Source organism: Lamprobacter modestohalophilus (assembly GCF_016583905.1).
GTDB lineage: Bacteria > Pseudomonadota > Gammaproteobacteria > Chromatiales > Chromatiaceae > Lamprobacter > Lamprobacter modestohalophilus.
Genome location: NZ_NRRY01000046.1, coordinates 1 through 42,054 on the forward strand (window position 1 = coordinate 1; position 42,054 = coordinate 42,054).

General features: G+C 63.6%; 48 protein-coding genes. 22 read left to right on the forward strand and 26 right to left on the reverse strand.

Translation table 11 applies throughout. The annotated features are described in order from the left end of the window. Positions 1 to 133: 133 nt before the first annotated feature. Positions 134 to 490, forward strand: a complete 357-nt coding sequence (locus CKO42_RS20035) for a hypothetical protein (protein WP_200247925.1) — start codon at positions 134 to 136, stop codon at positions 488 to 490. Here the strand turns inward: CKO42_RS20035 and CKO42_RS20040 are convergent. The 5 genes from CKO42_RS20040 to CKO42_RS20060 all read right to left on the reverse strand — a co-directional run bounded on the left by CKO42_RS20040 (position 449) and on the right by CKO42_RS20060 (position 7,843). Further along, positions 449 to 4,156: a conjugal transfer protein TraG N-terminal domain-containing protein gene (locus tag CKO42_RS20040; protein ID WP_200247927.1), complete on the reverse strand. Its 3,708-nt coding sequence runs from the start codon at positions 4,154 to 4,156 to the stop codon at positions 449 to 451. The two genes, CKO42_RS20035 and CKO42_RS20040, sit on opposite strands and share 42 nt — an antisense overlap. A gap of 10 nt (positions 4,157 to 4,166) precedes the next feature. Then, positions 4,167 to 5,591: a conjugal transfer protein TraH gene (locus CKO42_RS20045; RefSeq protein ID WP_200247929.1), complete on the reverse strand. Its 1,425-nt coding sequence runs from the start codon at positions 5,589 to 5,591 to the stop codon at positions 4,167 to 4,169. Next, positions 5,591 to 6,622 carry a conjugal transfer protein TraF gene (locus tag CKO42_RS20050; RefSeq protein ID WP_200247931.1) on the reverse strand — a complete coding sequence of 344 codons (1,032 nt, stop codon included), beginning with the start codon at positions 6,620 to 6,622 and terminating at the stop codon, positions 5,591 to 5,593. Before CKO42_RS20050 ends, CKO42_RS20045 begins: the two co-directional genes overlap by 1 nt. 542 nt (positions 6,623 to 7,164) lie before the next feature. Then, positions 7,165 to 7,479 (reverse strand): helix-turn-helix domain-containing protein, encoded by a 315-nt coding sequence (locus CKO42_RS20055; RefSeq protein WP_200247933.1) that lies wholly within the window; start codon positions 7,477 to 7,479, stop codon positions 7,165 to 7,167. Further along, complete coding sequence (locus tag CKO42_RS20060; protein ID WP_200247935.1) at positions 7,451 to 7,843, reverse strand: type II toxin-antitoxin system RelE/ParE family toxin; 393 nt, start codon at positions 7,841 to 7,843, stop codon at positions 7,451 to 7,453. The genes CKO42_RS20055 and CKO42_RS20060 overlap by 29 nt, the downstream gene beginning before the upstream one ends. Before the next feature lie 285 nt (positions 7,844 to 8,128). Here CKO42_RS20060 and CKO42_RS20065 point away from each other — a divergent pair, with 285 nt between their 5' ends. Beyond that, on the forward strand, positions 8,129 to 8,638 hold the full coding sequence (locus tag CKO42_RS20065; protein ID WP_200247937.1) for a replication initiation protein: 510 nt from the start codon (positions 8,129 to 8,131) through the stop codon (positions 8,636 to 8,638). 265 nt (positions 8,639 to 8,903) lie between these two features. Here the strand turns inward: CKO42_RS20065 and CKO42_RS20070 are convergent, their stop codons facing one another. Next, positions 8,904 to 9,119, reverse strand: coding sequence for an antitoxin MazE family protein (locus CKO42_RS20070; protein WP_200247939.1), 216 nt, complete (start codon positions 9,117 to 9,119; stop codon positions 8,904 to 8,906). A 401-nt stretch (positions 9,120 to 9,520) separates the two neighbouring features. Here CKO42_RS20070 and CKO42_RS20075 point away from each other — a divergent pair, with 401 nt between their 5' ends. The 13 genes from CKO42_RS20075 to CKO42_RS20135 all read left to right on the forward strand — a co-directional run bounded on the left by CKO42_RS20075 (position 9,521) and on the right by CKO42_RS20135 (position 20,301). Then, on the forward strand, positions 9,521 to 9,676 hold the full coding sequence (locus tag CKO42_RS20075; protein WP_200247945.1) for a hypothetical protein: 156 nt from the start codon (positions 9,521 to 9,523) through the stop codon (positions 9,674 to 9,676). A 62-nt stretch (positions 9,677 to 9,738) separates the two neighbouring features. Beyond that, positions 9,739 to 10,179: a single-stranded DNA-binding protein gene (locus tag CKO42_RS20080; RefSeq protein WP_200247948.1), complete on the forward strand. Its 441-nt coding sequence runs from the start codon at positions 9,739 to 9,741 to the stop codon at positions 10,177 to 10,179. A 210-nt stretch (positions 10,180 to 10,389) separates the two neighbouring features. Then, positions 10,390 to 11,394, forward strand: a complete 1,005-nt coding sequence (locus CKO42_RS20085; RefSeq protein WP_200247951.1) for a recombinase RecT — start codon at positions 10,390 to 10,392, stop codon at positions 11,392 to 11,394. 77 nt (positions 11,395 to 11,471) lie between these two features. Continuing rightward, complete coding sequence (locus CKO42_RS20090; protein ID WP_200247954.1) at positions 11,472 to 12,485, forward strand: YqaJ viral recombinase family nuclease; 1,014 nt, start codon at positions 11,472 to 11,474, stop codon at positions 12,483 to 12,485. A 244-nt stretch (positions 12,486 to 12,729) separates the two neighbouring features. Continuing rightward, the gene (locus CKO42_RS20095; RefSeq protein WP_200247956.1) at positions 12,730 to 13,689 is read left to right on the forward strand and encodes an AAA family ATPase; all 960 of its coding nucleotides are present in this window, start codon (positions 12,730 to 12,732) and stop codon (positions 13,687 to 13,689) included. Further along, positions 13,686 to 14,078, forward strand: a complete 393-nt coding sequence (locus CKO42_RS20100) for a hypothetical protein (protein WP_200247958.1) — start codon at positions 13,686 to 13,688, stop codon at positions 14,076 to 14,078. The genes CKO42_RS20095 and CKO42_RS20100 overlap by 4 nt, the downstream gene beginning before the upstream one ends. A gap of 70 nt (positions 14,079 to 14,148) precedes the next feature. Continuing rightward, entirely contained in the window at positions 14,149 to 15,228 is a 1,080-nt protein-coding gene (locus tag CKO42_RS20105) for a DUF3150 domain-containing protein (protein ID WP_200247960.1), read from the forward strand. 103 nt (positions 15,229 to 15,331) lie between these two features. Beyond that, complete coding sequence (locus CKO42_RS20110) at positions 15,332 to 17,218, forward strand: VWA domain-containing protein (RefSeq protein WP_242479563.1); 1,887 nt, start codon at positions 15,332 to 15,334, stop codon at positions 17,216 to 17,218. Between the two features lie 392 nt (positions 17,219 to 17,610). Then, positions 17,611 to 17,844, forward strand: coding sequence for a hypothetical protein (locus tag CKO42_RS20115; protein ID WP_200247962.1), 234 nt, complete (start codon positions 17,611 to 17,613; stop codon positions 17,842 to 17,844). A 126-nt stretch (positions 17,845 to 17,970) separates the two neighbouring features. Next, positions 17,971 to 18,282: a hypothetical protein gene (locus tag CKO42_RS20120; protein ID WP_200247964.1), complete on the forward strand. Its 312-nt coding sequence runs from the start codon at positions 17,971 to 17,973 to the stop codon at positions 18,280 to 18,282. Between the two features lie 91 nt (positions 18,283 to 18,373). After that, positions 18,374 to 19,450, forward strand: coding sequence for a DUF7146 domain-containing protein (locus CKO42_RS20125; protein WP_200247966.1), 1,077 nt, complete (start codon positions 18,374 to 18,376; stop codon positions 19,448 to 19,450). Between the two features lie 109 nt (positions 19,451 to 19,559). Beyond that, the gene (locus CKO42_RS20130; RefSeq protein WP_200247968.1) at positions 19,560 to 20,069 is read left to right on the forward strand and encodes a JAB domain-containing protein; all 510 of its coding nucleotides are present in this window, start codon (positions 19,560 to 19,562) and stop codon (positions 20,067 to 20,069) included. A gap of 1 nt (position 20,070) precedes the next feature. Next, positions 20,071 to 20,301 (forward strand): hypothetical protein, encoded by a 231-nt coding sequence (locus CKO42_RS20135; RefSeq protein ID WP_200247972.1) that lies wholly within the window; start codon positions 20,071 to 20,073, stop codon positions 20,299 to 20,301. A gap of 118 nt (positions 20,302 to 20,419) precedes the next feature. Here the strand turns inward: CKO42_RS20135 and CKO42_RS20140 are convergent, their stop codons facing one another. The 6 genes from CKO42_RS20140 to CKO42_RS20165 form a co-directional block, all read right to left on the reverse strand. Continuing rightward, the gene (locus tag CKO42_RS20140; RefSeq protein ID WP_242479564.1) at positions 20,420 to 21,097 is read right to left on the reverse strand and encodes an ATP-binding protein; all 678 of its coding nucleotides are present in this window, start codon (positions 21,095 to 21,097) and stop codon (positions 20,420 to 20,422) included. A 4-nt stretch (positions 21,098 to 21,101) separates the two neighbouring features. Further along, a complete protein-coding gene (locus tag CKO42_RS20145; RefSeq protein WP_242479565.1) occupies positions 21,102 to 22,193 on the reverse strand; it encodes a DnaT-like ssDNA-binding domain-containing protein in 1,092 nt (363 codons plus the stop codon). Then, positions 22,183 to 22,410, reverse strand: coding sequence for a helix-turn-helix domain-containing protein (locus tag CKO42_RS20150; protein ID WP_200247976.1), 228 nt, complete (start codon positions 22,408 to 22,410; stop codon positions 22,183 to 22,185). The genes CKO42_RS20145 and CKO42_RS20150 overlap by 11 nt, the downstream gene beginning before the upstream one ends. Before the next feature lie 530 nt (positions 22,411 to 22,940). After that, the gene (locus CKO42_RS20155) at positions 22,941 to 23,582 is read right to left on the reverse strand and encodes a lytic transglycosylase domain-containing protein (RefSeq protein WP_200247978.1); all 642 of its coding nucleotides are present in this window, start codon (positions 23,580 to 23,582) and stop codon (positions 22,941 to 22,943) included. Beyond that, a complete protein-coding gene (locus CKO42_RS20160) occupies positions 23,582 to 24,256 on the reverse strand; it encodes a Crp/Fnr family transcriptional regulator (RefSeq protein WP_200247980.1) in 675 nt (224 codons plus the stop codon). Before CKO42_RS20160 ends, CKO42_RS20155 begins: the two co-directional genes overlap by 1 nt. After that, positions 24,253 to 24,753, reverse strand: coding sequence for a helix-turn-helix domain-containing protein (locus tag CKO42_RS20165; RefSeq protein WP_200247983.1), 501 nt, complete (start codon positions 24,751 to 24,753; stop codon positions 24,253 to 24,255). Before CKO42_RS20165 ends, CKO42_RS20160 begins: the two co-directional genes overlap by 4 nt. A gap of 229 nt (positions 24,754 to 24,982) precedes the next feature. On the opposite strand from CKO42_RS20165, the gene CKO42_RS20170 reads away from it, so the two are divergent. Then, positions 24,983 to 25,714 carry a hypothetical protein gene (locus CKO42_RS20170; protein WP_200247985.1) on the forward strand — a complete coding sequence of 244 codons (732 nt, stop codon included), beginning with the start codon at positions 24,983 to 24,985 and terminating at the stop codon, positions 25,712 to 25,714. A 142-nt stretch (positions 25,715 to 25,856) separates the two neighbouring features. Here the strand turns inward: CKO42_RS20170 and CKO42_RS20175 are convergent, their stop codons facing one another. The 4 genes from CKO42_RS20175 to CKO42_RS20190 all read right to left on the reverse strand — a co-directional run bounded on the left by CKO42_RS20175 (position 25,857) and on the right by CKO42_RS20190 (position 28,394). Then, positions 25,857 to 26,123, reverse strand: a complete 267-nt coding sequence (locus CKO42_RS20175) for a hypothetical protein (protein WP_200247987.1) — start codon at positions 26,121 to 26,123, stop codon at positions 25,857 to 25,859. Positions 26,124 to 26,135: 12 nt separating this feature from the next. Further along, complete coding sequence (locus tag CKO42_RS20180) at positions 26,136 to 27,524, reverse strand: AAA family ATPase (protein ID WP_200247989.1); 1,389 nt, start codon at positions 27,522 to 27,524, stop codon at positions 26,136 to 26,138. Positions 27,525 to 27,534: 10 nt separating this feature from the next. Then, positions 27,535 to 27,846 (reverse strand): hypothetical protein, encoded by a 312-nt coding sequence (locus tag CKO42_RS20185; RefSeq protein ID WP_200247991.1) that lies wholly within the window; start codon positions 27,844 to 27,846, stop codon positions 27,535 to 27,537. Between the two features lie 305 nt (positions 27,847 to 28,151). Then, positions 28,152 to 28,394 carry a helix-turn-helix transcriptional regulator gene (locus CKO42_RS20190; RefSeq protein ID WP_200247993.1) on the reverse strand — a complete coding sequence of 81 codons (243 nt, stop codon included), beginning with the start codon at positions 28,392 to 28,394 and terminating at the stop codon, positions 28,152 to 28,154. Between the two features lie 1,188 nt (positions 28,395 to 29,582). Here CKO42_RS20190 and CKO42_RS20195 point away from each other — a divergent pair. Together CKO42_RS20195 and CKO42_RS20200 are read left to right on the forward strand one after the other, a co-directional pair. Continuing rightward, positions 29,583 to 30,425, forward strand: coding sequence for a hypothetical protein (locus tag CKO42_RS20195; RefSeq protein WP_200247995.1), 843 nt, complete (start codon positions 29,583 to 29,585; stop codon positions 30,423 to 30,425). Between the two features lie 599 nt (positions 30,426 to 31,024). Beyond that, the gene (locus CKO42_RS20200) at positions 31,025 to 32,302 is read left to right on the forward strand and encodes a replication initiation protein (protein WP_200247998.1); all 1,278 of its coding nucleotides are present in this window, start codon (positions 31,025 to 31,027) and stop codon (positions 32,300 to 32,302) included. 5 nt (positions 32,303 to 32,307) lie between these two features. Here CKO42_RS20200 and CKO42_RS28005 read toward each other — a convergent pair whose 3' ends face one another. From CKO42_RS28005 to CKO42_RS20225, 5 genes are read right to left on the reverse strand one after another with little or no spacing between them, the layout of a single operon-like run. After that, positions 32,308 to 32,715, reverse strand: a complete 408-nt coding sequence (locus CKO42_RS28005; RefSeq protein ID WP_322828663.1) for a uroporphyrinogen-III synthase — start codon at positions 32,713 to 32,715, stop codon at positions 32,308 to 32,310. Further along, positions 32,711 to 33,061, reverse strand: a complete 351-nt coding sequence (locus CKO42_RS28010) for a uroporphyrinogen-III synthase (RefSeq protein ID WP_200248003.1) — start codon at positions 33,059 to 33,061, stop codon at positions 32,711 to 32,713. Before CKO42_RS28010 ends, CKO42_RS28005 begins: the two co-directional genes overlap by 5 nt. Beyond that, positions 33,058 to 33,600 carry a chlororespiratory reduction 6 domain-containing protein gene (locus tag CKO42_RS20215; RefSeq protein WP_200248006.1) on the reverse strand — a complete coding sequence of 181 codons (543 nt, stop codon included), beginning with the start codon at positions 33,598 to 33,600 and terminating at the stop codon, positions 33,058 to 33,060. Before CKO42_RS20215 ends, CKO42_RS28010 begins: the two co-directional genes overlap by 4 nt. A gap of 2 nt (positions 33,601 to 33,602) precedes the next feature. Continuing rightward, positions 33,603 to 34,172: a 3'-5' exonuclease gene (locus tag CKO42_RS20220; RefSeq protein WP_200248009.1), complete on the reverse strand. Its 570-nt coding sequence runs from the start codon at positions 34,170 to 34,172 to the stop codon at positions 33,603 to 33,605. 45 nt (positions 34,173 to 34,217) lie between these two features. Next, positions 34,218 to 35,042 carry a DNA-binding protein gene (locus tag CKO42_RS20225; RefSeq protein WP_200248012.1) on the reverse strand — a complete coding sequence of 275 codons (825 nt, stop codon included), beginning with the start codon at positions 35,040 to 35,042 and terminating at the stop codon, positions 34,218 to 34,220. A gap of 114 nt (positions 35,043 to 35,156) precedes the next feature. Here CKO42_RS20225 and CKO42_RS20230 point away from each other — a divergent pair, with 114 nt between their 5' ends. Continuing rightward, positions 35,157 to 35,996: an ion transporter gene (locus CKO42_RS20230; protein WP_200248014.1), complete on the forward strand. Its 840-nt coding sequence runs from the start codon at positions 35,157 to 35,159 to the stop codon at positions 35,994 to 35,996. A 3-nt stretch (positions 35,997 to 35,999) separates the two neighbouring features. Here CKO42_RS20230 and CKO42_RS20235 read toward each other — a convergent pair whose 3' ends face one another. The 3 genes from CKO42_RS20235 to CKO42_RS20245 all read right to left on the reverse strand — a co-directional run bounded on the left by CKO42_RS20235 (position 36,000) and on the right by CKO42_RS20245 (position 38,594). After that, positions 36,000 to 36,626 (reverse strand): trimeric intracellular cation channel family protein, encoded by a 627-nt coding sequence (locus CKO42_RS20235; RefSeq protein ID WP_200248017.1) that lies wholly within the window; start codon positions 36,624 to 36,626, stop codon positions 36,000 to 36,002. A gap of 241 nt (positions 36,627 to 36,867) precedes the next feature. After that, the gene (gene rnk, locus CKO42_RS20240) at positions 36,868 to 37,281 is read right to left on the reverse strand and encodes a nucleoside diphosphate kinase regulator (protein ID WP_200248041.1); all 414 of its coding nucleotides are present in this window, start codon (positions 37,279 to 37,281) and stop codon (positions 36,868 to 36,870) included. Between the two features lie 530 nt (positions 37,282 to 37,811). Next, on the reverse strand, positions 37,812 to 38,594 hold the full coding sequence (locus CKO42_RS20245; protein ID WP_200248020.1) for a ProQ/FINO family protein: 783 nt from the start codon (positions 38,592 to 38,594) through the stop codon (positions 37,812 to 37,814). A gap of 184 nt (positions 38,595 to 38,778) precedes the next feature. On the opposite strand from CKO42_RS20245, the gene CKO42_RS20250 reads away from it, so the two are divergent. Continuing rightward, complete coding sequence (locus CKO42_RS20250) at positions 38,779 to 39,216, forward strand: hypothetical protein (RefSeq protein WP_200248023.1); 438 nt, start codon at positions 38,779 to 38,781, stop codon at positions 39,214 to 39,216. Positions 39,217 to 39,277: 61 nt separating this feature from the next. Next, complete coding sequence (locus CKO42_RS20255) at positions 39,278 to 40,048, forward strand: hypothetical protein (protein ID WP_200248026.1); 771 nt, start codon at positions 39,278 to 39,280, stop codon at positions 40,046 to 40,048. A 66-nt stretch (positions 40,049 to 40,114) separates the two neighbouring features. Here CKO42_RS20255 and CKO42_RS20260 read toward each other — a convergent pair whose 3' ends face one another. Continuing rightward, complete coding sequence (locus CKO42_RS20260; protein ID WP_200248028.1) at positions 40,115 to 40,492, reverse strand: hypothetical protein; 378 nt, start codon at positions 40,490 to 40,492, stop codon at positions 40,115 to 40,117. Positions 40,493 to 40,593: 101 nt separating this feature from the next. Then, positions 40,594 to 41,157, reverse strand: coding sequence for a hypothetical protein (locus tag CKO42_RS20265; RefSeq protein ID WP_200248030.1), 564 nt, complete (start codon positions 41,155 to 41,157; stop codon positions 40,594 to 40,596). Positions 41,158 to 41,412: 255 nt separating this feature from the next. Between CKO42_RS20265 and CKO42_RS20270 the strand changes: the two genes are divergently transcribed. Next, positions 41,413 to 42,054 (forward strand): alpha/beta hydrolase (locus CKO42_RS20270; protein WP_200248031.1); only part of this gene is annotated, 642 nt, incomplete at its 3' end.

The following is a 42,054-nucleotide window of genomic DNA, read 5'->3' on the forward strand; positions in this document are numbered from 1 at the left end:
CGTGATGGCCCGGTCTTTGTGAGTCTCTGTCATTGGTCTGCTCCGCTACCTTGGTTGACGATGGGTTCTCATCATCGCTTATTGTGCCCGCTCGGGGTGTGTTGGAGGAGCGGGGCGGACCATTCCATTACTGATGGTGCATCTGACGGCTTGGGCGGTGTTCATCCTGGTGCTCGTGATCAGCGCATGGATGGACCGCATCCGCTCGGCCAACGAAACGCCCGAGCAGTGCCTGTGTGCCGAACACTCGGTCACTTCCTCTGAGCCGCTCGAGCGCCCTGACCCGGACACAGACTTCCCGTTATCGCTTGGCCCCTTTAATACCCAGAACGGACTCGATCTCGATGAGTCGCCCGAGTCGATCTGCCAAACCCTTGCATTCCAGGACAGCGCCATCGACGCTGACGACGATAGCCTCTGGGCTGGATCGCACCTCGATGCATGGACGTCATTCCCGACGTCGGATCCCTTCGAGTCCATCCATCACTGAGGACCAGGCCACCGTCGCCCGGTTTCCCGCCAGACCTTCGTAGTAGCTGTGGTTGCTGGCATCCGCCGGCAGCCCCGCCCAGATGCGCGAGAGATTGTGCGCAAAGGTGTCGTTCGGCAGCCGACCCGCCTCCCAAGCAGTCAATCCCGCATCACGCGCGAGGGTCATTGCCATCCGATCCTGCAGTTCCGGGGTGAAACGTTCCTGTCCACTGAGGCCAAGACGCGCCATCAGGTCGTCGAGCGTGTCATCGATGATCTGATAGCGCCCGACGGGCGAACCGCCGCGCTCAGCGACCAGGCGCTGTTGCAGTGCCTGGACCTCGTTTAGAGACAGGTCACTGAGGTTCAGTGCTGACTGATCGGCATCGCGATAGAGCGCATTGTAGTTTCCCAGTGACTCGGGTCCGGCGACCAGATCGAGCACCTGCCCGGCAACGCCACCGGTGACGGCATGATGGATCAGTCCCTGGCTAGTCGAGGCGGATTCCAGGGTTTTTTTTTCCGACGCATCGACGACAGACTGCGCCCGGTTGTAGGCGATGATGCCGGCCAGCTTGCTGTTGTCGAGGCTGTGCGCAGCGCCAGTGAGTTGACCGGCAATCGCCTGGCCGAGTTCTGGTCCATGCTCATCGATCAGCCGGTCCAGTTGCGCCTCATGCGAGGGTGTTGTGATCTCCAGACCGCTGAAGGCGGTATGGCCTATCCAGGCCCAATCGACCCGGCTGCGGTAGAACGCCTCCTGAGACTCCGTCAGCGCCTGCGGTGGCAGCGTCTGCAGCTGATAATCGGCCAGGGTGCCAATCGCATCGCCGTAGCGCTCGCGGGCCTGAGCCACGGCCCCCTGCCAGCTCTCCCCGCTCTGCAGACCACTGAGCAGGCCGTTGAAGGCTTCGATCGCGCGATCGCCCTTGATCATGCCGCGTCGCAACAGGTTCTCGATGCCGCCGGCGATGGCATCGGTACTCGCCTCGGCCGGCGAGCGGTAGCTGTTGGCGTCTGTGATGATCTGCCGCTCCCAATGTGCTGCACGCGCTGCCGCGACCCGTTGCGCCTGTCCTTGTTCGACGTCCGCGAAACGGGCCTGCGCTCCAATATGGAAGGCCTCAACGGACGCCGCGCCGGTGGCTGGATGGATAGCCGCTCCCGCCCCATCGCCCAGACCAGCCGCCGCACGCGGATCAAACAGGCCCGCGCCCATCACCTGATCGCGCGTCGATCCAAAGGCCGCTGCACCCCCAAACTCACCAACTCCTCCAGCAGGCTCGGGATCAGCTCCGGTACCACCCGGACCGTGGAAGGCTTCGCCCAGGATACCAAACGCGGTTTCGCGGGCCTGCAAGCGCTCACCGCCGCTGAGTGCCCGTTCCGGCTGCGCGTAGCCGGCCAGCAGATGCATCGCCGCCGCGGCACGCGCCTGCTCGGGGTTGGTGAACACACCCATCGCGTTGTACCAGCTCGCAACGCGTTCGTGATCGCCGGTCAGACCAAGACGATCGATCGCCCCATAGGCCTGCTGGGCCAACGCAGGCTGACTGGCCAGGCGTTGGCCCACCTCGGCCGCGCGATAGCTGCCGGAGGCCGCGGCCGACTGCGACAGCCGTTCGGCACGCTGATGAGCGCGACTGTCCTGGACCACATCGGAGGCGCTCTCTTGCAGCTGGGCACTGTCCTGGCGGCTGAGTCCTTCGGTGAACACACTGCGGTTGCCCTGCTGAGCATCCTGCCTGACGGACTCGGCGAGGCTGGACTGAAAGCCTGTATCCGACGTCACCCGTTGGGTGAGTTCATCGGAGAGTTGCTGTGCCACCTGCTCCGTCACCTGATATTGGTTCTGCAGGCGGCCTTTGAGCTCAGCACCGATCTGGCGTGACGACTGCCCCTGACCTTTGAGTCCGAGTCCCGTCGCCAACAGCCCTGTCATCTGATCGGCAGACAGCCCCGTCTCCGAAGACTTCCGCGCTAGACTACTGCCCTCGCTGTAGAGCGTGCGATCCGTGGCGCTGGTACTGGCCGAATACTCAAAGCCCAACGCCCGTTGCTCGAACGATTCACCGCTCTGCGAGGCCGAGCGCGTCGCCGTCTGCCCCAGGCTCTGCATGAACTGCTGCGACGACTGCATCAGCGCCTGCTCGGAGCGCGCCACCTCACGGCTCGCCTGCGTGCCCATGTCGAAACGCGGCAGCACGTTCTCCGCACCCATCGCCGTGGTCCCGGCATAGGGCGTACTTTGAAACCCAGCACTGATCGCCAGGGCCGGCGCTGTGGTCATGGCCGGCGGTGCCAGGTTGCCTTCGGCGATATGGTCGCTACCCTGCAGCCGGCCAGCCAGATGGGTCGCCGTGATCGCACTGCCATAGATCAGCATCAACGCAATCGCCGGCGTCGCGGCCGCCAGCATGCCACCAGTGGCCAGATAATCTTGCAGGATCTGATCGAGCTGCATCAGCCCATAGAAGGAGAACGGGTCCAGATTCGCCGTGTTGGCCAAGGCATCCAGATCCCGCCCCGCCGCCATCAGCAGATACAGGTTGGTGATCGCCAGCACCGGCAGCCAGAGCTGGGTCCAGAGCGCGAACAACAGCCACTTGCCAGCCAGACTGATACCAAAAGGACCAAGCGCAATGGCAAAGCCCATGAGCGGAGCCACGGCATAGATGAAGCCCTCGAAGAAGGTCAGCATCGGACGCACGATGTTCAGGAACAGCGCCTGCTCGGCGGCCCACTGTGCATTGCGCTGAGCAATCGCCTGCTGCACCGTGGTCGCCGCCGACCACTGCAACCGGTTCTCATGCGTCAGTATGATGCCCTTCTCCAGCCAACCGAGTGCGGCTGACATCAGCATCAACTGCTGGGCGTCTCTGCCAGCGCCGGCCAGGGCATCGAGCGCGTTGTTCAGCTTGGCGTCGACATCGGTGACGCTCGCCACCCCGAAGCGCGCCTGCAAGGTCTCTTTCAGCGCCGGGACGAACTGATTGGGCAACAAGGTCTCGATCCGCCGCCAAGCCTGATCGCAGGGCAGCGTCACCGCCCGACCCGCCTCGATGAACACGGTGGTGAAGGCCACATTGCTACTGGCCAGCGCCGTATTCAGATCCGGCGCCTTCATCACCTGATCCAGGGTCCGGCGCTGGGTATCGACATCAGCCAGCACACAGTCGGCCACATAGCTGACCAGGGAGCGTTCCACGTCCGAGCCCGGCACCGGCTCATTGGCCGCGCCCAGCGTCGCCCGCGACAGCGTCGCCTTGCGCACGCTGGTCAGGGTCTGCAGCGCATCGGCAAAGCCATGCTCGGTCATCGCCGGGGTGGCGAAGGCCTGCTCCATCAGCCGCGTGACGCCATAGCCGACGTTGGACAACGCTGAGCCGACGGCGGCGGGTCCGACCGGGACATTGTCCACAACGCGCACCGCACCGCTGTAGCCATCCTCGATGGTCACCGAGACCGAGGCCCCGAAGGCCAACAGATAGACCAAGAGCGCGATGAAGAAGCGCCCGATCTGCAGCGTCTGCTGGACCAGACCCTGGAACAGGCCAATGATCACACCGACCGCGAGCCCGACGGCGATCAGTTGCCGGAAGTCGCCGGTGCCGGTCAGCGCGGCAACGGCATTGAGGATCTGGGTCAGGAAGGCGGCATCGCCGATGGAGTAGATCTCGAACATCGCGTGCCTCCTAGTTTTCCGGGGTCAGCCGACCGCCTCGGGCCTGCTCAACGCTGAGGTAGGGGGTCGCCTTGGCCGAGCGCAGCAGGTCGGTGTAGTAGGCCAGCTGCTCGTGGGCGGAGCCGTATTGGGCACTGACGACCTCGACCTCAGTGCGCAGTTCCGAGCGCGCCTCCGCGATCTGTTCGCGGAGCAACCGCGCATAGGCGTTGTCGGTCATCGTCGTCGAGACGCTGACCGCGCGGGCCATGTCATGCAGCATCAACTGAACGAGTTCCAAGGCAATCACCGGCGCCGCCTGCTCGGCGAACAGCACCGCGGTGCCTTCATCCGTCCTGGCCAGATTGGCCACAGCGCCGCCCAAGCCATTCGGCGCCTGCTGCATGAAGGCGCGCTCATCGGCGGAGAAGTCATCGGTGCCGAGGCGGAACTTGGCGATCAGGCCGGGACTGCCGGCATCGCCGATCAGCAGCGCCCGCACCCGGCTGATCATGCCTTCCAGGCTGAGTGTCTGGATGGTCGGCGCCAGACAGCCGTCGGCATCGCGGCTTGGCGCGCAGCGGTAGACGCGGACCTCCGAGGTGTCCGTCGTTCCGTGGAGCAGATCACGCAGCGTCAACACCGAAGGCAACGGCGTGATGCGGTTGTTACTGCCCTGCCCGTCTGGGCTCGGCTCCAACGGACCGACGATGACACTGCCGGTGACCGACATCAGGGCCTCGAGCAAGGCGTCATCACCACTGCCGAACCAGCTGGTGACGCCTTCGGTCTTCAGCGCCCGCCAGACCAGGTTGCCTTGCAAGACGGTGCGGGCGTACTCAGGATCAGCCCGCTGGACCTGGGCGATGGGGTCCTCACCGGTGACGCTGGACCAGCTCTCGAAGACATCACCCAGTCCTCGGACCAGCGAGGCCTCGGAATGCTTGATCTTGTGCTGGGTGTCGAAGGCATCGACCACATCGTTGACCACGCCTTGGCCCAACTGGCAGGAATTGGCGAACAGGCTGTTCAGGGCCTGGATCTTCTTCTGCAGTGAGTCCATCACCTGGCCGCAGTTCTGGCACATCGAGTCCAGGGCCAGCTTGAAGGCGTAGGTCGCCGCATTCGAGGCAATGGAGCGAAACAGCTGCGTCAGCTGATCGCGGGAGATGAACGAGAAGCTGCCGGCGAACAGATCGATGCCACCGCAGCCGGCCTCGAAGCTCGGCGGCACGACATTGACCAGGTTGGTATTCATCAGTCGGTTGCGCGCCACCACCGAGCCACCGGAGAGCACGCCGCGGCGCTGGCCCAGATGAGCGGTCGGATCGGTGACGTTGACCAGGCTGTTGAACATCGTCTCCAGTTCGTCGGCGAGGTCAGCCTTGGCCGGGATCGGGACGCTCAGGATCAAGCCGACGAGCGCCGAGGAAAAGAGAAGCGGGGCTGAACGCATCAGGGAGTTCCAGGAGTCGGAGTCGGAGTCAGAGGTGGAAGCGATGGCAGGACGGCGCGCGAGCGCAAGCGCTCGAGCAGCTGATCAGGGTCGTCGGTCCGTTCAGCATCCTGGAGCGGCGTACCGTCGAGACGCAGGTCGGTCACGCGGGCGCGGGTGCGTTCACGCCAGTGCTCGGGAATCCAGCCGGCCTCGGTGGCGGCATTGACCAGGCGTTCCTGCAGCTCAGCGAGCGAGAGCACGCCTTGGGCGATCGGGACCACGCCAGCGGGGGGCCGGACCAGGAACAGCGCTGGTGTTGACACGACACCAAGGGCCTTGGCCTGACCGACGTCGGTGGCGAAGCTTGGGAAGAAGCCGCCTGGCAGTGGACGTCCATCCAGTGCAATCGCCCGCACCGCCAGCCCATAGCGCGTGGTCAACAGGTCGAGCAGCGGCGCCTGGGCTTCGCAGTAGGGACAATCGGCGCGGTAGAAGAACCATAGTCCGGCCTGCTCGGCGATCAGCTTGAGCGCAGCGTCTCGAGCGGCACCGGCCTCGCGGTTGGCCAGGTTGGCGGCAAAGGTGGCGAGTGGTCGCCGCGTGGTCTCATCGAGCAGCGGATCGGCCCAGACCGCGCGTTGGGTCGCTTCGGCGAAGCGCTCGGCTTTGTCGAGCACCAGGCGCTGCAGATAGAGATACAGGGCGACGTTGGTCGGCGAAGGGTCGTCGATGGCCTGGTCGCGATACCGCTCAAGGTTCTCGCGCAGCCAGGCGGCGGAGAGGGGTGCCGGGGCGCTGGGGACTGGCTCCTCAGGTGGCGAGGGCTGGGCCAGTGGTGGCGGTGGCTCAGGGGTCAGTGCCGGCTCTGGTTGCGGTTCCGGTTCCGGTTCCGACTCAGGGATCTCAGGCTCAGGCGGCTCCTCGGCATACCAGAACCAGCCCTCGGCACTGCGCTCGTAGAAACGAGCAGAATAACCAGGGGCTGCCTTTGCGGCTGAAACCGTCAGCGCGAGCAGCGAACAAACCAGAAGGGCGCGTTGAGCATGCATGCGCCCATGGTCGAGAATTCGCCGCGCCGGCGCGACAGCGAAAACTCATCGTTTCGCATCGCTTTTGCGCCGGGCCGACTGCGGTTGTGCCGTTCAGGGTCCGTTGCAGCGATTTGTCATCGGTTCGTGCGCCTCTTCCCGCACTGCAGCGTCTTCTGAACCACAGTCGGGAGGAGTGACCTCGGGCGAACGCCAAATCGAGCCTGAATGAAGTCGAGGTCCGCTTTGCCCAACGGCTGATACTGACGGTGCGCCCGCAGCGCAATAGGATGGTGGTGGTGTCGCACGCCTCGATCGGTTGGCACGCTCGACGCGCGATCTGCTGACGATCGCGGAGCGACTGAAGGAAAGCGACGCGGATCTGCGCGGTGGCGAAGATCCTCAAGATCCACCGCATCACCCTCTACCGGGCACTCGCACAGGCCGCAGAAGACGACCAAGTACCGCCATCGCCGATCCTAGATGGCCCCTGTTGACTGTTGGGTCTACCCCAATTTGAGTTTGGCAAGTTTTTGAGGCCGAGGATTTCCTGAAGATTGAGCCTAGCAGACAGCATCCAGCCCGTTTTTCTGGACGATATGGAGCAGTTTAAGCGCGGCTCCTGTCGGTTTCTTTTTTCCGATTTCCCATTTCTGAACCGTTGACGGGCTGATGTTCAGCATCGACGCAAAAACGGCTTGGCTGACGTTTGCGCCCTCTCTGATGTGGCGGATGTCTTCGGGCTCGAGAGGTTCGACAGGGGGAAGACAAATCCGGTCGAACTCGCGGAGCGTGACTTTATCCATGACGCCCGCTTTATGCAGTCCGCTTGCTGTTTCATAGACAGCTTCAAGAATGGGTGATTTCGTCTTTCTCATGACATACCTCCATCAATTCTCCGTCCTCTTTCGCTTTCTGAATTGCTACTGTTGTCAATGACAACAGATGTGAGGCCAGTTTTTTCAACGCTTCCTCTTCGTCCTTGTCGATATTGCTACGCAGGTTCTTGGGGAAGCCAAATACAAAGAACCAGCGATCTTTGTTATTCGTGGCTATCATTGTCCGATAACCGCCACTTTTCCCTTGGCCCTGTCGCGCAATCCTCTTTTTCAGGAGACCGCCGCCTAAATCGGCTTCATACAATCCCGCTTCCATTTCGCGGACAGCCGCGCAGAGTGCCGCTGTTGTGAGTCCCTGCTTCCGCGCCCATCGGTCGAACCATCGTGTTTTGTAAGCTGTCATGTCCTTTTCCTCGTACTACCTATAGCACTAAGTGCTATGCTAAAACAACCCCTTTTTTTCCTCTTGGGGACAAGGTCGAAGCGTGGCAGAGTCGCAGAAGAACAAGGCGAGGAAGGCGGAGACGATGAGCGAGCAGGATCAGGACCCAAAGCAACTAGACCTTGAGGACGACTTTCTAGGGGCCGGGTGACCCTCCCGCGCCGGATACCGCCCCCGCGAATCCTGCTCCGAAGCTGCGCAAGCGTCGGCCCAAGGCGAAGGCTCCCCCCCAAGCAACCCACGCGCGTGCATCTGAAGCTGATCGAGGCGGCTGATGAGATTGAGCAGGATCAACCAAGCGAACAGGATGCCGCTTACTTGGCCCGCGAGCTTGTGCAATGCACCTTGCCGCATAAAGACCCCGGTAATGTTCCTTTGTGGAAGCGCAACAATGGCAACCTGACCCTTGCCATCCAGCCCGGCTATGAGATCCAGACATCAGAGACCTACGGCTATCCTGACGGGACGATTCCCCATCTGTTGCTGTTCTGGATCACGACCGAGGCGCTCAGGAAGCAAAACCAACGCCTTGAGTTGGGGAACAGTCTCGCGGGTTTCATGCGTGAGCTTGGACTTGATCCAAGCAGAGGCGGAGCACGGAGCGATAGCCACCGCTTACGCGAAGCGGTGAACATGAATGCTGTCAGCCCTGCTCGTCACCTGGGCAAGATCGTACTGCATCTGCTGTCGCATCCAGCCGGTATCGACAAAGACCGTCCGCGAGTGCTGCATCGCCATCACGGCCGTTCGCCGTAGAGCGCTCTGTCATGGTCTCGATTCGAGAAGTCATTGCAGGGAGATGCGTTCGGGAGACTCGACATCTCATCCAGGAAATGCCCGAGCGCCGTTTTGTCCCGCGTGGAACGTCTTTCGTGCTCGCGCAACGAGCGTGCGATCACCTCGATCAAACGGACCTGTTCTGACACAGGAAGACGTCGCACAGCCTCTTCGATCTCTGTGATATCTGCATCCACCATCGCCGTCACCTAACGCTTGCATTGTGATATTCAGTGCTCGTGTGTCACGAACAGCGGCGCAAATCGCTCCAGGCAGCGGCCTCGATGAAGTCCAGGGTCTGACGATCATCCGGCTCCGATTCGACCAGCGAAAGCTGTCGCCTGAACTCATCGGCACATCCTGGCCGCCGTGTATCAGGCACCCAGAGGACGACCGGACGTAGACCACGCGCCTCAAGCTCCGATGGGTTGGCTGGATTCTGTAAAGTTTGATCGCCCATTTGCATCTCGTAGCGTCCGATTGATCAGGATACATAGAGTCTAGTCGTCAAACGACCGGCTCGCGAGTGGCCAGAACCACTGCGCCGTCCATCGCGCCACGCCATGGCATCGCGAATCAAGTCGATTCCGCACGCCTTTCCCTGCTGCGCTCCACGCCCAGACCCCGAATACTCCTCACGGACGGCGCACTCAGTCCTGCCCGGCTGAGCAGCCCCCCTGTTTTCCCGATCGCGCGCCTCCAACCGCCCGCGATCCCTGAGACCGAAGACGCTATGAGTCTCACCCCGTTTGGGGCCTTCAAGCGCGTCCTGCCACGGATCTTGCTGATCCTTTGGCGATCCCCCCGCGATCCGTGGTCCCCGATCATCCATCCGGGGCCTCAGGCCCCCAGGAGCCTGCGATGTTACCCCTCTCCCTGCGTCTGCCACGCCGCTGGAAGGTGCTGTTCTGGCGCCTCAGCGACCGACTGCGCAAGCCGCGTATCGCCCCGCCCTTGCTTCCCGAGGACGAGCCGCTCGATCTGCCCGCTTACCTGCGTCGCAGTCGGCGGCGCTAATCCACTCCCCGCCGCGCCCGTCACTGACGGGTGCGGCCTCTCTGCCTTAGGAGATGATTCACATGCTGAACAAGACCCAACTGATCGGCCACCTCGGCCGCGATCCCGAACTGCGTCGCACCGCCGATGGTGCCCCGGTCGCCAATCTCTCGCTCGCCACCACCGAGCGCTGGACCGACAAACAGGGCCAGGCGCAGGAGCGCACCGAATGGCATCGCGTGGTGCTGTTCGCCCGCACCGCCGAGATCGCTGAGCGTTACCTCAGCTCCGGCTCACTGGTCTACGTCGAAGGCCGGCTACAAACGCGCCGCTGGAACGACGACAACGGCCAGGAGCGCCAACGCACCGAGGTGGTCGCCGAGCGACTGAAGCTGCTCGATCGACGACCCGCCGAGGCCGAACGTCCAGCGGCCGCGACAGGTCGGACAGGGTCCAAGGGACCGTCCGCTCGTCGTGCCCCCGAGCCGGCCGTCGCCGACGTCGACGATGACATGCCGTTCTGAGCCCCTGCTGCGTCGCCGCCAACGGCGCTCCACAGCCCGAGGTTTGCAGCGACGTGCAGCGCTGCTGCGCCGTTGCGCAAGACGCGCTGAGGATCCTGTTCGCGTGCTCACCTGGCAGCGCGCCCAGCGCTTCGAGCGACGGGCACGCCGCCTCGAGCGCGAGGGCTGAGCCGCGCCGACCCCTTCATCGCAATCTGAGCGGAGGTCCACATGGCCCGTTCCTTATCATCAACGCCCAAGGGCGATCAGCCGCGTATTCCGATGCCAACGGCCGATCCCACCCTGAACCTCACGCCGAGCACCTGGAAGGTGCTGACCGATTCAATCTTTCCGTCGGCCAAGACCGCCGAGGGGATTCTGCTCGCAGTGCATTACTGCGCCGCGCGCAACCTGGACATCATGAAACGCCCGGTGCATGTGGTGCCAATGTACTCCAAGGCCCAGGGCCGGGAGATCGAGACAGTCTGGCCAGGCATCGCCGAGCTGCAGACCACCGCCGCGCGCACCGGCCAGTGGGCCGGGATCGATCCACCGCGCTTTGGACCCATCGAGGAGCGTACCTTTCGTGGTCGTCTCAAACGCGATGGCACCTGGCAGGATCTGGAGAGCACCGTCGCCTTCCCTGAATGGTGCGAAGTCACCGTCTATCGCCTGGTCGGCGGCGAGCGCTGCGCTTTCACCGAGCCGGTGTTCTGGCTCGAGGCCTATGCCCGTTTTGGTGGCGCCTACTCGGAGCTGCCAGCCGACATGTGGCTCAAGCGCCCGCGCGGTCAGCTGATGAAATGCGCCAAGGCCGCGTCCTTGCGCGCCGCCTTTCCGGAAGAGGCCACCTACACGGCCGAGGAGATGGAAGGCCGGGTGATCGAAGCTGATGCGGGGGTGACGGGGCCGAACCCACCGGCCAGTCACCGCTCGAGCCCAAGCGCTGGACCCTCAGCCGCAGCACCGACCGCGCCTGTGGCAACGACACCGCCATCAGCGGACTCGAACGCGCAGGCTGATGCCGCCGCAACCGCAACCGCTTCAGCCTCCATGGCGCTCGATCCGGCGATGCAAGACCGCATCGATCGGGTCATCGCCCGTGCTGGCGAGAACGCCGCCTGGCCCCAGGCTGAGCAGTATCTGCGCGAGCGCTGCACGGGCGCCGCACTGGACTACGCACTCACCACCCTGAGCCAGGCGCAGACCGAGACCGCGTCCCGGCAAGCGGCCTGATCCAGGATCCCTGATCACGACGGCTGATGCACACCCAAGCGGGTTCGCATCGGCCGTCCCGACATCCGGAGCCACTGATGAAACTCATCGATGTCGCCCAGCGCAGCGACGCCTGGCAGGCGTGGCGCGCGCAGGGCATCACCGCCTCAGAAACGCCGGTCATCCTCGGCCACTCGCCCTACAAGACGCCTTGGCGGCTCTGGGCCGAGCGCACCGGGCTGGCCCGCCCACCCGATCTGTCCAACAACCCGCATGTGCAACGCGGCAACCGCCTGGAAGAGGCCGCCCGACAGTGGGTCGAGCAACGCGATGATACGCTGCTGATGCCCCTGTGCGCCGAAGCCGACGAGGAGCCGCTCCTGCGGGCCTCCTTCGACGGGCTTAACGACGCCGGCGAGCCAGTCGAGCTGAAAGTGCCGGCGGCCAAGACCTTTGCCGAGGTGCGCCGCCACGGCCGAGCCTCGCTCGCCTATCGGCTCTACGCACCGCAGGTCCAGCATCAGCTGTATGTGGCCGGTGCCGAGACCGGCTATCTGGTGTTCTACCAGGACGCCGATCATGTCGAGGTCTTCGAGCTGCAACGCGACCCGGCGCTGATCCGACGACTGGTCGCCGAGGGCCTGGCCTTTTGGGAAGCGATCCAGGCCAAACGAGAGCCGGAGAAAGATCCGGCGCGGGATCTGTTCATCCCGACCGGGGAGCAGGCTGAGGCCTGGCGAGCGCTGGCCGATCGCTATCGGCAGATGCATGCGCGCGTACAAGGCCTTGAAGCCGAGCTGAAGGCCGGGAAACGCGACCGGGATGCGCTGCAGACCGACTTGACCGCGTTGATGGGCGACGCGCTCATCGCCGAGTCGGATGGACTCCACATCACCCGGTTCTGCGCCAAAGGCAGCGTGGATTATCCTGAGCTGCTCAAGGCCTTGCTGCCGGACCTGGATGCACAGACCTGTGAGCGCTTTCGCCGCAAATCCTCGGAGCGGGTTCGCGTGAGCGTCCAAGAGGAGGCCGACCAGGCCAACATCGACTTCGATGCCGATGCCGTGGCTCGGGCGGCCGACGCCGCCGACGCCAAGGACTTCTGGTTCTGAGCCCGGCCTGATCCTGATCGAACACCCGACCGTCCTGCCTTCGGCAGGCGGTCGGCCTCGGTGTCCTTGTGATGAGGGTCCCGAGGCCGACCGCAACGGTTTTCTGTGCGCCTGTCGGAGCGCCTAACAAGACCCGACCTCAACGCCGGCCTCGTCTGTTCGAGGCCCCTTTGACCACCCCACGGGGAGACCGCTCCCCCGCCGGGGATGGGCTGTCTCCTCGTTCTATGCAGGAGACCGATCCATGCCCCGACTCCAACGCTATGCCGTCGCGCAGACCTTTGATGTCCAGGCCCCGAGCGGACTGAGCATCGAAGGCTACGACGATGAGCAGCATCCATTGGTGCCACTGCGCACGCCTTATGTCTTCCGCCAGGGCCTCAATGCGGTGCTGGCGTTCCTGCGCTCAGCGCATGGCGATGGCCTGTTGCTGACCGGACCGACCGGTGCCGGCAAGACCTCGCTGATCCGCCAGATCGCCGCCCGGCTCTGTTGGCCGGTGCAGGAGGTGACCTGTCACGGACGCCTGGAATTCAACGAGTTGCTCGGTGGCTTCCAATTGATCCGTGGTGAGACCGTCTTCATGCACGGTCCGCTGGCGATCGCCGCACGCGAGGGCCAGCTGCTGATCCTCAACGAGCTCGATCTGATGGACCCGGCCGAGCTGGCCGGGCTCAATGATGTGATCGAGGGTGCGCCCTTGGTGATCCCTGCCAATGGCGGCGAGGTCATCGCGCCGCATCCGAAGTTTCGCCTGATCGCGACCGCCAATTCGGCCGGTGCCGGCGATGCGACCGGCCTCTACCAGGGTGTGCTGCGGCAGAACCTGGCCTTCCTGGATCGCTTCCGCGTGCTGCGGGTCGCGTATCCCGACGCCATGGTGGAAACCAGGCTGCTCGAGCAGCTAGTCCCCGAGCTGCCGCGGGAGATCCGCGAGAAGCTGGTCGGCGTCGCCCAGGAGGTGCGGCGGCTGTTCCTGGGTTCCGAAGACGAAGGGTCCCAGGGCGGTGAGCTGACGGTGACGCTCTCGACCCGCGCCTTGGTGCGCTGGGCACGCCTGGCGGTGACCTTCAAGGGGGCCCCGAATCCACTCGCTTATGCCCTGGATCAGGCACTGACCGCACGCGCGGATGCCGAGGAGCGCACCGCGATTCATCGCATTGCCGCCGATGTGCTCGGACCGCTGTGGAGCGGGACACCATGAGTGCCGGGGTCGCGTCGACCTGGCGGCTGTTTCGCTATCACCACGCCGATGGCACCGCCAAGGACTGGGCCTATCGACGCCTGGCCGACGGTGATCTGGAGATCTGCTGGGGACGCACCGGTCAGGTGCGCCAACAGCGCCAGTATGCCGCCCGGGACGGAACCCTGGTGCTGCGCCGAGCCGCTGAGAAACAGGGCAAGGGCTATGTCGCCCTCGGCGAGGCCGAGCTGAAGGAGGGTGCCCTGGTCCTGATCCATCCCAGCGCCCCCGCCACCGGGCCTATCCCGGCAGCGGCGGCGCCTCGTTCGTCCAGAACCGCCTCACGCCTCGTCCCTGGTGCGCTCGATCTGTCGCAGATCGCCGCAGGCGAGGACGACTTCTGGTTCTGACGCCCTTTCGCCACGATGCGCTGTCGCTGGACCCTGAGCGGGTCTGGCGCGGCGCAGGAGGTCTTTTCTGATGACTGACACCACCCAAAGCCTGACGGCGCCTGAGGTGCTGCGGCTGACCGAACAGATGACGCTGTTTCGGATCGATTTCCGCATCTGGTCCGGGCGCAAGCAGTTGCGCGCCGAAGACCTGCACTTGGGCGACCAGCGTCCACCCGTGGATCTGGTCTCGCTGGGGAGCAAGAAGGTCTGTAATCCCGAAGCCCTGCGCGTGTTCCATCGCCACAAACAACAGCTCGAGCGTGAGCTGTTGGCGGTTGGCACGCGATTCCTGGGCGGCTATCTGATCCCGGATCGCCGGGCGGCGGAGCTGCAGCAGCGCGCGGCCGCGATCGCAGCCGAGGCTCAAGCCGAGGCCGAGCGCTTCCTCACCGACTACGACCGCCATATCGATGCCTGGTGTGCGGCCTATCCGGACTGGTCGAGCGCGATCCGCAACGCCGTTGATCCCGTGGAGCAGGTCCGGCGGCAGTTTCGCTTTCGTGTCCAGGCGCTGCGCATCGAGAGCTCGCCGGTGGTCGCGGCCGATACCCTGGCGGATGATTTGTGCGATGTCGGGGAGACCATCTTCACCGAGGTCGAGCAGATCGCCCGCGGACTGGAGCGCTCGTTCGTCGGCCAGGCCGCCCTCTCAAGGCGTGCGCTGGGGACCTTCCGGCGGGTGCATGAGAAGCTCGATGCCTTGAGCTTCGTCGATCGACGGATCGATCCGGTGGTTCACGCTATCGGTCAATGGCTGGCCCGGCTGCCGCTGACCGGCCCGATCGAGGGCCAACGCTTCCTCGAGGGCTGGGCGCTGATGCGTCTGGTCAGCGATGCCGAGACCATGGCGCGTCATGGCGCCGGGTTGTTGGCGTTGGAGGCACTGATGCCGGCCGAGACGGCTGTTCAAACGCCCACCCTGTCAGAGACGGGGGACGCGCTCCCGGCTGAAGCCGCCGATGTGGCCAGTGACTTCGACGTGCTGTTCGAAACGCCTCCTCAAGACACAGGGGAGGCAACGAGCGATCGGTCTTCGATGACACCGCCTGCCGAACCCACCGTCACACCACCGAGTGAGCCGGTCCACAGTCAGGACTTCTGGTTTTAACCGCTAGCCCCTGAGCCCCGGCTCCTCATCCTTTCATCCATCACCCCTCGGGGGCACTCGGCCCCCTTGGGGGCCGGTGTCTCCAGTCAACTTGGAGCACCCCATGACAATGTCGACTCGTTCTTTGAAACAGGCCATGCCCATCGTCGCGGCCGCCTTGGGCCGCAAGTTCGGCGTTGAGGTCCGCGTCGGTGGCCAGGAGGCCTTCACCGATGGTCGCACCATCCAGGTGCCGGCCCTACCCGACAACAGGGCACTGCTGCCGGTCGCCTGGGGCTATCTGGCCCATGAGGCCGGTCATCTGCGCTATACGGACTTCGAGGTCTATCAGCAGGCGGCGGCTGAGAGCGATGCGCTGCAGGCGAATCTGCAGAACATCCTCGAGGATGTGCGCATCGAGCAGGCGCTGGCGATCCCCTATCCGGGAACGCGTGACACGCTGCAGGCGGTCTGCGCGCAGTTGCTCGCCGACGGCGGACTCGGGGCCGCAGCGGCTAATGAGCATCCGGGACGCATCCTGAGCCGCTATCTGCTCCTCGCCCTGCGCCATCAGGTGCTGGGCTATGAGGGACTCGCCGCAGCGGCCAAGCAGGCCGAGCGCGTGCTTCGTGCGGTGTTTCCCGCGCGCACCGTCCATCGGCTGCAGGGTCTGCTGGTGGAGGCACGCCATCTGGCGAGTACCGCCGAGGCGGTTGAGCTGGCCCGGCGCATTCGCTGCCTGTTGGAGGCTGAGCGCCAAGCGGACCCGGCGGAGACGGCCATCACGCCCGACTCCAGAGCGGAAACGCCGACACCTCCAGAGACCGGCGCGGAGGCGGATGGCCAGCCATCCAAGGCGCCGGCATCAGAGCAAACGCAAGCCACCGACGGCCATGCGGCCAACACCGATGGGCACCCGTCAGGACCATCGGGCGGGAAAGGCACTCAGACGGACTCGGACAGCGATTTCGACAAGAGTGCGCCATCCAACGCGGCATCGCCGTCTGCACTCGCTGATCAGCCCGACGCTGTTGTCAGTGCGGATTCCGGACACGGCGACTCGGGAAGCGCGCCGACGGGTGCTGCGACCCCGGACAACGGCGATCCAGCCAAACACGCGGCTATCACACAAGCCTTGAGCGCAAGCGCCGGGGATCTCCCCGGTGACCTCTTCGCTCAGGTCAAGACCTTGCTCGAGGGTGCCAGCGCCGACTCCCAGCGCTGCATCCTGCCACGGCCAGAGCCTTATCAGGGCTCGGCCTCGGCAGGCCTGCGGTTGCTCGCGCGCGTGCAGCCCGAGTCGCGCCGCTTGATGGCGCGGCTGCAGGGACTGGTGCAGGCGTCGCGCTTCGATCGTCCGCTGCCGCAGCGTAGCGGTACCCGCCTGATGAGCAAGCGCCTCTATCGCGCTGCCCTCGGTGATCCGCGCTTGTTTGCACGCAAGCGCGAACGCATCGCCGTCAACACCGCGCTGCATCTGCTGATCGATCTGTCGAGCTCGATGCGCGCACCGGTGCCACTCGGTCACGGCTTGGAGCGGCTGCGCTCGGACATTGCGCTCGAGTCCGCCTTGGCACTGGCGTTGGCCTTGGATGCCATCCCTGGCGTGTCGCTGGCGGTCTCGGCGTTCCCGAGTCGCTTGGGACGCGAGTCCGGGATCTCGACGCTGATGCGCCACGGTGATCGGGCCAGGGCCAAGGCCGGCGCCTTCGTCCAAGAAGCCCGTGGCGGCACCCCCATGCATGGAGCGCTCTGGTTTGCCGCCGCCGATCTGTTGGCGCGTCCGGAGCCCCGCCGGGTGATCCTGGTCCTGACCGATGGCAAGCCGGCGGATCGGGAGGCCACGCGCGCGCTGTTGGCGCAATGCACGGACGCCGGCCTGGAGACCCTGGGCATCGGCATTGGGATCGATGTCTCCGGGCTCTTTGCCTCGGCCATCCAGGTGCAGGACATCGCCGAGCTGAAGACGCAACTGTTTGGAGCCGCTGAGCGCCTGCTGCTGGCGGCCTGAAACGCGCGTTCTGCCAGGCCTGGCTGAAACAGCCGCTGTTCAGGTGGCTTTCGCGCTGTCGGGCGGGCCGCTTTGGCGGCAAGCTCGACAGCCATGTTGACCTGCTGCCTTGTGGCGCCTCGCGCTGTGGCGCATCCCCGTCCCGGCCCTGGCCGGGGCCTTTCCCTTGTCTGCGTTTGCGCACTGGGGCAAGGGACAGGCTGGTTTCTTGGTGATCTGGCCTGTGGCCGATCACCGCTGTTGGCGACCGAAGACGCACTGTGTCGCCGCCCGTTTGGGCTCATTCAATCGCGTCCTATCCAACCACCCTTGCGTGGCCACATCATCCACCCCTTGGGGAGATCCTCTCCCCACCGGGGCCGGTGTCTCCCCGCTGTTTGAGGAGACAACCCATGCGCTTCAACCGTGACACCTGGCATGCCCTTGAGACCTTTCTCGACACCGCCAGCAATCGGCAGCTTGCCGAGGCCCAGGCAAGGGTGTTCGACCTGCTCGCTGAGCCCAACCCGCGCGCGCTGCGCGCCGATCTGAAGGCGGTCTACCGCCTGATCCTCGATGAGCGGCGCACCCGGGCGTTGATCGCCAAGCGTGAGGCTCAGCCGCGTCTGCAGCCCGCACTGGCCTAGGTCTTCACCCTGTCCGCCGCGTCAACCTTCGCCACCCCGTTCGCTGTCCCTCGGGACAGCGCATGGGGGTGTACCCTGTCATTGTGGACCCGTCACCCATGCACGATGTCCGCTGGAGCCTGTCCTATGTGCATCCTGTTCAACCAACGTCGCTGCCGCATTCAGTGGTCGCGCCATCGTCTCTCCGGACGTCCGGCGATCCTGCTCATCGAGGCGCAATCGCCCGGTGCGCTCGTCGCCGTCGCAACCCTGGATCGCCCTGATCTGGACTTGGCGCCCGAAGAGGTCGCGATCGCGGAGTTTGGGCCGGCCGCCGGCGCCCTGGCGGCGCTGGTCGAGGCAGACGTCATCAGCCCACCGCTGCGGGTCATCGACGACGAGGATCAGCCGATCCTGATCTGTCGTTTGCAGGTCGATGCCGTCAACGGCGCCGACTGAAACCTGTCCAAGACGCCTTTCCTTCCCCTTCCCGGCTGCCCGGTTCGTGCCAATGCGTACGATCCGGTCCAGCCCCTCTTGGAGATCACTCATGCGTCGACTGGAGGTAGCGCGCGTGCGCGCGGCCTGCCAGCAGGCGAGCTGGTGCAACGTACTCAATCACTTGGCGGGCGATCTGCTCGCCGCGGCCCTCGATCGACCGGGTCGGCATGTGGCCTGTCCGATCCATGGTGGCGTCCATGGCGACGGCTTTCGCTTGTTTGCGGATGTCGAGACCACCGGCGGTGGCATCTGTGCGACCTGCGGGGCGTTTCCGGATGGCTTTGCCCTGTTGCAATGGCTGTTTGGCTGGTCGTTTCCGCAGACACTGGAGCGTGTGGCCGAGGTGTTGCGTCTGGACCCGGATCAGGGCGCTTGCGCACTGGCCTGGGCCACTCCGGCCATCAGCGGCCAACACCGCGTGACGCCGCCGCGACGACAGGGCTCGAGCGCTACGCTCAAGCGGCTCTGGTCGCAGGCTTTGGCTGCGGATCATCCGGATGCCGGTGCACTGCAGCGGTATCTGGCCGGACGAGGCCTTGAAGGCGCCGACTTTGGTCCTGACGCCCTGCGGCTGCATCCGGCTCTGCCCTATTGGCATCGTGACGCGCAGAGGCGTCCCGTACTTCGTGGGCATTTCCCGGCGATGTTGGCGTTGGTTCGGGCACCCTCGGGTGCGCCGATCAGCCTGCATCGCACCTATCTGCAGACCCATGGCCAGGGCAAGGCGCCAGTGGCCGCGCCGCGCAAGCTCCTGCCGGCGATCGCCGGTCGGTCGCTGCGCGGCAGTGCGGTGCGCCTGATGCCCGCAGGCGAGTCCCTGGGGATCGCCGAAGGCCTGGAGACCGCGCTCGCGGCCTCGGCACTGAGCGCCATGCCAGTCTGGGCCTGCCTGTCGGCGACGTTGCTGGCCCGGTTCGTGCCGCCAAAGGGCGTCCGCCATCTGACCCTGTGGGTCGATAAGGATCGCTCTGGGGCCGGTGAGCGGGCTGCAGCGGCGCTGCGCGATCGGCTGACGCCCCAGTTGGCGGTGACGCTGCGCATACCGGCTGATCCGATCCCGGCCGACATGACCAGTCTGGACTGGGCCGATCTCTGGCAGTCGCGCGCAGCCGGCTGCGCGGCCTGACCTGCTTCCCAACGGATCGCCGATCGGCGATCTGATCACACACCCGACCGGGGCCGTGTCGCCCCGCGGGGTGGCGCGTGCGCCGGTCTTCTCTGGAGTCATCACGATCATGACCAAACCACGTTCACATCACACCCTGCCAAACGATCGCTTTGCTGCCCTGGCGCCTACGGATCTGAGTGAGCCCGAGCGCGAGAGCCTGATCGCCTTGGCCTTGCGGGTGCTCGAACCGAGCCGACCCTATGAGACCTTCTGCGATGCCGAGACCGTGCAGCGCTATTGCCGCCTGCGGTTCGCGCAGGAGTCGCGCGAGCTGTTCGCCTGCGCCTTTCTCGACAGTCGGCATCGGCTGCTCGAGCTCTCGGTACTGTTTCAAGGCACCATTGATGGCTGCTCGGTACACCCACGCATCGTCGCCGAGGCCGCGTTGGCCCATCGCAGTGCGGCAGTGATCCTGATCCATAATCATCCCAGCGGCGATCCGGAGCCGAGTCAGGCGGATGTACGCATCACCAAACGCCTGAGCACGCTGCTCGATCTGCTCGAGATCCGCATCCTCGATCACATCGTGGTCGGGCGCGAAGGCACGGTCTCGTTCGCCGCTCGGGGCTTGCTCTGAGATGGCGCAGATCCGCATCCACGCCGATTCGCTCGCACGCCTGCAGGGTTTTCTCGCCGGTGTTGACTGGCTCAATGACAGCGCCGTGACGTTGCTCGCGATCGATGCCGCCGCCTGTCGCGCCCTGATCGAGGACCGCGACGGCGATACGGATGGCAGCGCGCATCTGGGTCCGGATGGACTCACCTGGGTCGAGCACGACGCCTCGTCGCTGTCGCCACCCAGCCCCTGATCGTCGATCGCCCTTCCAGGCCACATCCGGTTTTCCGGGTGTGGCCTGTGTTGTCTGTGGCTCGGTGAGGCCTCGATGCGGGATGGGCACGAGCGCTCATGGCCTGTGCTGCTCATCGTCATTCGCTCACCTCAGTGCCGTTGATCACCCGCAGTCGACGGTGGCTCGGCCAGTTGAAGCTCACCACCGGTGAGGCGCCATCACAGAGCCGGTCGACGATGCGCTCGCCGAGGAACTGGGTCAGCTCACTCAGTCTCAGGTTGCCGAGCACGATGGTCGCCCGCTGCTGGCCATAGCGGGCGTTGAGGACCTGGAACAGGAGCGCCTGGCGTGTGGCATCGCGACCGATCGCCAGTCCCAGCTCGTCGAGCACGAGCAGTTCGGGATCGCTCAGCAAGGCCATGGCCTCACGTTCGGAGCGCAGGGCCTGCGGTCCATAGCTCTCACGCAAGGTGCTCAGGGCCTCGTAAGCGGTCATGAACAGCCCGGTGTGTCCGGCGCGGATGACCTGCGCCAGGATCGCACAGGCCAGATGCGTCTTGCCGGTGCCGGGGCCGCCGAGCAGGAGCAGATTATCACTCATCCCGCCCAAGGCGACGAACCGCTCGGCGTAGGTCTTGCAGACCTCGCGGGCGCGCTGTTGCTGCGGCACGCGGGTCTGGTAGTCAGCGAAGGTCTTGCCTTGGAACCGCGGTGGAATGCCACTGCGCCCGAGAGCGACCTCCAGGCGGCGCTGCGCGGCCTCCTGACGCTCGGCAAGCAGTTTGCGGACCTCGGCACGGCTGTGTTCGGCCAACGCCTCAGCCGACAGCAGCGGCTCGCATCCAGGGGATGTCCTCGAGCGGAGTCGCGTCGCTAGCGTAGTCTTTGTCAGCCAGGCCGGTATGTTGGATGCGCTCATCGGTGCGACTCCTGCTGTGGGTGGATTGATGCGGGTTGAGGTTGAGCCAGGTCAGACGGTTGATGAAGCTGGCATCCCAGCTCTTGCGCCGCTCACCGGCATCGGTCCAGTAGATGACGAACTCGTCGACCTGGGCATCGACCCAGTCCTTGGTCAGGCCTTGTTTCTCCGCCCAGACGTAGACGCGCGCGGAGGGCATCCAGTCCTCCGGGATCGGCTGCGCGGTCTGGCTCGCGCGCGTGCGCGGGGTTTGCTCCAACAACATCGAAGAATCCTTCTCTTGTATTGATTGGTTGTTGTTGATGTTGGTGGGCACGCTGTGCACTAGCGTTGGTGCACTGAGGGCCCCAGTTGGTGCACTGGGTTCATCGGATCGGGGAACGCTGTGCACCGGTGCACAGGGTGCCTCAGGCGTGGATAGAGCATTGCGGGCACCAGGCGTGGGCACGCTGTTCCCTAGGGCACTGGGTGCCTCAGGCAGGACCGGTGCAGACTGTTCACCAGCGGGTGCACTGAAAGCCCTAGCGCTGCTGCTCGGTGTGATCGAGACCGAGCGCGAGGGCTGGGGTTGGTCAGGCATCGTGTTGCCGATCAGCGTCTGTACCGGGAGGTCGCCAAGACTCGGCATCGTGACGGCTACCACGATGCTCGGCGCCGCTGTCGACGGCAGGCTCAGGTCCAACACCTCGTGTGCCGCGGCATTGATCGACTGCGCTGGCAACACCGCCACAGCATCGTCCCAGCGCAGGCGATAGCGGGTGCGGCGACCGGGTCCACCACGCTCGCGATCAATAAAGCGTCCATCGAGTTCGCCGAGCGCCTTGATCACACCGCGGCGGCTGAGCTCGGTCTGCTCGGCCAATTCGGACAGCGAGATCCGGCAAGTGCCCTGATCGGCATCGGCCTGGTCGCTGAGTGCAAACAAGGTGAGACGTTGCGCGGGCGTGAGACCGCGGCAGTCCCAGACCCAGGTACGGGGATCAGCGGGCATGGCGGGGGCTCCTCTGGTCGGGGTCAGCCAACAGGGTGCTGACGTCGGTCTTCAGGTACCGGGCAAGCTTGCTGAGCATGCCAAGCGAGGGGGTTTCGCCGGACTCGATGCGCGAGATCCAGCTTTGGCTGATCTCGGCATGGTGGGCGAGGATGAGTTGGGAATAACCGAGCGCGTGGCGCCGGCGGGCAACATTTCGGGCAAGAACGGTCGGCATCGCTGTCCTCAACTGAAGGCGTTGAAACCGCTCGTCCTGATGGACGAGCACCGGTATCCGTTCGCCGCATCCCTCTGATGCCTTCAAGGCTGAGGGAGGGTCGCGAACGATGGCGTCAGGTTAAGCAGCGGTGCGCGAAGGCGCGATAGCGAAAGGTTGGCGTTTTGGGCGTGATTTGCGACGCCCCCCCAATGACACGCGGAGCGCGGCGGTTGATGGTCTTCGCTGGAAGGTGTCATCCGGCCTGCACGGCAGATCGTTGCAGCTGTCTGTGCGTGTCTCAGGAGCCTCTGGCACCTCGGGAGTCGGTCGGTGACCGAGACAACCAAGCGCGGGAAGCGGCCCAGTGGAAGGACGAACCTCATCTAGCCAGCTTCTGGCGCCTGATCGGGCAGAGCCTCTGGCTGCAGGTCCGTTCGCACGTCGTGCGCCTTGCCCGGGTGCCACCCCCTGTGCGTCAGTGACGCGTTGGCACGCGCAGCTTTGTGGTGGCTGACGCAGGCCAAGGCGTTCGACGCTATCAACACAGGCTACCCCGACCCCAGGAATCCGAGCACCCGACGGACGTAAGTGCGCGTCTCTCGGTACGGGGGAATCTGATTGCCAAACTTCGCAACGGCGCCCTCCCCGGCGTTGTAAGCAGCCAGGACCAGCGACAAGTCGCCGTCGAAGTGCTTGATCAGAAACTTCAGGTAGGCGATCCCTCCGCGAAGATTCTCCGCCGGGCTCCAGCGATCGGTCACGCCAAAACGGCGCGCGGTGGCCGGCATCAGCTGCATCAGGCCGCGGGCACCCGCCGGTGACTCAGCCCGCGGCCGATAGCTCGACTCAGCGCGGATGACCGCATGCACCAGTTCGGCATCGACGCCCTGGCGCGTCGCCTCGGCCTCGACCAGCGCGGCATAACGTGCCCGCCGCGTGGCGATCGTCGTCGGCAACGCACGGCGCTCGCGGATGTGACGGATGCTGGGCGCGGAGGCCCGCCGTGAGGGCTCAGCCTCCGGCACAGCCGCGCTCCGTTGCTGCCAGGCTGGCAGCAGCTCTCTCTGCCTTAATGGCGCCTCGAAACCAAACGCCTCGAGCCCAGGCGCCATGTTGGCGTCCGACGTCAGCGGGGCGAGGGCCATCATGACGAGGAGCAAGCCACGCCCAGCTCGAGCGTGCGCCGACATCATCCTTGCTCCGCGCCCAACGGTTCGTCGAGCAACAGCAGCCGACGTCCCTCACGGCGCAGCCGGCCCGCGCGCATCAGGTCCCCCAGTAGTCGACTGACCGTTGCACGCGCACAGCCGATCCGCTCTGCAATGACCTTGCAGGGCGCCATCACCAAGGTCCCATCCGGGTGCGACATCGCAGACGGCCAGGTCGTTGCCTCCTGCAAGACCTGCAGGATGAGGGATTCGGTGTCAGCAAAGCGGACCTGATGCAACCGTGCGGACAGTGTCGTCATCTGCCGAGTCAAATACCGGGCCAACGCCTGGTGCAACGGGGCTTGCAGTTCCGCTAACACCCCATCAGCGAGTCGTGCATTCAGCTGAGCGATGTCGATCAACAACAGCCGCGTGAAGGCAGCGGCCCGATAGACGGTGTGGGCAGACGTCTCCTCGAGCAGAAAGCCCTGTGCATTGACCCAGTCGCCCGTGCGCAAGAGCGCGATGTCCGACACTTCGCCATCCTGCTCCCAGATCACCCGCAATTGCCCGCGCAGCACAATGCCGATGCAGGCCTGTGCCAGGCGCACATCGAACTGCTCACCGGTATTGACCTCATGCTCAACCCCATAGGCGAGCAGACGCTGCTGTAACACGCTGAGCCGTTCCGTCTGTCCGTTGCTGCTTGGCCTCATGGTTGGAGTCCTCCATGGGCCGGGGTCAATGCAAAGCACCAGGCCTGCTCACCGCTTTGACTGTCGAAGACGCGGCGCAGCAGGCCGCAGCGATGCAAGTCCTCGGTGAGTCCACGCACGGTGCCCTCCGGGAGCCCGGTCTGTTTGACCAGGACCTTGGTCTCGGCGGCCTGCGCGGAGCGATCAAGCAGGGCCAGTAACAACAGCTTCTCGTTCGGGGTGCAGCGCGAATGCCAGATCCAGCGTCGCCACTCGGCATTGTCGTCGGTGTTGAGCAACTGCTGCAGCGCCTGACCCTGCAATTGGAGTGCGTTGGCCAGTCGTTCGGCCAACCTGGGGTCGAGCGATTTTCGACCATTCTCCAACTGAGAGATGGTCGCTGGAGACACACCGACGCGTTGCCCGAGCTCGCGTTGCGTGAGGCCACGCGCTTGGCGTGCACGTTGAACCACATAACGTTGACGGGCCTCGCGGGTCATCGTGAGGGAATGCGACATGGGATAAGACTCCTTGTACGGGTATTCCCTTACACTTTATAGCCGCAAGGCACGATCCGCGACGTTAAAAGATCGTCATTTTTGACGTCTTTTTCGATGTCCCTCCCTCAATGCAGGTGTTAGCGATCGCGGCTCGCGAAAGCGATGCGCTCGCAGCACTTTTCAATGCTGCGAGGTGGGTCGTCATGACGTCAGACTGGACCCTCTCTCTCTCAGCGGAATACAGTTCATGGCTTCGCAAACACCCACCTCCAAGCGCGCCTTTTCCAAACCCGTCCTTGAGCAAACGCTCACCATCCATAGCCAGAATGCCCAATACGTGCTGCAGCGTGGGCATTCGTTCATGCTCGTTGTCAAGGCGCTGTACTCGATCTCGGTGGTGCTACGCATTCTGGCCGAGGAGACGGAGATGGATCAGATTGAAGATCTGGTCTCGAGCCGGATCGCTGCTGTCGCTGAGCGTTTGAACAATGAGCATGCACGGCTGAAAGTCCTCGCCGATGCCGAGGGTGGTGTGCCCCTGCCGCGCTATACCAATCCGCGTGAGGTCACCCTGCAGGTCTCCTCGCCCGCACTGGCGCAATATGTACGCCTGATCCTGCGCTTGGATCAGACCTTGATGCTGCTCGATGGGCTCTGGTTCGCGGGAGTGATCAACAACAAGCTGCGCAAGAACCTGACCCATGACTTGCGCCGCTTGGTCTATGGGCTCGGGCGGGATCTGATTGATCTCGAGCGCCGCGGCCGCGCGTCAGTCGAGCGTGCGGACCAGGAGGATGCATTGAAGCGGGCTGATGCCGAGACCGAAGCGATGATCCTGGCAACGGGCTCGCTGGTCGATAGAGAGGACGACACGCAAGTGACGGCACCGCCCGCTGAAGCCGAGGATGGTGAACAGGATCGGCAGCGAGCGGTCTCCGAGACGTCCATCTCGGAGACCGCGGCATCGCGTTCAGGCTGATGAGGCTAGGCACCGACGGGTTCAGGCTGATCGCTTTGCGATAGCCTGGCCAGAGAACACCCTGCCTCAAACAGCGCTTGCCTGCCTGAGGCAAGGCTGCGTTTCATCCATGCGAGTGGCCACCCACGCGGCTGCCGTCGGATCAATCGCCCTCCGGCATCGAGATGTCGACCTCCAGTGCCGAGGCTTTCAGCGTTAACGCGTCGGGCTGATCAAGCGCGTTGGCGCGTTGGATCGGGCACAGGAACGTCTTGCGCTGAGCGTGGCGGTGCTCCTTCGGCAGCGGTACCGCGATCAGGCGACCGGACACCTCCAGCCTGGCGATGGCCTTGCGCAGCTCGGCACGGGTCATGCCCAGTTCGCCCACAGTCTCGAGCTGCTTGGCGGTCCAGTAGCGACCGGCCGACAACTGCGCGTCGAGCTAATGCTCCAGCTGATCCGCCTGATCAGCGGCCGCCTCCTCCGGCGAGCGCTTCAGCTCCACGAAGCGCTCGAAAGCGTAGCCCGTGCGCTTGATCCAGAACTCCGGCAGATGGGGCGGTGCATCGCTCAGCTTAGCCCTGGTCAGGATCATGAGGCTGCTCTCGGGATCGGGCTTGCAGCCGGGGGGCGGTCGCCGGTGGCTCTCGTCATCGGGATTCCAGGCTTGGAGGACGGTGGTCATGCACGAGCCGTCGGCTAACGCCGATCCCCCTCGGCCACTGTACGGGTCCAGGGTCGTGGCGCGGACATTCGCCTGACCGGTGTGGTGAACGAAACGCACGCAGCAGTCCAGGGTGCGAACAATGCGCCGAGCAGAGGTGATCAAGGCCTGTTCGTTGTCGTTCACGGCCTGCTCACTGGCGCCGAACGACACCAACGGGTCGAAGGTCACCACCGCCGGGCGGTCATCGCGATAGGCGCGGCCCAGGTCATCCGCGAGGCGCGTGAGCACCACATTGCCCTGGATCAACGGCGTCAGCTTCAGGCTGGAGCCACAGAGATCCCAAATGATCACACTGTCGAACACGCGGCGGCGCTGGGCCTCGGACAGCTTGAGCGCAGCGACGATCTCGCGCAGGCGGGCCAGGAGGCGCTCGCGGCGGTCTTCAGCGGTCACGAACAGCGTCCAGCCGGGTTGCTCGATCCGCAGACCCCAAAGCGGCGCGCCCAGCGCGATCATCGCGGCCTCATAGAGCAGCAGGGTGGTCTTGCCGGTACCGCTGGGGCCGACCACCTGCGCCACATCGGCATACAGGTAGCGGTCCACGATGCAGCGCGGTGCCAACCTCCCGCGGGCGATCTCCTCCTCGGATGGGATCAGCGCGCGGCGCGGCGGTGACCGGGTCTCGATCATCGGTTCATCGACGGCCCGGGCGTCCAATTCAACGCGTGTCCATTCGATCAGCTCAGCCGGATGGCGTCCGTCCTCCCGCTCGGCCAGACGGCCGCCAAAGGTGCTCAGACGCCGTCTGGCACCGGCGGCTTGAATGCACTTGGCATCGTGAGTGGCATTGGCCGCGGTGGTGGCATCGGCGAACAGCGAGACGATCAACTCGCGCTTACGGCGGTCGTTGAGCGCGTTCATCAGCGTTTCCGGTTCGGGTGCAATGCCGTCATCGCTCAGCGCCAGGATCGCGGCGAATACCTCGCCGTGGTCGTCGTTGCTAAAGTCGGCTGGGGACACCAAATCCACAATGCGCGAGAGGGCATTGGGCTCGATCATCAAACCACTGAGCAGCGCGCGCTCAGCGCGGCTGATGATTGCACGCTGAAACGCGTCTTGGTGTTGCTCCCACGGCTTGGGGAGGCCTTGCTTAGTTTTGCTCAAGGTCCGCTCCTCAGAGGCAGATGCCATCGACGTTGACAGCAGGGTTGGAGGCGAAGTGGTCCCCGGTCCGGATGCGCCCCTCCAGCCGATCCGTCGGCAGGGCCGCGAGCAAGCCGGGGCGGCACCCGTGCTGACGCCGATGCTCATCAGCCAGATCACGCAGCGTGAGCAGTCCGCGCCCGCGACGCCAGGCCAGGGCCTCATCGTGACGCTGGCGATCCTCGTCAAAGGCGACGAACTCGGAGGTCGACGGCGCACTGGCGATGAGGCGGTGCGCCTGCTCATCGGCCTCGGAGCGAGAACGGCCCGTGTTGGGTAGCACCAGGGGCCTCTCAGGTGCTCCGGAGGTAGCACTCGAAATCTGTCGCACATTCAATGCGGTAGCACGGTTAGCACCAGTAGCACGGGACAATACGGACCTTTGGTCGTCTGTGATCGGTTCCGCTTGTTCATCCGGCGTCACCACCGTGCGAGCTGAGTCTTGGCAGGCCGTCATGGTTTGACCCCCTCGGCGTCTGAACAGCCACGACCAGGCTCTACAGTGGGGCTGCGATCGATCCCTAACCAAGGGGGTGTTGAACGGCGGCTGAGCGTTGCTGACTGGCTTCATCATCGCATCCACCTCCGTCACTGAACGCGTGCAGCGTGCAGTTGGTTGACGAGGGCATGCATCTCTTCGGGTGTCGCGCCGGCCGTGAGGGCGCTGATGACGGCGTCGATCTCATGGCTGGGCCAAGCGACGGCACGTTGGCCGATCTTGACCGGGCGTGGCAGCAGGCCGGCGGCGATATCCGCATAGACACTGGCGCGGGAGCGACCAATGCGGCGTTCGACTTCGGGGCGGCGTAAGAAAGAGAGGGTATGAGGCATCGTTACGGCATCCTAATAGTGGAGATCAGTGCTGGGCGGGGATCGGTCCCGCGCCCAACGTGCTGTCTTCAGTACTCAGGAAGCGCCGCCGGTACTCAATATCGGGCTTGGCCGAAGGGCTGTTCAGGGCTCTCAAGCCGTTTGCGGGCAGCCTGACGCTGAAGACCTTGCTAGCATCCCCTCAATCCGGCTTTGCCCGCGACAGTGAAAGATCATCGATTTCGACACGTTTCGCGACGCGGCGGTGCATGATGGTCTCCGCAGCCAGGAATGGGCTCCGCTCTTGTCAGAGGGAGAACGCTCTGAATCGAGCAACCGCGTTGGCGTTTCTCATCCTCCTCCGCGGCAACGCGAGGAGCCCAGCCAGAAACTGCAGAATCAACCCTGTCTGGTTTCGCCTCTATGCTGGTGAGTGTCTGCGATCGGCCATCAAGGAACAGTGCAGCGCTGGTTGTCATCGGCAGCAATGGAGGCCTAACCAGACATGGAGTCGCCCATCATGGCCGCGCGACAAGCGTTCGAAGCCGGCGGGCGATGCTATGTCGCAATGCGCACCTCGGCATCCAGGGTAAAGCCGCTGTTCTCCCAAGCGAGCATCTCGCGCACATCGTCTGGCTCGATCAACCTGCTGTGGGCCAACCAGCGCACTACTCGCCCAGCAATGGCGGCAAAAGGAACGCTAGCCTTCGGCTACGCGCGTCGGATGGATTCGCTACGCTCATCGGTAAGAGGCTTGGGAAGGTGGAGGAGGATGCAGCGCCAGTGCCCTGATCAAACAGCAGTGTGTACGAGACAGCCGTAGAAGCGCTTTGGAAGGGGGAGAGCTGGGCAAGGCTCGTGGTCAGGTTCAAGCGCACTCGAGGCTGTTCTGTCAGCACTCGGTTATGATCGGACGACACATGCGGTCTTGCTTGGAACGCGGATCGCTCAAACGTTGTGAGGCCAAAAGATGACCCAGATGCAAGCTCAAGACTTTCTGCTCGAACTCAATAGCGATCCTCCGAGCTGGGTTGACGATTCGGAGGGTGATCCAGGACGGACCTGCAGACGCCAACAGGCGCTTCGCTTTCGGGATCGCGCCTTGGCCTTGCGCGTCGGCCGTAGGCTTTCCAAACGCTTTGGCCGAGTGATCAGCGTTGTTCCTGCCCATGATCCTGGCACGACACCACCCCGGAGCCGCCGTTCGTTGTGAGCAACCCAGCACAAAACCCCAATCCGCCGCTGTGCATCTACCACGCCGATTGCCTGGATGGATTCTCGGCCGCCTGGGTCGTCGATACCGCGCATGCAGAGACGGGACTCGAACTGCATCCAGGTGTCTACCAACAGCCGCCTCCCAACGTGCGCGGGCGTGAGGTCATCCTGGTCGATTTCAGCTACAGTCGTGACGTGCTGCTGGCGATGGCAGACGCGGCCGACAGCATCCTGATCCTCGATCACCATCGATCCGCAGAAGCGGATCTGGTCGACCTGCCGGACAACGTGACCACGATCTTCGATATGGAGCGCTGTGGCGCCATGATCGCCTGGTCGCACTACTTCCCTGACCGGCGTCCTCCTCCCTTGATCGAGCACGTCCAGGACCGCGATCTCTGGCGCTTCGAGCTACCCGGTACCCGAGAGATCAACGCCCTGCTGGCCTCCTATCCCTTCTCGCTCATTGAATGGGGGCGGCTCATGCGCGAGGACCCCGAGGCCCTGCGCGAAGAAGGCGAGCCGATCCTGCGCCAACACGAGAAGGATGTGCGCGAACTGGTCGAGACGCTGGCCTATCGCAGTCGGATTGCTGGCTTTGATGTTCCGGTCATCAACGTCCCCGGCAAGTACAGCTCCGATGTCGGCGCGGTCCTCTGTCGCGGTGAGCCCTTTGCCGCCTGCTACTGGGACACGCCCGAGGGACGACGTTTCAGCCTGCGCTCGGAAGCACAGGGCCTGGATGTCTCGGAGATCGCCGCTGGCTTTGGTGGTGGCGGGCATCGCAACGCGGCGGGGTTTCTCCTGAAACAACTTCCACCGCTTCAGCTCGCCTGACTGTGGTGAACACAACCGCTCAGCGCGGAAAGGTCACGTCGACTGAGCTCGACGGCATTACTGCCTCGTGAGGCCTCTTTAGTCTCCCCTCTTTTCTTTTTTCCTATAAAAAACAACAACAATTGTTTCTACGGCCTTTCCGTCTTGCGAAAGGTCGGAAATTTGGGGCCATGTTGTTGTTCTTTTTAAGTATTAACAACAGATTAAGAGGATCTGTAAGCATCTGTTTCTATTGAACTTTTCGGCGCTAAAGGTCGAGGGTTTGGGGTTTTTGGGTCGAAGATTTGGGGAAATGCCTGTAACCCATTGTTTATCAAGGGATTGAAAGGTCGAAGATTTGGGGAGTCTGCTATACCCGCAGGTTGCTTTCTGGCCAAGCCATTGATTCGATTGGTCGCATCCGCCGTTCGCGTCGACTGAAAGGTCGGAGATTTGGGGATAGGGTCGAGGATTTGGGGCCGAAAGGTCGAGGATTTGGGGAAAGGTCGGAGATTTGGGGGTTCGTTCGCTGTTGCGGCTAAGGTCGAAAAAAGACTGACATCCGTCGACCTTTGGAGTAGGCTCGAGTGCAGTGAGCATGGAACGGGAAGGATGATGCGATGCAAGCGTTGGCGTGCAAGCCCCAGGAACAACTCCTCAAGCCGACGGCGACGGTGCATGTGGGCAACCGGCTATCGCTGATCGAGCGCAAGGTCTTCAACGCGCTGCTCTGGCATTTCCAGCATCGCCAGGGCAAGACCGACAACCAGATGCCGATCACCCAGTTGATGGCGTTGATCGGTCTGGGTCGCAGCAAGAACACGGATGTGATCAAAGAGGCCCTTGAGCAGCTCACGACGACGGCGATCGTCTGGAATAGCCTCAAGCAGGATCGCACCACCAACTGGGGTGTCTGTACCTTCCTTGCCGGCGCCGAGCTGCGCAGCGGGCAATTGCGCTATGTACTCAATCCCCTACTGGTCGACAAGATCCAGAATCCGATCCTGTTCGCGAAGATCCAGCTGCTGATCCAGGCGCAGTTCTCCAGCAAGTATGCCCTGGCCCTCTACGAATTCCTGATCGATGATCTGTGTCGGGCCGGCAGTCCGCAGACGCACAGCGTTCAGGTCTCGCTCGACACCCTACGCCATGTGCTGCAGTTCGATGGCCCCTACAAGCATCTGAACGCCGACGTGCTCAAGCCCTGCATTCGGGAGATCAACCAGCACGCCGATATCGCTGTGCAGTACCAGGCCATCAAGCGCGGTCGGGCCGTCGCAGCCATCGGGTTCGGACTCGAGCGCAAGGCCGTACAGCTCATGCTCGGTGGGATGCTGGAGGCTGAGGTGGATTGCGACCCACCCACCCGGGACGCCACCGATCCACTGATCTCCGCCTTGCTCGAACAAGGTGTCGGCATCCGTAAAGCCAGAGCGCTGGTCGATGCCCACGACGCCGATCGTATTCAGGGCAACCTCGAGCATGCGCTGCGGATGTACAGGTCCGGCAAGGTGAAGAACCTGGCCGCCTATCTGGTACGCGCCATCGAGGAGGACTATCGCCCCATGCCAGAGCCTCCCCGTCCGCCAGCCAAACCTTCACCACGGCTGGTCGCCAGACAGGCACAGGAGCAGCTCAGGTCTGACTGGGAGCGCTTTCGTGGCCAGCGCGTGCGTGACTGTTTCGCGGCATTACCCGAAGCGGATCAGGAGGCGCACCGGGCAGCGTTCGTTGAGCGCATGCAGCACGCTCAGCCGTTCCTGATGAAGCAATACCGGCGCGAGGGATTCCAGAGCCGCATGGTCGAGGCACAGTTTTTCTCTGAGCTATGCGAGACGTTGCTTGAGAAGCCGGAGGAGCTGAGTCTGGAGGCGTATCGGGCACGACTTGATGAGTAAGCGTGTCAGTCGCTGATTGATTGCGCGAGGCGGGTGATGATCGCCTCGGCCAGGTGCGGCGCATCGTAGACCTCGGGCTGAATATCCACCGGCAGTCCAAGCCGTCGCAACGCCGCTGCCGTGGTGGTGCCGATGGCAGCGATCCGCGTCCCAGCGGGTATCTCAGTGCTGCCCATGGCCTCAAAGAAATGTTTCGCCGTCGACGGGCTGATGAAGGATAAACAGTCGAGCGCGCCATCCTGCAGCCAGGCTTTGATCTTGGGGGCATGGTCCATCGGCGCCTTGCCGTTCGCGTAGACGGTCAGCTCGGTACACCGCCCTCCGCGTTCTGCAATGACCTCGGGGACGGTGCCGAGCGACTGCGATCCGCGCACGAATAGGAAGGACTGCCCGCTGATGCGCGCCGGATCAATGCCTGCTCAGATGCACCGCATCGGCGAGCTTGGGGAGTGGCTCGGTGCCGAGTCCGTAGCCCTCGAGTGCTGCCGCGGTCGCTGAGCCAACGGCCCAGACGGTGGCACTGCGCAGATCCACCAGTCTGTCAGGTGCATCGCGCTGCACCTGTTCGCAGAAACAGTGCACGGCATTGACGCTGGTGAAGAAGACGCCAGCAAAGCAGCGCACATCAGGCGGGGTCCACTCCTCGAGACAGCGGATCTCGATGGTCGGGAAGCGCACGACCGATAGACCGGCCTGTTCCAGGGCGCTGACCAGCGGCTCGGCTTGGTGCCGTGGGCGAGTGACGAGAACCTTGCTCATCCCAACAACGACGACTCGATCAACTGCGCCACTTCCTCGGTGATGCGCTGATTGTTCTCCTCGGGCAGTCCCAGGCGGTCATAGAGCGCGTTCATCTGATCGAACAGCTGCAGTAGCACGCGACTGATCTCGCTCGGGTCATCGAACTGCCAGCCGACGATCCCCTGACGGCGCCGCTCGACATGGCCGCGGCAGAGCAGGCGCAGCACATGCGGGATGCTGTCGCCGGTCTTCTCGGCGAAGTGCAGCCAATAGGGCCATTCGGCGGTCAGGGCGGCGAAGTAGGCGCGGATCTCAGGGATCTCGGCGGTCTCGCGCGGGTCGCGGTCCCAGCCGCCGAAGTAGAAAGTCAGCTTGCCTTCCCAATGCAAGGCGCTGTGCGCGTCCTCGCTGAGCAGTTCGAGTTTGCCGAGCAGCGGCTGGATGTCGCAGCGCTCGACCGATTCACGGGTGATCTCGACCGCCAACACCTCATCCTTGGCGGCGGAGAGTCGGGCGCGGGGGTAGCGGGGCTGGTACTGGGGTGCGGCGGCGGTCATGGCTAGGCTCCGGTGTCGATCGCAGGCTGAAGGGTAGCGGTTGCGCGGTTGGTCCTGGGTGGCGCGCTCGGGATCGGTTGGCGTTGCAGCCAGTGCCAGATCGCGCGCGTGGCCTGGCAATCGTTGACCGCTCGGTGTGCACTGCCGGGCCACTCGTAGCCGATGTAGGCGGCGGCGACCTGGAGCTTCTGCCAGCGATAGCCGCGATAGCTCCTCGGCTCACCGTAGACCTCGGCGAAGGCACGCATGGCGCAATGGAGGCTGGCTGCCACCGCGAGTTCGGTGCGCAAAAACCCCTGCTCGAACTCGGCGTTGTAGATCACCACCTCGGCATCGGTCAGCAGGTCGATCAGCTGCGGGCGCAGAGTCTCGAGCGTGGGCGCGTCCTCGACATCCTCGGGGCGGATGCCGTGGATGGTCTGGGCGCCGAGCCAGTGCCTGTGATGCTGTGGTCGGACCAGGCTGTCGAGCAGGACTTGGCCGTCGTCATCCAGGAGTCCGATCTCCAGGATCTCGTCGCGGTGCTGATTCAGGCCGGTGGTCTCGAGATCCAAATAGAGGGTGCGCGGCATGGCTGTTCTCCTGTTCCATCATGGATGTGAATGATCGATCGGTGATCAGTGCTCGGTGGGTTGCGGCTGAACGCGAAAGGTCTCGATCAGCTGAGTCAGCTGTTCTTGTTGAGACGCGCGCTCGCGCAGGGTGGCCAGCTCGATGCGTAGCTCGGCAAGCTGTTGCTCGGCCTGCTGGCGGGTCTGGCGCTCTTCGGAAAGTGTGTGTTCGAGCGCACTGATCTTCTTGCCGCCCAGATCCAGTGTCTGTTTCGCCTGGCGAGCGGTCTCGTGATCGCGTGAGGCCTCGGTCTGCAGCCGTGCGACCTGCTCGCGGAGCCGATCGCACTCAGCTGGCAGGCCGTTGGATTGCTTGCGGTAATGGAGCACGGCCTCGCGGGCTTGCTCCAGATCGGCGCGTAGCGGCTCCAGTAAGACCTCGCTGCGGGTTGCGCGCGCCAAGGCCTCGTCACGCTCGAGGCGCAAGCGTTGCAACTCGACGCCCTGCTCCTGCAGACGCGATTGGCGCTCCTCGGCCAAGGCCTTCAGTTCGCGCGTCTCGGCGAGCACGGCCTCACGCTCGGTCTCGACCGCCTGCTGAGCACTGTTGAGTGCTTGGCGCTCTGTGGCCAGCTGCGCCTGTGCCTGTTGCCAGGCGAGCGCCCACAGGTGACGCATGGCGTGATCGATGGCTTGGGGGATCTCGGGGAGAGCGTCGACCTGGGGAGGTGTTTGCGCCTCGCGCCACTCGGCGAGCCAGGGGGTGATCCGGTTTGGCGAGCCGCCGCCGAGGCGCTTGCGGACCGCATGCACGGTGGGATTGGCGCCCTCAGTCGCGATGTCAGCCGCTGCTTGATGGACCTGCTCACGGGTGACACCAGTGCGGGGCATGAGAGGTTCCTGAAGATCGACGGATGTTCATAACATAGCATAACAAAAGCGTTATGTTATGATTCGACGCCCCACCGTCTCCCTCTCCCTGTCTGCGTTCTGGAGCATCCACCGATGTCCTCGTTCTCGTCGTCGCGTGCGCGCCTCGGCGCCTGGATCGAATCGGCGCCGATTCAGCGTCTGATCATTGGCCTCATCGTCCTCAATGCCATCACGCTCGGGCTGGAGACCTCAGCCACCGTTACGGAGGCGATCGGCCCCCTGCTGCGACTCGCCGATCGCCTGGTGTTGGCGGTCTTCGTGCTCGAGATCGCCGTCAAGCTGTTCGCCTTTGGCGGGCGCTTCTTCCGCAATCCCTGGAATGTCTTCGACTTCGTCGTCGTCGGCATCGCCCTGGTGCCGGCCAGTGGGCCGCTGGCGGTGTTGCGTGCGTTGCGCGTGCTGCGGGTGTTGCGCTTGGTGTCGACGGTGCCGCAGCTACGCTTCATCGTCGATGCGCTGCTGAAGGCGGTTCCCGGTATCAGTTCGATTGCCGGATTGATGCTGCTGCTGTTCTACGTCTTCGCGGTGATGGCGACCAACCTCTACGGGGAGCGCTTCCCGGAGTGGTTCGGCAGTATCGGCGCTTCGATGTACACGCTGTTCCAGATCATGACCATGGAGAGTTGGTCGATGGGCATCGTGCGCCCGGTGATGGAGGCCTATCCGCTGGCCTGGCTGTTCTTCATCCCGTTCATCCTCATCGCCACCTTCACCATGTTGAACCTGTTCATCGGCATCATCGTCGACACCATGCAGACCATGCATGAGGCCGAGCATGTGCATGAGCGGGAAGAATTCGAGGTGAGCATGCACGCCGATACCGACCGGGTGCTGGAGGAGCTGTCGGCCTTGCGGCGGGAGTTGGCGGACTTGCGCAGCGCGGTGACGCCCCAGCCCGAACGGGTTGGATGAGTGTCAGCGCGGACGGTTGATCAGGGCCGCTGGCATCCGCCAGCGGTAGTGAATGGCCAGTGAGCGCATGATCACGATCGACACCGCTCCGACGGCATACCCCAGGTCCTGGGGCAGCGCAAAGACGCTTGTGCTTAGGGCTTGCAGCAAGAGTCCGACAATGATCGGCGTGGCATACAACTCAGGAGAGACCAACAGCGTCTCGCGCCCGGTCAGGGTGTCGCGCAACAAGCCGCCGCCGATCCCAGTGATCACCCCCATCACCAGGGCATGGGCGGGCGGCAGACCCAGCGCAGTGCTCTTGATGAAGGCGCCCGAAGCAAACAGCGCCACCCCCATGGCATCCAGATAAGCCAACAAGTTGCCGTGGGCATCCAAGTGCGCACGCCCGAGGAAGGCGAGCACCCCGGTGATCGTGGCACAGGCCATGAAGGCGGGGTCATGGAGCCAGAACACCGGCACATCGAGGATCAGATCGCGCAGCGTGCCGCCGCCAATCGCGGTGACAACCGCGACGACGACCGCACCGAACAGATCGATCCGGGTCCCCATGGCGGCGAGGATGCCTGAGGCTGCGAACGCGGCCGTTGCGAGGAGCCCCAACAGCGACAGGATGTCGATCACGCTCATCAGCGCCGAACGCCAGCGGTGGCCAGCGTACGAAATGCCATCCAGCTACGCTGCAGGCTCATTCGTCGATGCTCCCTTTCGCCTGCAAGCTGGCTCGCGTGAGCCTCGTGCCGGAGGAAAGGAGCCTTGGCTGGTTGTTCATGATGGCAGTGGTCCTCAGCAACGGATCTGCGAATAGCCGTCTGTGCGAGCCCGGCTATCGAATGCCCGTCGACGGGTCGAGCACTCGCCATGAGCGCGTTCAGCGGTGATATTCCCCTCGGCGCTCAGGTTGGTCGATGACCTCTTCGATGTGCACTCGCAGCAGGCCACCGCCGGGCTTCGGCCAATCGATCTCATCGCCCTGGGCCAATCCGAGCAGGGCGCTGCCGACCGGTGCCAAAATGGAAATCGTCTGCTGGCTGCCAGTGCTGTCTTTCGGGTAGACCAACCGCAGGCTGAACTCCTCGTGCGACTCGGCAACCCGGAAGCGCACTGTGGAGTTCATCGAGACGACCGTTGGCGGCATCTGCTCGGGCTCCACGATGTCGGCACGCGCAAGCTCTGCCTCCAGTGCTGCCTTGCCAGGAAAGGTCTGATCAGACAGCGAAGCCAGCAGGGCCTCAAGCCGCTCTGCGTCAAGAGATGAAATGACAAGCTCTGGTCGTGATGACATGCTCAGGGTCTCGTCAGTGGTGCCGTTGCCGCGCAGACCCGCTGCCGTGATCGTCAGCACAGAGGCTGGACAAGATCGCGGAAGAAGTGAACTCGGTTGCGGAAGCGCTGTTGGTGGGGAACGACGAATTAGCGCAGATTGCGGCCTTCGTCGCCCCATCAAGTGGCCGGTGATGGCCCTGTGACGTTAGCAGTGGGCGACCCTTTAATCAATCACTCCAGCCAGCAGCCTGCTTGCAGCGGGCCGCGGTCGGTTTGCAATTTGCGCGTGCGATATGCGGCAGTGACCTGATGCGCCTGCTCAGGGATCACACCAGATCGGAACACGGCTCACTTGGCCGGGCGATGGTCATCGCATGATGTGCGGCGCCGATCACCTCGCCGAGAACCAGCAGGCGCTGGCGACAGCGGACAGCTGTGGTGGCCTTGCAGTGAGCAATCGCTTCAACCGCCCGCTGGCGCTGTCTCGCCTCACCGGCCTACCGCTGAGCCTAGATGCCCGATGCTCAGGCTGAAGGAATGAGTGTCCGTTCAGTCCGTCGCCGGCTTGGGCTTCTTCTCGAACACCTGCAGATTCGGCTCCTGCAGGATGATCGCCGGTCCCTGATCGGTCGGCACCTGAGCGCCGAGCGTGCCGCTCAGGGCTGCCACCCACTGCGGCCAGTCACTGTTGGCCTTGGTCAGCTTCTTCCAGGCCTTCGGGCGCAGCGTGGCGACCACCAGCGCGTTGTCGGTCTGGATGCCGATCTTCATGCCGTTCTTGATCTGTACCGCCTTTGGCAGTTGGTTGAACTTCAGGGTGAGCTCGAGGCGACCGGGCACGATGGCGTCCTCCGTCAGTGGGGCATCTTTGGGGAGTTTGGGAGCGGGGGGTGTTGGGGGCTTCACCGTCCACGGCTTCTGGGGTGGTATCTCTCCCCGCAGCACGGCCGCCGCATACGCGGCTTGGTGGGCGCTAACCTGACCGCAAGGAGTGCCGTCGATCGCTAAACGGGGTGCGCCTTCGACGGTGGCTTCGAGATAGGCCGGCAGATTGCAGTAGGCGGCGAGCGCTCTGTTGATCAAGTTGCGCAGGAGCTGTTTCGCAACGATTCGTTGATGCTTGTTGGTCCCCTCAACGATGATCAGCTCGGCCACGAGCGGCTTGATCATATCCTTGTTAATCTTGATCTTTACTGGGCGCGGATGGGCTAAGTCGAAGCACGCTGGAAAGTGTTTAAGCAGGTCCAGAGGCTCGAGCCCTTCAGGCAGTGCTCGAGGCGTTGTTGGGGTCGCCTGCTCAGGCTCGGATGTGGTTGATTCAGGGTCGGTCATGGCGAAAACAGAACATCGATGCTGCGGACCTCAGTCTGAGGCGATGTCGCTCCAGGGCGCTCGTTGGCTTGGATTAGGTTAGGTTGATCTGAGCTAGATTAACTTGACTTGATTAGCGCGTCTAAGCACCCTTGTGCTGACTGGGTTGGCTCTGTCGGGTCATCCCATTTTGGAGTCCAGAATCATGTGGCAGTGGGTCTTGAGTCTTGTGTTTCTGACACTGACTTGGTCGTCAACGATCACCGCCTGTCCGTCGAACGAAACTCGGTTGTTCTACTGCAAGACCACAAACCACAAGGAGGTCGAGGTGTGTGATGCGGGAAAGCAGATCCGTTACTGCTTTGGTCGACCAGGCCAGATGCCAGAACTGACGCTCACCGTCCCACGTGCGAGCGCATTGACCGGTCAATGGAACGGCATCGGGCGCTACATCCACTACAGCCTGACGATTCCGAACGGCGCAGTCCGCTACAGCGTGTTTTTTTCGGCAGATCGTCTGACGGAGCATCATAAATTAGACGCTGGAGTCGACGTCGAAAAGGATGGCCAGCACCTCGCCACTGTCTCTTGCCAGACAACGACGCTAGAGCAGCGGTTGGAAGGCATCGACCTCTCTCAGTAGAGGATCTCGTTGACGTAGCGGTTGGATGGTGCCATGCGCCACGACGCATCGATCAGACTCAATGACCGAGAAGCAACCCCAGCGAACACTGACGCTTGAAGCCATCACCGCTTCAGCTGCTCAGTACGAATCGCGCTCAGCGTGGAAACGCGCCGACCAAAGTGCTTACGAGGCTGCGCGTAAACGTGATCTGCTCGATACCGTCTGCGCGCACATGGACCCCGTGCCGTCCAGCCAGGCGCTTTCCCTTGCGGAGATCCGAGCTTCGGCCGCCTTGTACCCAACACGCCAAGCTTGGCAACGAGGCAACCCCTCCGCCTATAACGCGGCTAAACAACATCAACTTTTCGATGTGGTCTGCGGGCACATGCCCGCATCACCGCGCAAACTGCCGCTCGAGGCCCTGATGGCATCGGCCGCGCGTTACCAGAGCCGGGGCGACTGGAAGAACGCTGATCCGAGCGCCTATCTCAGTGCATACCGGCGCGGTTTACTCGATGTCGTCTGCGCTCACATGACCAGCAAGCTCCGACCAAGCGGCTACTGGACACTTGAGCGTTGTAAGGAGTCCGCTGCGGCCTATACCCGTCGGGGAGACTGGCAGAAAGCAGCCTCGAACGCTTACGCGCATGCACAAAAAAATGGTTGGTTAGACCTTTGCTGCGCGCACATGTCGAAGCAGCAGCGTGACAGGAAATGGACTCATAAGGCGATCGAAGCCTCAGCGCAGCGGTTCAACTCCAAGACATCCTGGCATCGGGAAGAGCACGGTGCGTATTCGGCCGCTAAACAACTTGGTATCTTTGAGCAGGTAACGGCGCATATGGCCTGATCGGTCTATCGATCCAGTAGACATGCGGTGTTCAACGACGTGGTGAGACCTTGATCAGCCGGTGGACTAGAACGCTCGCTCCTGAGCTTGTTTCACATAGGCATCGGAGACCACTCGGCGGACACCCGAATCGCGCAGGGCCTGTTGTGCGTTCGCGCTGCTGAAGTAAGGACCCAGCATGACGACATAGAGATCAGGCGTCAGCCCAGGATAGAACGCCGTCTCCGCGACGATGAGGTTCGTCGTCGACAACTGTCGAGTGACTTGATCCGCCAGGGACTGGGCTTGCTGGAGGCCGGCTGGGGTCTGCGGCAGACTCCCCAGGATCACGAACCATCGGTTCTCCCCGGCCCAAGCCGTCGATGGCGTCTGGAGCCAGATCAAGCAGGTGAGCGCCAAGACAAGCAAGGAACGACGCCCCGTGAGGGTTGCGCCGACAGGCATCGATCGGGTCGAGAAAGGCATCGTTAACACCTCGCCAGATGGGACCTCATGAAGGTCGTCGCGGATGGTCATGGATGGCCGGCCGGTCTGCCGCACCAGGCTTAGCGCTGGATCTGCGCATCGACGATCAGCGGCACACTCTCGACGTCACGGCATTCGGGGTCACCCTGACAAGATGCCGCCGCAACTCGGGCTTGTTGATAGGAGAAGCTGACCCAGTGACCAACAAGCGGACGGTCACACACAGCGAAATCGGCCATTGCCTCATGCTGCATCTGCTGCGCGTCGACGAAGGTCATGTAGCAGGCACGATCGCCCATCTCCATCGCTTCAACCCGGTAAACAGGTTGGCTTCCAGCCTGGCTGACGGGTTGGATACGGTAAGCAATGGTTTCGTCTTGCAGGTTGCCCCACCCAGTCCAGAGTTCGGTGAGGGTGGCATGCTCGTTGGTTAGCGCGTCGATCCGGTAGATCCAAGTCCGCGGCGGACCGCTTGGAGCGTCTTCTGCGCCGCGTTCTTCCACCATGAGCAGCAGATCGTCAGATAGCGCCCGCACCCGCGCCGACAAGGTTGCCGCTCCGCTGCGCGAACACTCCAATTCATCATAGAGATCAACTTGATGCTCGCCAACAAACGCGAGCCCGGCACAGCTCGCCTCGTCCATCACCAAGCGCCTGTCAGACAATGGATGGCCTTGTAAGCCTGCGCTGCACAGCAACAAAGCGATGAGGACGTATGGTTTCAAAGGCGGCTCCTGTCGTCTTGCCAAGGGTTGGACATGTGTTCTGCGGTCTTTGCCCATGAGAGCGAAGGAGAGACATAAGCGATGCCACGAGATCAAGCACAGAGCGGCATCAGGACTTGGTATGCATCATCCGCTCATGCTGTCCGTTTGGCATCACTGATATCGTGACGCCTCATGCTCGCAAAGCTTACATCCCTCCTGCTGCTGACCTTGCTCGGCGTGCTGCTGTTTGGCCTCATGATCTGGTGGCTGCAGCCAAAGATGATCTTCTTTCCCGACGAACGCTTGCAGGCGACACCGATCGATTGGGGCCTCGACTATGAAGAGGTTGAGCTGACCACCGAGGATGGGATCAGCCTACATGGATGGAGAGTCAAACCGCCCAGAGCCCATGCCACCGCACCACGCACGCTGCTGTTCTTCCATGGCAATGCCGGCAATCTCTCGCATCGTGGCGACTCGCTCCGGATCTTCACCGACCTGGGGCTGGAGGTGCTGATCATCGACTATCGCGGCTATGGTCGCAGCCAGGGCTCGCCGTCGGAACAAGGACTGTATCGGGATGCCACGGCGGCCTGGCAGTGGTTGACGCAGGTTCAGGGTACCCCGCCCGAGGAGATCGTTCTCTTCGGGCGTTCACTTGGAGGCGCGGTGGCGGCCTGGTTGGCCGCACGCACGACGCCCGCAGCGGTGATCATCGAATCCAGCTTTGACCGGATGCAGAGCCTGGCGGAGGTGCATTATCCCCTGCTCTCGCGCCTGATCCCGCTTCGGGTCGCCTTCCCGGCCGTTGATGAGATCGCCACCGTGCAGAGT

Excerpts from the sequence above, each read along its gene's own strand:
- CKO42_RS20035 (WP_200247925.1), top strand. The coding sequence starts at position 134 with ATGGTGCATCTGACGGCTTGGGCGGTGTTCATCCTGGTGCTCGTGATC.
- CKO42_RS20040 (WP_200247927.1), bottom strand. The coding sequence starts at position 4,156 with ATGTTCGAGATCTACTCCATCGGCGATGCCGCCTTCCTGACCCAGATC.
- CKO42_RS20045 (WP_200247929.1), bottom strand. The coding sequence starts at position 5,591 with ATGCGTTCAGCCCCGCTTCTCTTTTCCTCGGCGCTCGTCGGCTTGATC.
- CKO42_RS20050 (WP_200247931.1), bottom strand. The coding sequence starts at position 6,622 with ATGCATGCTCAACGCGCCCTTCTGGTTTGTTCGCTGCTCGCGCTGACG.
- CKO42_RS20055 (WP_200247933.1), bottom strand. The coding sequence starts at position 7,479 with ATGAGAAAGACGAAATCACCCATTCTTGAAGCTGTCTATGAAACAGCA.
- CKO42_RS20060 (WP_200247935.1), bottom strand. The coding sequence starts at position 7,843 with ATGACAGCTTACAAAACACGATGGTTCGACCGATGGGCGCGGAAGCAG.
- CKO42_RS20070 (WP_200247939.1), bottom strand. The coding sequence starts at position 9,119 with ATGGGCGATCAAACTTTACAGAATCCAGCCAACCCATCGGAGCTTGAG.
- CKO42_RS20075 (WP_200247945.1), top strand. The coding sequence starts at position 9,521 with ATGTTACCCCTCTCCCTGCGTCTGCCACGCCGCTGGAAGGTGCTGTTC.
- CKO42_RS20080 (WP_200247948.1), top strand. The coding sequence starts at position 9,739 with ATGCTGAACAAGACCCAACTGATCGGCCACCTCGGCCGCGATCCCGAA.
- CKO42_RS20085 (WP_200247951.1), top strand. The coding sequence starts at position 10,390 with ATGGCCCGTTCCTTATCATCAACGCCCAAGGGCGATCAGCCGCGTATT.
- CKO42_RS20090 (WP_200247954.1), top strand. The coding sequence starts at position 11,472 with ATGAAACTCATCGATGTCGCCCAGCGCAGCGACGCCTGGCAGGCGTGG.
- CKO42_RS20095 (WP_200247956.1), top strand. The coding sequence starts at position 12,730 with ATGCCCCGACTCCAACGCTATGCCGTCGCGCAGACCTTTGATGTCCAG.
- CKO42_RS20100 (WP_200247958.1), top strand. The coding sequence starts at position 13,686 with ATGAGTGCCGGGGTCGCGTCGACCTGGCGGCTGTTTCGCTATCACCAC.
- CKO42_RS20105 (WP_200247960.1), top strand. The coding sequence starts at position 14,149 with ATGACTGACACCACCCAAAGCCTGACGGCGCCTGAGGTGCTGCGGCTG.
- CKO42_RS20110 (WP_242479563.1), top strand. The coding sequence starts at position 15,332 with ATGACAATGTCGACTCGTTCTTTGAAACAGGCCATGCCCATCGTCGCG.
- CKO42_RS20115 (WP_200247962.1), top strand. The coding sequence starts at position 17,611 with ATGCGCTTCAACCGTGACACCTGGCATGCCCTTGAGACCTTTCTCGAC.
- CKO42_RS20120 (WP_200247964.1), top strand. The coding sequence starts at position 17,971 with ATGTGCATCCTGTTCAACCAACGTCGCTGCCGCATTCAGTGGTCGCGC.
- CKO42_RS20125 (WP_200247966.1), top strand. The coding sequence starts at position 18,374 with ATGCGTCGACTGGAGGTAGCGCGCGTGCGCGCGGCCTGCCAGCAGGCG.
- CKO42_RS20130 (WP_200247968.1), top strand. The coding sequence starts at position 19,560 with ATGACCAAACCACGTTCACATCACACCCTGCCAAACGATCGCTTTGCT.
- CKO42_RS20135 (WP_200247972.1), top strand. The coding sequence starts at position 20,071 with ATGGCGCAGATCCGCATCCACGCCGATTCGCTCGCACGCCTGCAGGGT.
- CKO42_RS20145 (WP_242479565.1), bottom strand. The coding sequence starts at position 22,193 with ATGCCCGCTGATCCCCGTACCTGGGTCTGGGACTGCCGCGGTCTCACG.
- CKO42_RS20150 (WP_200247976.1), bottom strand. The coding sequence starts at position 22,410 with ATGCCGACCGTTCTTGCCCGAAATGTTGCCCGCCGGCGCCACGCGCTC.
- CKO42_RS20155 (WP_200247978.1), bottom strand. The coding sequence starts at position 23,582 with ATGTCGGCGCACGCTCGAGCTGGGCGTGGCTTGCTCCTCGTCATGATG.
- CKO42_RS20160 (WP_200247980.1), bottom strand. The coding sequence starts at position 24,256 with ATGAGGCCAAGCAGCAACGGACAGACGGAACGGCTCAGCGTGTTACAG.
- CKO42_RS20165 (WP_200247983.1), bottom strand. The coding sequence starts at position 24,753 with ATGTCGCATTCCCTCACGATGACCCGCGAGGCCCGTCAACGTTATGTG.
- CKO42_RS20170 (WP_200247985.1), top strand. The coding sequence starts at position 24,983 with ATGGCTTCGCAAACACCCACCTCCAAGCGCGCCTTTTCCAAACCCGTC.
- CKO42_RS20190 (WP_200247993.1), bottom strand. The coding sequence starts at position 28,394 with ATGCCTCATACCCTCTCTTTCTTACGCCGCCCCGAAGTCGAACGCCGC.
- CKO42_RS20200 (WP_200247998.1), top strand. The coding sequence starts at position 31,025 with ATGCAAGCGTTGGCGTGCAAGCCCCAGGAACAACTCCTCAAGCCGACG.
- CKO42_RS28010 (WP_200248003.1), bottom strand. The coding sequence starts at position 33,061 with ATGAGCAAGGTTCTCGTCACTCGCCCACGGCACCAAGCCGAGCCGCTG.
- CKO42_RS20215 (WP_200248006.1), bottom strand. The coding sequence starts at position 33,600 with ATGACCGCCGCCGCACCCCAGTACCAGCCCCGCTACCCCCGCGCCCGA.
- CKO42_RS20220 (WP_200248009.1), bottom strand. The coding sequence starts at position 34,172 with ATGCCGCGCACCCTCTATTTGGATCTCGAGACCACCGGCCTGAATCAG.
- CKO42_RS20225 (WP_200248012.1), bottom strand. The coding sequence starts at position 35,042 with ATGCCCCGCACTGGTGTCACCCGTGAGCAGGTCCATCAAGCAGCGGCT.
- CKO42_RS20230 (WP_200248014.1), top strand. The coding sequence starts at position 35,157 with ATGTCCTCGTTCTCGTCGTCGCGTGCGCGCCTCGGCGCCTGGATCGAA.
- CKO42_RS20235 (WP_200248017.1), bottom strand. The coding sequence starts at position 36,626 with ATGAGCGTGATCGACATCCTGTCGCTGTTGGGGCTCCTCGCAACGGCC.
- rnk (WP_200248041.1), bottom strand. The coding sequence starts at position 37,281 with ATGTCATCACGACCAGAGCTTGTCATTTCATCTCTTGACGCAGAGCGG.
- CKO42_RS20245 (WP_200248020.1), bottom strand. The coding sequence starts at position 38,594 with ATGACCGACCCTGAATCAACCACATCCGAGCCTGAGCAGGCGACCCCA.
- CKO42_RS20250 (WP_200248023.1), top strand. The coding sequence starts at position 38,779 with ATGTGGCAGTGGGTCTTGAGTCTTGTGTTTCTGACACTGACTTGGTCG.
- CKO42_RS20255 (WP_200248026.1), top strand. The coding sequence starts at position 39,278 with ATGACCGAGAAGCAACCCCAGCGAACACTGACGCTTGAAGCCATCACC.
- CKO42_RS20260 (WP_200248028.1), bottom strand. The coding sequence starts at position 40,492 with ATGCCTGTCGGCGCAACCCTCACGGGGCGTCGTTCCTTGCTTGTCTTG.
- CKO42_RS20265 (WP_200248030.1), bottom strand. The coding sequence starts at position 41,157 with ATGGACGAGGCGAGCTGTGCCGGGCTCGCGTTTGTTGGCGAGCATCAA.